Origin of the sequence: Schaalia sp. lx-260, assembly GCF_021083645.1 — a bacterium.
GTDB lineage: Bacteria > Actinomycetota > Actinomycetes > Actinomycetales > Actinomycetaceae > Pauljensenia.
Genome location: NZ_JAJNRQ010000008.1, coordinates 1 through 46,481 on the forward strand (window position 1 = coordinate 1; position 46,481 = coordinate 46,481).

Here is a 46,481-nt window from a genome sequence, read left to right on the forward strand (position 1 = left end):
GCACGGGGCGCACAAACGTGCGCACGCACACACACGCGGGGCAACACAGCCTAGCGTGCGGGAAGCAGTAAACACGCCGAACAGCAAAGACGCAGGGCACGCGGCTGGGCAGCACACAAGCGAACAAAACAGGCGGACAGGCTGCTCGTGGGACACTGACACAAACACCTTCGATGACCAACCCACACAGGCAGCAAACAGAGCGCACGCGAACAAAACACTGAACAAACACGGTGCCAGTGAACAAACACGCAGGACAGAGCCCACAACAGCCTAACAACAGCAAAAAACAACACACTGTACGGCTGGGCACCGGACAAACACGGTGCCACTGAACAAACAACCGAGCAACCCACACGCACGCGCAAACACAAGCCCGCGAGCAACACAACACTCACACACGCGCACGGCGAACAAAACACGAGCGCGCAACAACACACGTAGGCAGCAAACAGAGCGCGCTAAATACACGCAGGACAGAGCCCACACGAGCACGCAACAACACACTGTACGGCTGGGCAGCACACAAGCGAACAAACGTGGAACAAACACGGACGCCCAGCGCACACAAGCGAAGAATATATGTACGCGGCACAATGAAATAAAACCCTGTGGATAACTTGTCACCCACCAAACCCACACAATAAAATACTTAATATCATCTTTCAGGGATACAATGCTGTGATTGACTTTAATCGCAGACCTTTAATAAACGACGATAAATGCGAATATGCAGAATAGAGGAACACGCCATGGCAGAAAAATTCCAACGACGTTCGCGCGATGATGAGCGTGGCGGGTTCCAACGTAAACAATGGCGTGATCGAGAAAATCATTCCTCTCATAATCGTGCAGACCATGAGGATCGTAGGTCTTTTAGTCGCGATGACCGAGGTGATCGCAGGTCTTTTAACCGTGATGATCGTGGGGGGCGTGATTCATTCGCACGTGGAGATCGTAGGTCTTTTAGTCGTGATGACCGTGGGGATCGTAGGTCTTTTAGTCGCGATGACCGAGGTGATCGCAGGTCTTTTAACCGTGATGACCGTGGAGATCGTCGTTCTTTTAACCGTGATGATCGAGGTGATCGTAGGTCTTTTAGTCGTGATGACCGTGGTGATCGCAGGTCTTTTAACCGTGATGACCGTGGAGATCGTCGTTCTTTTAACCGTGATGATCGAGGTGATCGTAGGTCTTTTAGTCGCGATGACCGTGGTGATCGCAGAAATTTTGCTTCTACCCGCACAGAGTCACGTAAACCACGGCAACACGATTCACGTCAACAAGGGCCTCAGACAAAAACATGGTCCAGTACAGACCGCTATGAATCACCAGCAGCTCAAGAGCCAGTTATCCCTGCCGGTGTGTCAGCAGATGAACTTGACCATGAGGCATTGCGTGCCCTTGAAACACTTTCCGGTCCTAACCGAGATATAGTGGCACGTTTCCTTGTCATGGCAGGACAGCTCATTGACATTGATCCTGAACTGGCCCACACATATGCAACTGCTGCAGCTGCGCGTGCAGGTCGAGTTGATGTCGTCAGGGAAGCAACTGCTCTCACAGCCTATGCTTCTGGACGATACGAAGAAGCATTACGTGAGGTACGCGCTGTTCGCCGGATGAGAGGTGATAACTCATTACGCGCCATCGAAGCCGACAGTGAGCGCGCACTTGGACGGCCTGAAAAAGCTGTTGAAATCATTGAAGCAACAGATCCACGTACGCTCGACATGAATGAGCAAGTCGAACTCGTCCTTGTCTCCTCAGGTGCCCGTGCCGATCTTGGTCAATCAGAAGTCGGACTGCTCCTCGTTGACGATGCTTTAACAGCTTTACCTACTGATGCTGATTCTTTCCTCGTTGCACGTCTGATGTCAGTGAAAGCTGATCGCCTCCGAGAACTAGGGCGAAATGACGAAGCTGATGAAATTGAAGCTGCAATTCCTGATGATGAGAATCCAGATATCATTGATATTGGCCTCATTGCTGATGCGGATGTCGATGACAAACGCAGTGCCCTACGTGGCAGTGACACCCCACTATCTGAACTCTTTGACGCAGCTCTTATTGACCTTGATGGGACAGCTTACAGTGGGAAAACAGCAATTCCATACGCTGCTGAAGGCGTGATAGCAGCACGTGCTGTAGGTATGGAAACTGCTTTCGTAACAAATAATGCGGCACGTACACCTGAAGAAGTAGCCAAACACCTGACAGAACTAGGCCACGAAGCTACAACAGACATGGTCATGACATCCTCAATGGATGTTGTTGCCCTTATGTCTGAACACCTTAATGAAGGTGCACGAGTACTTGTTATCGGCTCAGAAGGCCTACGTCAACCCGTGACCCAAGCAGGGTACATCATCGTTGAGAGCGCTGATGAAGAACCAGAAGCAGTCATTCAGGGACTCGATAAAGAAGTCACGTGGGAACGACTCAATGAAGCTGCTTTTGCCATTCAAAAAGGCGCAGCATACTTTGCAACAAACCTTGATAGCTCGCTTCCCGTTGAACGCGGTGAAGCCCTAGGCAATGGCGCGCTCGTACGAGCAGTACAACAAGCCACACGAAAGCGTCCTATTGCTGCGGGTAAACCACAACCTGGTATTTATCGGCGAGGCGCTCAACTAGTAGAAAGTAGCAACCCGATTGCAGTTGGTGACCGATTAGAGACTGACATCATGGGTGCAGTCGCTGCAGGGATCCCTTCACTCCATGTTCTCACAGGCGTTCATGACGCTCGCGCCGTCATTACAGCGCCTAAAGGTCAAAGGCCTTCTTTCTTGGCTATCGATATGCGCGGCCTCAACGAAACACATCCCATACCAAAACACCACACTGATGGTACATGGACCTGCGGCTACTCACAGATAGCTCGTGCTGACCGCTATGGCAAACTCAGCCTCGATGGGATTGCTCTTGAAGGCCCCGAATACACCGTTACACTTGACTCATACCGAGCACTGGCTGCTGCAGCATGGGAATACGCCAGTGAAGGGCGTGAAGTAACATGCCCGCTTATACACGTGGTACCGAATGATGACCCCAACGGTATTGTCAAAGCTCCTGAACCAGCAGAGGAATCCCTGCAGCCAGAAGGAGAAAACGACGAAAAATCCACGGGTAAAAACCAGCAAACTACGGAAAAAACACCGACTTTCCTGCCAGGAGAAGAAGAACTAGCAGAACTTCTCGGACCAATTGACAACGCAGAGCTTGATGAAATCCTGCGCTTAGATGATGAGGATATGACGGAGTAAACACAATGACAGGGCCCCTTCCCGCTCCTCCCGAACATCAGGTAAACACTACGGCACAAACAGCATTACCTGATGTGGAGGAAGCGCTGGTCGATTTTGAAGATAAAGCAATTGAAGAACAGTTGCATCTCCTTGAAGAAATCGAGAAGAAACTACGGGTAGCCCTGACAGGGCACGGAGAATAATGTGAAACTCAGAAGGATCGACTCTGAACTTGTCAGGAGAGGCCTCGCACATTCACGGACAAGCGCTCAAGAACTCATACTTGCAGGGCGAGTCCTCGTGGACGGCGAGGAAATACATAAACCTGCACGACAAGTCGATCCTGCTCAAGCGATCGTCATACGCGAATCAGATCAGATCGAATACGCATCACGAGGGGCACATAAACTCGCAGGAGCTCTTGACGCCCTCGGTGAAAAAGGCCCACGTATTGCAGGACGACGCTGTTTAGATGCAGGCGCATCAACAGGTGGCTTCACAGATGTCCTCTTACGTAGGGGGGCCTCCAGCGTTGTTGCCGTTGACGTAGGCTACGGTCAGCTCATATGGCGTCTGCGTACGGATCCGCGCGTAGAAGTACACGACCGCACAAATGTACGCACCTTGCGCGCAGGTGACATTACGCCACCACCTTCGCTTATCGTAAGCGACCTTTCTTTTATTTCCCTTACACTCGTGCTCCCCGCACTTGTTGACGTAGCCTCCGATGATGCCGAATTCTTACTCATGGTCAAACCCCAGTTTGAAATTGGGAAAGAACGATTAGGACACGGCGGGGTCGTACGTAACCCTGAACATCACGTCGAAACCGTATGCTCAGTTGCCCAGTGCGCCTTTGACCATGGATTAGGGATCAGCGCTGTTGAAGCATCCCCCCTACCAGGGCCAGCAGGAAATGTCGAATACTTCATATACATGCATCGTCAGCAAGAAGGCGTAATTACTCGTGAGACACTTAAAACATATGTGAAGCAAGCCGTCCAACGAGGACCGATGGGAAATGCGCGTCCATTATGAGTATTCACCGTGTTCTTTTGATCTACCATGCCATTCGAGCATGTATCGCCGCTGAGGAAACCGAGAAGCAACTACGACAACGCGGATATGACGTGAGGCGGATCTCCTCAGCTGACAAAATGGCATTGAAACACGCAGCTACACAACCCATATCGGATATTGAGTTCCCGCACTCAAGTGATGCGCACCCATCACAAAAACATAAGCTGTCAGTTACTCCAATACAAGCATCAGGACGTGCCCTTGCCTCTCAAACCACTGATAGCCCTGCACAATTCGACCTTGTTTTAGCTCTTGGTGGGGATGGAACGATACTGTCAGCAGCTGCCTGTGCGCGATACTGGGATATTCCACTTTTAGGACTCAACATGGGGCACATGGGATTCCTTGCAGAAGAATCTCAAGAAAATGTTGCAGACCTCGTTGATCGAATATCTGACGGACACTTCTTAATTGATACACGTATGACTTTAGAAGTAAACGTCTACACTCCAGATGGTCACATCCACCACGATTGGGCCTTAAATGAAGCCGTTCTGACACATACAGACGACACGCATCCGGTAGATATGGTCCTAGCAGTAGACGGGCAAGACGTATCAACTTACGGCGCAGACGGCATGATATTAGCAACCCCTACAGGCTCAACCGCCTACTCATTTTCTGCAGGCGGTCCAGTCGTATGGCCAGATACAGAAGCAATCATCATGGCTCCTCTGGCCGCGCACGGGCTTTTTACCCGCCCACTGGTCGTAGGTCCCTCATCACGTATAGAAGTCAGCGTCCTCGAAAGCGCACGAACTGATGCTGTAGTGTGGTGCGATGGCTTACGAGCAATTGCCGCTCCCATAGGAAGCACAATGGCAGTGAGCGTGGGAACACGATCCGTTCACCTCATACGATTGGATGACACTCCCTTTTCTACCCGCCTTGTTCACAAATTCCGCTTACCAGTTCGCGGATGGAGGCACAACGACAACCGAGGAAACAGCCAGTGATTTCAACAATCGACATCCAATCTTTAGGGGTCATTGATGAGGCTCATCTTGAATTTGGTCAAGGACTAACTGTACTGACCGGTGAAACTGGTGCCGGTAAAACGATGATCCTTACCTCGCTGCAACTCCTCTTAGGTACGCGGGCAGACCCCGCTTGGGTACGCGCAGGCGCAGAAAAAGCACAAGTAGATGGATTCTTTGACATTAGCGATGACCTCATACCACTCATAGAAGAACACGGAGGAACAACTGAGGACCATGAACTGATTGTGTCACGTGCTCTGGCAACGCACGGACGATCACGAGCCTACCTTGGAGGCCGCGCAGTCCCAGCAAGTATCCTCTCTGATGTCATCGGACGATTAGTTACCATTCATGGGCAAGCAGACCAACTCCAATTACGGTCAGCATCAACGCAACGGCACACCCTTGACTCATGCGGATCAGCTGAACATCAAAAACTTCTACACGAATACCAACAAACATGGTCGGCGGCCGTAGCAGCAAAACAACAACTCGACACCGTCAGAGAAAAAACTGACGACATGGGTGCGCGTCAAACCTACTTGAAAGAACTGACCACCCGTATCGCTGAACTTGATCCCTATGAAGGCGAAGACGAAGATCTGAAACTCGAAGCGGAACGCCTCGCACATATCGAATACTTACGCACTCACATAACACGTGCGCACACAATGCTGTCAGGGACAACGGATACCCTCGGTATAGTTGACATACTGCGTGATGCTGCTAAAGAAATACAACAAGCAGAACGACTAGATACCTCGCTAAGCCCGTATCGTTCACAACTTGAACCCCTCGCTTTAGAACTTGAAGCAGCAGGTGAAGGCTTAGAACGATACCTCACACAGCTTGAAGCGCATCCGCAACGCCTTGCCGAAATACATGAAAGACGTGCAGCGTTGCGTTCCCTGATGAAAGGGAGAGCCAGTGACGTTACAGAGCTATTGCGCTGGCAAGAACAGGCACTGGCTGAGCTCAAAGCCTTAAATTCTTTGGAAAACGATCCCGAAGTATGCGCCGAAAATTTAGCGAAAGCACAACAAAAAGTTATTGAATGCGGAAGCCGTTTACGTCGTTCTCGTCACACGCTTGCCCAAGAACTCTCACAGCGCATTACAAATGAACTACACGGTCTTGCCATGCCTGAGGCAGTTTTTTCTATCACCCTCGAAGAAACAAAACCTCAGCCTCACGGTACAGAAGATGTGCGTATGCTCTTGCAGCCTCATCCCACTGCACCAGCGCGCCCTCTAGGACAAGGCGCGTCAGGAGGCGAACTATCGCGCGTGATGCTTGCCATTGAAGTAGTCATTGGAACACGTGAAGCTACACGTACCTACATTTTTGACGAAGTTGACGCAGGTATTGGTGGTCATACAGCAATTGAAGTAGGTGCCCGTTTAGCACGTTTAGCTCAAGGCAGACAAGTAGTTGTTGTTACTCACCTTGCGCAGGTTGCAGCTTATGCTGACACTCATTTGCTAGTAGAGAAAACCGCAGGAACAACGACTGTGCGTTCGCTGAGTGGTCAGGAGCGAGTAAGCGAACTGGTACGGATGATGGGTGGAGATCCTCACTCAGAGACGGCACGCCGACATGCTTCAGAAATCTTGCGGCATACCGTGCCAGAATAAGGCAAATGAGTGCTACAGATCGGACTGGACGAAACGAACAGTTACTGGCTGGTCGTGTTCGTGTTGACGAAAAAACTCGCGCATTAGCCGCGCGACTGGAGCCTGGCGATATTGCCGTGATCGACCATCCTGACCTTGATCGTTCAACTGCTGATGCCTTACTGGCTGCTCGTCCTCAAGCAGTTTTGAATGCTGCACCATGCGTCACAGGGCGGCATCAAGTTCTTGGTGCACGCATCCTCACACAAGCTGGCATCATCGTCATTGATGATCTGGGACCTGATGTGATGATGTTGCGTGAAGGTGATGAAATCACAGTTGACCATAACGGACACGTGCAACGTGACGGCCTCACAATTGCAACAGGAACACTGCGAACACACACGTCTTTTAATGACGACATGGATCAGACTGATCGCGTCAATACACAGCTGCTGTCTTTTGTTGCTTCTGTCGAAAACTACCTTGCGCAAGATGGTGACATACTATTTCGTGGGCACGGAATCCCACAGTCGCAAATCGATATTCATGGCAAACCAGTGCTACTAATATCCGACTCGCAAGAAACGCCCGCAGAACTCAAAGCCTTAAAGAAATGGATCCGTGACACTGACCCCGTGGTTGTAGTCGTTGATGCTGGGGCAAAACATGCCAGACGTGCGCATCTCAAGCCGCGTATCGTGATAGGCGATATGGATACTGTTCCTGAAAAGATCTTACGTTCAGGAGCTCAACTTCTTGTACGGCAAGGCCATGATGGAATTGCTCCTGGTCGTGAACGATTAGCACGAATGGGTGTTGCGCATGATGTCATCGAATTTGGCGGATCTGCGCAAGACGCAGCCGTACTATTTCTTTCATACGCAAAACCCACGGTTATTGTCACTGTCGGACAGCATCACAGCGTTGAAGACCTGATTGATCGTGGGCGAGGAGCTATGGCTCCGACATTCTTTACACGCTTGGTTGCGCAAGACCTTATTGTGTCTTCTCGAGCTGTAGCTGCTATGCACCGCCCACGACTGCGCGCTACCAGCATAGTTTTATTGGCTTGCGTCGTTGTATGCACTATGGGTGCTGCTTTAATGACTACTCCGTGGGGGCAAGACATGGCTGCTGTGGTTGGTCATTACTTCTCTCATCTTTTCGGATGGTCTTCACCGTCGTCTCTGACACCTACTAATTAGAAAGAATCCTGATAAATGGTGAATTTTCGTTACCATGTGGTGTCCCTAATTGCGGTTTTTGCTGCCTTAGCAATTGGGGTAGTTCTGGGCGCAGGGCCGCTGCAAACACGTGTGGCTTCTGTGGCTTCCTCACGTAATGACTCTGCAGCTAACAGCGCGGAAACAGCGCGATTAAAAACTGCTGCTGAAGCTGAAGCAGTAGGTGTGAAATCTATCGCCGCTCAAATCCTCACCGGCAAGTTATCAGATGTAGCGGTTGTGACGGTGGCTCTGCCTGGTGCTTCGTCCGATGATGTTGCGCTGGTTCGTACTCACCTCGAAACTGCTGGAGCTAAAATTGCAGGAGCAGTATCGCTCAGTGACAACTGGGACGCGGATCGGATGGCCACGTACCGGCAAACTCTTGCAACTCCAATTCAATCGCATCTGACATCTTCGCTCGGAACGAATGTGACATCCGATGGAGTCATCGGTGCTGCGATCGTTGAAGTTCTGACATCAAGCGGAGCAGAACGCGATTTAGTGCAAGAGATTCTGACAGATGCAAATACTCCGATCATGTCGATTGACCAACAGTTGGAAACTCCCGCGCAGGCGCTGTTGCTTATTGGCCCTCGTTCGAGCGGAGGAACCGGTTCTGGTGAGGCGCAGGCGGCTGTGTCTGACCGTGCAGTATCAGCGTGGGTAGGTATCGCACAAGCAGTGGCAAAAGCACCCCAGTCAGGTGTTCTACTGGGTGATGCTTCATCTGATTCAGCTATGTTGGCGCAAGTTCGGACCTTAGGAGCAGGAATTTCTACAGTCGATTCTGTAGGAACAGCGACCGCGGCTCTATCCGCAGTCCTTGCACTACCTCAAGCAAAAAATGAGTCAGTGGCTTACGGTTCTGCTTTGGGAGCGCAACAGGGAATGCCTAAAATTTCCTGAGCCTATGACAAAGTGAACAGGGGGAGGAGGCCTTGCCTGCTTCCCCTGATTCTTTTAGGCGATGAGTGCTGAACGTGAAAGAAACAGTTTTGGCCTTGAAGTGAAAAGAAAGTATGACTGCAACACTTTGTATGGTTTAGTGTCAGGTGACGATAATTTTGATATCTCAAGTGACGATAGTGTCATATTGCTTTGGGCAGAAAGGAAACATCGTCATGAGTGAAAATGCGCTGAAAGATGTTCATGAGAAACGACAGGTTATTGCACGCTCGCATCATTGGGATGGTCGAATAATAAGTGTTGTTGAAGATCATGTGCTTTTGAAAGCAGGAAGCAAGCCAGTCAAACGTGAATATGTCACACATCCTGGTGCTGTCGCTGTTGTGGCTTTACGTGGTGAAGCAGGCAAAGAAGAAATCCTGATGATTCGCCAGTATCGGCATCCTGTAAAAGCGTTCCTATGGGAAATTCCTGCAGGATTATTGGACTGTGTGGGTGAAACGCCTGTTGAGGCAGCACAACGTGAATTAGCGGAAGAAACAGATTTAGCAGCGGATCAGTGGAATGTCTTAGTCGAATATTTTAATTCTCCTGGGTGTTCTACAGAATCTGTTCGTATTTTTCTTGCGCAAAATCTTCACACGATACAAACAGGCTATGTGCGCACAGAAGAAGAAGCTGAGACTGAACTGCGTTGGGTTTTACTTGATGACGCTCTGAGGCAATGCCTTGAAGGAAATATACATAATCCCTCTGCAATAACAGGCATCATGGCAGCTTATGCGGCTCGTTCACGGTGCTGGGCAGATTTACGTGAAGCCAATGCGCAGTGGATGCGATAAATGCTCTTGCGAATTATGCCACCTCACCGAATTTCACAACGCCATTTTGTCGAAAAGGCCGTAGAATTTTGAAAGGTAGTGGATGAAATAGGACGGAGGGCCTAATGGCTGAGCATACTGATGCTTGTACTCGCGAGCAGGTTCTTGACCTTGTCGTTGAAAAAGGCCCCGTCACTGCCTCAGTGATAGCCCGAGTTTTAGGGCTGACCACTGCTGCAGTGCGTCGTCACATTACTATTTTGCTAGATGGTGATGAAATTGCTGAACATGACCCGCGTCATCAAAGTAAACGCGGGAGAGGACGCCCAGCACGTCACTATGTAGCAACTGAGCGTGCACACGAACGCCTGACAGATGCCTACAGTGAAATCGCAGTCAAAGCACTTGGATATTTAGGACAAGTTGGCGGCGAAGAAGCAGTGGAATCCTTTGCTGCTGCGCGTTCACGTGAAATTGAACGACGCTATGCGCCTATCGTTCGAGACGCAGGTAATGACCCACGAGTCCGCGCGCAAGCGCTCGCGGATGCCCTTACACAAGATGGTTACGCGGCGACTGTACGTGACATTGGCGGCGGCGGTTTCGCCATCCAATTATGCCAAGGACACTGTCCAATTCAGCAAGTAGCTGGAGATTATCCACAGCTCTGCGATGCGGAAACACAAGCATTTTCACGATTGCTTTCTGTACACGTGCAGCGACTTGCCACACTCGCCGGTGGCGAACACGTGTGTACAACGCATATTCCGGTAAATACTCCGTTGATGCGTTCAAGCGCGAGGACTGTTTTACGTAAGTAAAGCATTCAGGTGCTTAATCCCTGTTATTTTCACGGTTAAAACGAACAAAGAAGGAACACGTATGACGCAGGCAGCGCCACAGACACAAAAAGTCGTGGATCAGCCTATGACTGACGAAGAAATCATCGGATCAATCGGCGCTTACGAATACGGATGGCGCGATAACGATGACTATTCGCAGGGGGCAAAATACGGTATTAACGCGGATGTTGTTCGCGAAATCTCAGACCGTAAAGGCGAAAGCGAATGGATGCGCGAACGCCGCCTGAAGGCTCTTGAAATTTTTGAACGTAAACCCATGCCAACATGGGGACCAGATTTATCTTCCATTAACTTTGATGATTTCAAGTACTACGTCACGCCAACAGATCGCACCGTCGCAAGCTGGGAAGATCTGCCTGACGATATACGTAAAACCTATGATCGCCTCGGAATCCCAGAGGCTGAAAAGAACCGCCTCGTTGCAGGTGTTGCTGCACAATATGAATCCGAAGTTGTATACCACCAAATTCAAGAAGACCTTGAAAAACAAGGCGTGATCTTCCTAGACACCGATACGGGTCTACGTGAATACCCTGAAATTTTTGAGGAATACTTCGGGCGCTGTATACCTGCAGGTGATAACAAGTTTGCTGCACTCAATACCGCTGCATGGTCGGGTGGCTCATTTGTTTACGTACCACCGGGTGTGCATGTTGATATCCCATTACAAGCATACTTCCGTATCAACACTGAAGCCCTCGGTCAATTTGAACGCACACTGATCATTGCGGACGAAGGCTCTTACGTACACTACGTTGAAGGATGCACCGCACCAATCTATGACGAAAATTCATTGCACTCCGGTGTGATTGAAATTTTCGTGAAAAAAGATGCCCGCGTGCGCTATACAACAATTCAGAACTGGTCAACAAATGTTCTCAACCTCGTGACACAACGAGCCATGGTTGAAGAAGGCGGCACCATGGAATGGGTAGATGGCAACATGGGAGCCGCTATCACCATGAAATATCCAGCTTGCTTCCTGATGGGTGAACACGCACGAGGAGAAACCCTCTCCATTGGTTTCGCAGGACCCGGGCAACACCAAGACACCGGAGCAAAGATGGTGCACATGGCACCGCACACTTCCTCGTCAATCACCTCAAAGTCTGTTTCACGAGGCGGTGGCCGCACTTCCTACCGTGGTCTTGTGCAAGTAAACGCGCGTGCGCGCCACTCCAAATCAAATGTGTTATGCGACGCATTACTGGTTGACAAAGTATCACGCACAGACACATACCCCTACGTTGACGTGCGCACAGACGACGTAGAAATGGGACATGAAGCCACCGTTTCTAAAGTCTCAGAAGATCAATTGTTCTACCTGATGAGCCGTGGCTTAGAAGAATCTGAAGCTATGGCAATGATTGTGCGTGGCTTCGTTGAACCCATTGCGAAAGAACTACCAATGGAATACGCACTTGAACTGAACCGTCTCATCGAATTGCAGATGGAAGGATCCGTCGGCTGATATGACTACAACAAATATCACTGAACGCCCACATTCTCATGGGCTTACCCCTTCTACTATTAACCGTGCTGATCGTTTTGCCACCTTTGATTTGGCTCAAATGCCTATGCCAGCAGGACGAGAAGAGGACTGGCGTTTCACCCCGATGCGTCGCATTGAGAGAATCCTTGATCCTTCGCTCTACAGTGAACAAGATGCCCCTGTGACGGTGAATGCTCCTGAAGGGGTACAGGTAGAAACAGTTGAACGCACAGATAAACGTCTGGGAAGTATTCTTGCACCAACAGACCGCGCCGCTGCTGTGGCATGGGATCGTTTCAGCACATCAACTGTGATTACTATTCCCAAAGGCATTACTTTGGACACCCCAATCATAGTGACTGTGGATGAACTGGCTGATATTCGTGCGCAACATATTTTTATTGAAGCCTGCGAACAATCCCAAGCCACCGTTATTCTTACCCATAGCGGGGGGAATACATCCGCACTTGCGCAAACTGTTGAAATCACAGCAGGGGACGCCTCACAACTGACCGTTGTCAGTGTTCAAGAATGGGATGAGGAAGTCACCCATGCTTCCAGCCATCGTTTAGCGATCGGTCGTGATTCCCGTGTTAAACACATCGTCGTTACTCTGGGCGGCGATCTTGTCCGTGTAAATGCGGAAACAGATTTCCGAGGCCCCGGAGCTGAACTGACAATGCTGGGCCTGTACTTCGTTGATGCAGGACAACATTTAGAACATCGTATTTTTGTGGATCATTCACAACCGAATTGCTACTCGCGAGTAACCTACAAAGGCGCATTGCAAGGGCGCGACGCACATTCAGTATGGATTGGTGACTGCCTCATACGTGAAGCCGCTGATGGGACAGACACATACGAGCTGAACCGCAACCTAGTTTTATCTGAGGGAGCGAAAGCAGACTCTGTGCCAAACCTCGAAATTGAAAACGGTGAAATCGCCGGCGCAGGCCACGCATCAGCGACAGGACGTTTTGACGATGAACAGCTTTTCTATCTGATGAGTCGAGGTATTCCAGAAAAAGAAGCCCGTCGCCTGGTTGTTAGAGGCTTCTTTGCTGAACTTATTGACCAAATTGGTGTGCCTTCCGTACAGGAACATCTGATGACCGCTATTGAGAAAGAACTCGCGCGATCTGCGCAGTAAATCCTGATCCCACTTCATAGACGACGAGCGGAAACCACAATAATTGGTGGTACAAACGCTGAGGAGGAAAAATGTCCACTCTGACAATTAAAGATCTTCACGTCACCGTTGAAACCAGTGACGGCCCGAAAGAAATCCTTAAAGGTGTAAACCTTACTATTCGTTCCGGTGAAATCCACGCCATTATGGGACCGAATGGATCAGGAAAATCCACTCTTGCTTATGCGCTTGCAGGACACCCCGCCTACGAAATCACTTCAGGTGAAGCATGGCTTGACGATCAACTGATTACCGAAATGGGAGTTGACGAACGCGCTCGAGCAGGCCTTTTCTTGGCTATGCAATACCCGGTAGAAGTTGCAGGGGTATCCGTATCAAATTTCCTGCGCTCAGCAAAAACCGCCATTGACGGTGAAGCACCTGCGATCCGTCACTGGATGAAAGATGTCAAGAGCGCAATGGATAATCTGCGTATGGATCCTGCCTTCGCTGAACGTGATGTGAACGTAGGATTCTCAGGCGGTGAAAAGAAGCGTTTAGAAATCCTCCAAATGGAATTGCTGAAACCATCTTTTGCTGTCCTTGATGAAACAGATTCAGGTTTGGATGTCGACGCACTGCGTATCGTATCTGAAGGAGTAAACCGAGTACATGACACAACCCAATGCGGTGTCATGCTGATTACTCACTACACGCGCATCCTGCGTTATATTCGTCCAAGCCACGTGCATGTTTTCGTTAATGGTCGAGTTGCAGCCCAGGGCGGTCCTGAGCTTGCTGACGCCCTCGAAGAAAACGGTTACGACGAATACCTGACACGCTGAGGGTAAAAATTCATGACAGAGGCACTTTCTGCGAGTCCTTTTAACGCTGACGAAATAGAAAAGATTCGTCGAGACTTCCCAATCCTGAAACGTACAGGCAGGGGAGGACGACCAATCGCTTACCTTGATTCTTCAGCGACCTCGCAGAAACCTGCCTGTGTTATAGACGCGGAAGCACAGTTTTATCGTCACTCAAATGCTGCTGTACACCGTGGCACCCACCTACTAGGTGATGAATCCACACAGATTTATGAAGACGGCCGGCACGCACTAGCACATTTCATAGGTGGAGCAAGCGATGAAATCGTGTGGACAAAAAACGCGACAGAAGCTATCAACCTGCTTGCCTTATCAATGGGACATGCCTCATTGGGACGCGGAGGAGCCCAAGCCGCACCTTTACGAATAGGCGCAGGTGACCGTATTGTTGTCACACGAGCTGAACATCACGCGAACCTTATTCCATGGCAAGAACTGTGTGCCCGTACAGGTGCAGAACTTGCATGGCTCGACCTTACCCCAGACGGACAAATTGACCTCAATACTTTATCCGTTATCACTGAGCGCACTCGTCTGGTCGCTTTCACACATGTATCAAATGTGACAGGAGCGATTTCGCCTATTGACGCTATCATTGCTGCTGCACGTCGTGTGGGCGCCCTTATTCTTTTAGATACATGCCAATCAAGTGCCCACATGCCTGTGAATATTGCTGCACTCGATATTGATTGTGCTGTTTTTTCTTCACATAAAATGCTTGGCCCTACAGGGGTAGGTGCTTTATGGGCCAGACGTGAACTGCTTGAAATGATGCCGCCTGTTTTTACAGGAGGCTCCATGATCGCAGGGGTCACGATGACAGAGGCAGAATACATGCCAGCGCCGGAACGTTTTGAAGCAGGCTCGCAACCGGTCGCACAAATTGCTGGATGGACAGCCGCATTAGAATACCTTTCAGGGTGGGGAATGAGCCGCCTTGAAGCACATGAAAAAGTACTCACACAACGTTTACTTGAAGGAATCTCACAGATACCGAATGTGCGTATCCTTGGCCCCTCAGCTGCACATGAACGCATAGGTGTTGTGAGTTTTGCGGTGGAAGGTGTGCATCCGCATGATGTGGGGCAAGTCATGGATGCAGAAGATGTTGCTGTGCGAGTAGGACACCATTGCGCTATTCCATTACATACTTTCTTTGGAGTGCGATCCTCAAATCGTGCATCTCTTGGAATCATGACAAATAATGAGGACGTAGATCGTTGCGTAGAGGCGCTCGCTTCGGTGGGTCGTTATTTTGGAGGTGCCCGATGAGTAGTCTTGACCAGTTGTACCAGCAGGTCATTTTGGATCATTCCAAAGAACGACACGGCAGTGGACCTGTAGGTAGTTACGCGGTGCAGTCACATCAGGTGAATCCTACCTGTGGTGATGAAGTCACGTTAGGTGTGACTTTAGATGCTGACCAGCGGATAGGGAGTATTTCGTGGGATGGGGAGGGCTGTTCCATTTCGCAAGCCTCATTGTCGATGCTTTATGACCTTGTACGTGGAAAAAATGCGGATGAAGTGGCTGCTTTATATGCAGCAATGGAAACAATGATGCATTCACGTGGGCGAGGAGTATCAGAAGATATTCTTGACATCTTAGAAGATGCTGCTGCTTTGGAAGGGACATCGCAATTTCCTAACCGCGTAAAATGCGCGCTTTTAGGTTGGTACGCTTTACGTGATGCACTGACTAAACTTGGCACAGATATTGCAGGAGAAAATAAATGAATAATCCAATGGCCCAATCTGAACCAGTGGAGCAGCGCTTTGCTCCTGTGGAATCAGCAGCGACATCCGACGCACAGGTACGTAACATTGAAGGCACAGACATTATTGAAAATGGCAGTGTCAATGGTGAAGATATCCTTGAAGCATTACGTGATGTGATTGACCCTGAACTGGGAATTAACATCGTAGACTTGGGTTTAGTTTACGGGGTTATCGTATCGCCTGAGGACGCGATTACATTGGACATGACCTTGACATCTGCTGCCTGCCCTTTGACGGATGTGATTGAAAGACAAGCACAAATGGTTCTGGCTATTTTCAGTGCAGATGTATCAATTAACTGGGTATGGATGCCAGCATGGGGACCGGACCGTATTACTCCTGATGGACGCGATCAACTGCGTGCGATTGGCTTTAATGTCTGATTGCTGCTGAAGCCTGACGGCATTTCAGTAGGAGGTAAGGAAGAAAGAATATCTTTTACTTCTTCACCTCAAACACACGTTCATATTGCGCGGATAAAGTAACGCTGAAAGTAAAAAGTAAGAGCGGATTATGGACTGCCGTTACTGATGATGAAGTTTTATCCGAGGTCTACCCATAATTGCTGCATCATACCAACTCAAGTATTACACGCAGCATAAAACATGGGGTCATACCCAAAAATATTCACCCCGCTTATTGCATAGAAGCAAAGAGAAACGGGGTGAATACAACAGTCACTCTGTGAAAAGTTCATAAACTATGAACCAGAAGTTGACCTTTTTGCTGTGAAACGACCAAGCATATCGTCGCGGAAATCCGTGTAACAGTCCTCATCAATTGACTGACGAATCGCATCAACCAGACGCAGAGTAAACCATTCATTGTGAATGGTTGCCAGCGTGTAACACAACAGCTCTTTCGCCTTGAATAAATGGTGAATATACGCACGAGTGTAATGTGTACATGTATAGCAGCCGCAACCATCAACAAGGGGAGAAAAATCGCGTCGGAAACGTGAGTTCGTGATGTTAAAACGACCATGAGGACCATAAATAGCGGCATTACGAGCCACACGCGAAGGATTCACACAGTCAAAAGTGTCCGCTCCGGCCTCGACCCCACGGAAAAAATCATCAGGCTCAGAGATACCTAACAGATGACGTGGACGATCCTCGGGAAGCTCTGAGCAAACCCATGTCAAGATTTTCCCGAGGTTTTCTTTTTCTAACGCGCCACCTAAACCAAAACCATCAAAACGTTGGCCCTCTACCTCCATATCAGCGAGTGTTCGAGCAGCATGGCGACGTAAATCCTCATATTGAGCGCCCTGAACAACACCCCATAACTGCTGATATGGATAAGAAGCACGTTCCTCGGTCAGTCGTTTATGTTCAGCTAAACAACGACGCGCCCACCTGTGAGTACGTTCCAACGACTCCACCTGATATGAGTACGGGTGCAGCAGTGAGGTCAACTCATCAAAAGCAAACATGATGTCTGAACCCAGATGATGTTGAATACGCATAGACACTTCAGGAGTGAAACGATGTTTCGCGCCATCAATATGACTGCGGAAAGTTACAGAATCATCGTCAACAACCGCGCGGGAAGCCTTCACTGCTTGACGATGAATACGTGGATCACCTGTATCAGAAGCGCCAGAAAACTCCTGCGAGAGGACCTTCTTAAAACCTGACCCCAAGGAAAGAACTTGGAAACCGCCTGAATCAGTGTATGTCGGGCCAGCCCAATTCATAAAAGAACCAAGGCCACCCGCCTCGTCAACAAGTTCTGCGCCCGGCTGTAAATACAGGTGATACGCATTCGCTAGGACAGCTTGAGCACCACATGAGCGAATCATTTCAGGAACAAGAGCTTTGACTGTTGCCTTTGTTCCCACCGGAATAAAAGCAGGAGTACGAATAATCCCATGTGCAGTATGGAGTGTCCCTGTTCGTCCGAGCTCGTTTCCCGTGGTTAAACGGGTACGAATATCAAAACCGCGGTCACGAATTGACTCAGGGAAAGAAGATGCAGTGTGCTCCTGAGGAGGAGCAGAAAGCCAATTTTCAATCATGCGGCAAGTACTTCCTGCCCGGAAAGCCCTTCAACACGTCGAATAAAAGCAATGACGCGGTATGTGATCGGCAGAAGAACAACTTCTACAGCTACTTTATACACGTAGCCCGTGATGATGTAGTTCAGGAACTCGTAGCCGGGGATAACTCCGATAAAGGCAATCGTGCAGAAAAGCACGGTGTCTGCTGCCTCACCGACCATTGTAGAACCGATAAGACGCGCCCATAAACGATGCGCACCCCAGCGTTGACGGATCATAACAAGGACAAAAGCGTTAATCAGCTGACCGGCAAGATATCCAATGACAGAAGCAGCCACAATACGTGGAACAAAGCCGAGGACAGCTTCAAAAGATTCCTGCGCTTCATAGCCCGGACCGATAGGGGAAATCTGGACAAGATAGAAAGAAAGCGAAGCAAGTATAGACGCCGCAAAGCCCATGATAATGACTCTGCGTGCTCGACCAAAGCCGTAAACCTCAGCTAAGACATCGCCCAAAATATATGTCAAAGGAAAAAGTAATGCGCCACCATCAAAGACAAGGTGAATAGGCCCTGCATCCAATGCGGTTACTTTTGTTGCAGCGATATTAGATATCAGCAAAAAAGCAACAAACATGACAGCAACAATGTCATATACGCGGGGAATACGAAGTGACGGTGAAACAGAAGAATCAGGAAAAGACACAATAAACCTCTATGCGTAGACAAAATGCATATTTAATTCTGCCTGTTGTACGGAAAAAATGCTGATTCTGACACGTGATGAAGGCGTGGTGATATCCACAAAGAAACGGAATAGTAGGAATAACACCAACAGGGAGAGTATTTACTTCCGCACAGAGTGAGCAGAGTAAAATACACGAGTGATTAACGTTCAAGATTTTTCTTTACGCATTGGGCCACGAGAATTAGTGTCACATTTGACTTTTCGTTTAGATAAAGGAATGCGCATTGGTTTAGTTGGTCGAAACGGCGCAGGAAAAACAACGACAATGCGTTTACTTGCAGGTGAACGCGATCATGCTGCTGCTGAATACGATGGACACATCACAAGCAACGGCACAATTGGCTACCTACCTCAAGACACGAGCGTAGGCGACCAAAGCCAACTGGCACGTGAACGTATCACATCAGTGCGCGGTCTTGACAGCATCATTCGACGTATACGTAAAGCTGAGCATGACATGTCCACCCTCGAAGGGCCTAGTCAAATAAAAGCAATGGAAAAATACGTGCAACTCGATCAAAGTTTTACCCGCGCAGGCGGATGGGCAGCAAATGCGCAAGCAGCACAAATTGCTCATGCATTAGGCCTACCGGATCGTGTCCTTGACCAGATTCTTGAAACCTTATCAGGCGGGCAGCGGCGACGAGTTGAATTGGCTCGGGTTCTTTTTTCTGAGGCAGATATCCTCCTACTAGATGAACCAACCAATCATTTAGATCATGACTCAATTGTGTGGCTACGTAACTGGATGAAAACTTTTCCCGGGGGCATCATGATGATTTCGCATGATGTTAGTCTTTTAGAAGAAACCGTGAATCAGGTTTTTCATTTAGATGCTCAGCGAGCCCAGGTTGATATTTACCATTTGGGCTGGAATGCCTATGTAAAACAACGTGAAGAAGATGAACGCCGTCGCCGTAAAGAACGTGCGCAAGCTGTGAAGAAAGCAGAACAGTTACGTGCGCAAGGTGAAAAAATGCGTGCCAAAGCAACAAAAGCAGTGGCCGCTCAGCAAATGCTTCGCCGCGCAGATGAATTACTTGCTGCAGTGGGGAATGAGCAACATAAAGAAAAAGTTGCACGCTTGCGTTTTCCACAACCTTTGCCATGCGGCAGGGTGCCTTTAAGTGCGCAGTCACTGTCAAAAACCTACGGCTCTTTAGAAGTATTCATGGGAGTCGATTTGGCGATTGATAAGGGAGCGAAAGTTGTTGTTTTAGGTCTCAATGGTGCAGGTAAAACAACGCTGCTACGTATTCTGGCGGGAATTGAAAAATCTGATACCGGTGAGGTCATCCAAGGGCATGGGCTACGTATCGGATATTACGCTCAAGAACACGACACATTAGATCTGGACGCTACTGTTGAAGAAAATATGTCACGTAGCGCGCCGCAGTTTGATGATACGCATGTGCGTAATGTATTGGGTCAGTTCCTTTTCAGCGGCGACGATGTACATAAGATGACGAATGTGTTGTCTGGCGGTGAAAAGACTCGCCTGGCATTAGCGACGCTTGTTGTGTCAGGTGCGAATGTTTTACTGCTTGATGAGCCAACAAATAATCTTGATCCTGCTTCACGTGAAGAAGTGCTCCATGCGTTACGTACATATGAGGGGGCGGTTATCCTGGTGACGCATGATCCTGGGGCTGTTATTGCTTTACAACCTGAACGAGTGTTAATTCTTCCTGATGCGGATGAAGATTTATGGGATGAATCCTATCTTGATTTGGTGACTTTAACGTGAGTGATTGAACGGTACCGTACGGGGGATGGAGGGGTATTGAGGCCCTAAACAATGCCTGCGGGAGTGTGCATATCAGGGTCGAGATCTAGCTCCCTCTCGGAACACCCTATACAAAGCATGTATGGGGGAGGGTACGTCATACGTGGACCCGAGAGCCGCTCTGCGTTCCACTATGCAAAGCATGTGGGGCACCCTTGCGTTGAACGAGTACATTCTTATTAATAATGCGCTCAAGTTATGAAAGAACTTTTGAGAAAAATTCCTGTGCGCGAGGGTGTTGCGGATAATCAATCACATCTGAAGGGTTACCCATTTCAATGATGCGTCCTTCATCCATAAAAACAACAGTGTCGGCGACTTCTCGTGCAAAAGCAACCTCATGGGTGACCACCACCATCGTCATTCCTGAAGCCGCGAGATCTTTCATCACTGACAGGACTTCACCTACCAATTCAGGATCAAGCGCCGAGGTTGGCTCATCAAAGAGCATGATATCTGGTTGCATAGCCAGCGCGCGGGCAATAGCGACACGCTGCTGTTGGCCGCCAGAGAGCTCAGAAGGAAAATGATGTGCTCGATCAGCAAGATCAACACGCTTTAGCAAATCAAGAGCTTGTTTTTGTGCCTGAACTTTTGACATTTTTGCCACATGAATGGGAGCTTCCATGATATTTTCAAGGGCTGTTTTATGAGGGAATAAATTGAAACGTTGGAACACCATGCCGATACGTGAGCGTTGCTCAGCGATTTTCTTATCTGGCAGATCATGCAAAATTATGTTCCCGTTTTTTTCTTCTTCCCAGTAGCTCAGAAGTTCCCCTTCAATCTCAATACGCCCTGCAGAAATACTTTCAAGCTGATTGAGACACCGCAAAAGTGTGGATTTTCCAGAGCCTGAAGGGCCAAGAATAACGCATACTTCACCGGAAGTAATATCTAAATCTATGCCGCGTAAGACATGGAGATCATCAAAAAATTTGTGGACACCGTTGATGTGAATTATAGGGGTGAAGGTGCTCATGGTGTTACCTCAATGAATGTTGTTTCCGTGTGGACATCAGCAGAAGGGCCACCGATTTTATGTGCGACACGTCGTTCAAAACCTTTTGAGAAATGTCGTTCAATATGGCTTTGCCCCCACATGAGCAGCGTAGTGATGAGCAAATACCATAGGGCAGCTGCGATAAGAAGGGGAACCGGTAGGAATAAAGACTGGCCTTTTGTTCGAGCAACGAAAGTAAGTTCGAGAGTAAAAGGAATAGCAGCAACGAGGGAAGTGGTTTTCAGCATTGAGATGGTTTCGTTACCGATTGGCGGAACGATAACACGCATTGCTTGTGGCAATATGATCCGACGAAAAACCATGCTGCGAGGCATACCTAAAGCTGTTGCTGCTTCCCATTGTCCTTTATCAACTGAAAGAAGGCCTGCACGCATGATCTCTGCGAGGTATGCGCCTTCATTGAGCCCCAGGCCAAGGCAAGCCATCCAAATAGGGGTAATAACTGCGGAAGTATCTAAAGTGGTTACTGGTTCTAAGAAAGGAAGCCCAATGGTGATTTGAGGATATAAAACGGGGAGGAGTGACCAGAAAATTAGCTGTGTATAAATAGGTGTTCCACGGAAGAACCAGATATAAAAAGTGGCAACCCAACGCAAAACAGGGTTAATGGACTGACGCATAATTGCCATGGTGATGGCGAGTATGGTGCCTAAAAGCATGGCAACGATCGTGAGGAAAATTGTGTAGGCCACCCCCCACATGATTGACTCTGAGAAAAGCCACTGCCAGACAACATCCCATCGATAATTTGGGTTAGTGATAAGTCCATAGGCAATAACAAGAGCGATAAGTGCGACGATGACCGCTGAAACCCAACGCCCGGGGTGTGGGGCAGGTCGGGGATCAAGTAATGTGATGTTGTCTTTCACCTGTGCCATAAATTCCTCACCAAGAGCTATGCAGGGCATCCTCAGCGGATGCCCTGCGAGTGATTATTTATTGCTGAACCGGATCCACTTCAGCGTTTGATAAAGCAGCATTCTGAGCGCCGTAGGCGGCAAGAATCTTTGTTAGGTACCCTTTGTCCATAAGGTACTGCATGGCCTTTTGGACAGCTTGCGTCAGCGCCTCATCGTTTTGTGCAACAGCGATTCCTTGGGGGAGAGCTTCGATGACATCACCGACTTGTTCGAGCGCTCCCTGAGAGAGCTCGATGCTGTAACCCACAACTGTTGAATCTGCGAAAGTGGCATCATATTGACCGCCAACTACTTTTGTAGCGACATCTGTTTGCAAGTCCAGCGGCATGACCTTGATTTCTTTTTTGCCCTCAGTGACACATTTTTTAGAAAGTTCCTGTGCATATTCATGCTGGAATGTTCCGTTTTGTACACCGATTGTTGAACCGCATACATTCGTAGGATCAAATTTCTTTGGGTTTCCTTTTGCCACAGCGAAGGCAGAGCCTACATTAACGTAGGAAATCATGTGAGCCTGCTGGATACGTTCGTCAGTGATAGTGAATGAGGAGGCAGCAACATCGAATTTGGTTCCAAGGGCCGGTAAAATCGTTGGAAATTCAGCGTGTGTTGTTACTCCATCGGAAAGTCCCATGACGCGAGCCAATGCCTTCACGATATCAATATCGTAGCCAACGGGGGTTTGTCCGTCCTCTGCGCGAAACTCGCCGGGCGCATAGTCTGTGGAAGCACCGTTGCGCAGGATATTACGTTCTTTAATCGCTTGAGGAACGAGGGCTGCAATCTCATCAACGGTTGGAATTGTTGAGACATCAAAGGATGTGATCGCAGTTTTAGTATTGCCAGAAGCTGCGGCAGAATCTGACTGCTGTGCAGTTGGAGTTGATTGTGGATCAGAGCATCCAACGAGGGCAAAAGCAGCGGCCGCAATGACGGAAACTGTAGTTAACTTGCGCATGGGATTCACCTCTCACTAATGAACGATGTATATATTATGCAGTTGTATGCATAATTATGCATAAAGGTGTCTCGCCATGTGACACTTACCGCCCGCGTAAAGCCCTCCGATTAGGACGCACCTTCGTAGGATCCACACCTTTTGGAATGGGAGCAGTCGTACGTGTTAATGCTGCAAGACGCTGATGAACAGCAGGAACTTCCGTTTTAGTCAGAATATTTTTCAACTTACGCAGAGCCGATTCCAGATCCGCAAGTTTTACTTGCCCATCTTCATGCCCCACTTGAATAAGATGAATAGGGACATTCTTAACAACACGCTGAGCCTTCTGACGTTCAGTACTTAAAAGTGTGTGCACGCGGGAAGAAGGGCCCTCAGAAATGAAAACAACACCAGGACGACCAACAAGACGCCACACGAGATCTTGATCGCGTGTGATAGCAATTGGCTGTTCTGAAATAATCCACCCGCGACGAATCTGTGAAATAGCAGCGTAAACAGCACCTACAGTCCCATCCACCTGAGCATACATTGCCTTACGAACCAGCCAAGCTAACAATGAAGTAGAAACTAAAAGCGAAGTTGTAATACCCAGCAGTACCCACAAAATGTAAGAGCCATGTGAAAGAGCGGCGATAAGAACGCCTAAAGCAATGATGACAGCAGCAGAACCGCCCATTGCCCATCCGATCCAGGGATATGTGCGTGCAGTGATTGTGTATGCATCGCGTAGGTTATGGAACCAGCGGCGCTTTTTCGGTGTAGGTTGTTTATCGCTCATAATGCACCATTCTATCGATCGTCAGCCTCTATGATGACTGCGGGAAGTACTGTCCACAGGATAGCTGTCATGACTTGCTGAATGCACCTTATATTCACATGATGAGGCCATGAAAATTGCTTCATACGATGTTGGGGAAATTGTGGCGATTACCCGATCAGGGCCACTGTGGGCAACAAATACCGCAAAAGGCGAGGAAGCGCTGATATGTATGCGCAGCCAAAAAGACTCCCACAATTTACATGAACGGTGGAAACGCTGGCAAAAAGTACAGAATACTCATGTTGTCCGACTTATCGACATTATCCAATGCGATGATGGGCGCGTAGCACTCATCCAAGAACGACTACGCGGAACACGTCTTGATGTCCTCATGAAAACAGGAGCGCTACGCGAGTCGCTGCAAAGACAGGCATATATTCACGATATATGTGAAGCAGTAAATGCCCTACATCACATGGGTATTGCGCATACTGATCTCAGCCCATCAAATGTGATATGCGTTCCAAACAGGGGAGCAGTCCTCATTGATCTTATAGATGAAGTGCCAGCAAAAGGCGGAACACCCCAATGGTCAGCCGAATGTGCAGGGGGACAAAACGGAGACCAAGAAGCTGTGGAACGAATTGCATACGCATTAGGCCTGCATCGTGATGGTGAAGCGTATTGCGCGTCGCTTTCAAGGGAAAATAGCAAGGAACACCTGAACACTATGAATTCGCAGGCACCACGTGCACTCGCTCCTCAAAGCGACTTCTCGGATAATTCGCCTTTAACCTTGCGGGCAAAAACACCGCAATTTATCACTAGTGATGAAAAAGAGCGAAGAAAAATAGGAAAAGCAGGCAATGATGCCGCAGATGATGAAGCAGTAGCGCGGGTATATTCTCCAGGAAAAGAAATTGATGTACCTCATGAATCAGAAAAACGAGCATCGTCACGCCCTGTGCGTCACTTTGATTATGTTTTAGATCCGACACGAAACGAAAAAGACATCCTCGACAATATGCGCACCATCGCATTACGTACTACAACTGTATTTCCGCGTGAAAGACATGTACCGAAAGGACTGGTACGTTATCGCAAAATGGCAAGGCGGAAAAAGCCTCATGTATCCCACCGTCCGCATATGCTCTTTTCTGGAGTCATCCTTTTGCTTGTTTTGATTGCAGCTATATGGATGCACCTGCCACGTGAAGGAAATTTTACGCACGAAACACAAGCGATATCACCCGATATGCGCAATCACAGTGGAAGTACAGAAAATACGAAGCTCCATACACTCCCACCTTTGGCACCCGGTAAAATCCCTAATGAATCTGCGCAAGCACAGGGCGAAGAAAGGAAGAAAGCCCGCTCTATCCACATGAAGAATAATACTCAGGCATCACGCGAAAAAACACGGGGCGACACTACTTCTCACGGCAATGATGAAAGTCAGGGTCTTAAGAGGAAAAACACTGTGGCTCAACCTGATATATGTGATCCCATAGCTGTGAGCGAACAAGTGAATGCTATTTTATCCGTGCGCGATCAGGCCATGAGTCAGTTAAATCCTCAGCTTCTTTCCTCACTTTTAACAGGAGAAGCATGGGAATCAGATAAGAAAATTATTGAGGCATTGCAGCGCTCGCATACGCTCCTCGGAGGCTTCCATACGCAAGGGAGTGCGGTGAGGATTACGCAATGCGCAAGCCAGGAGGTAACACTTCGACTCCGAGTAAAACAAGACTCCTATCAGCGTTGCGATGATTCTGCATGTTCACAGGTGGCGGCAGAAGAAAAAGAAATGCTTTGGCTGATGACGGGTGAATCTATGCAACTGACTCAAGTCAGAGACATATGAGCGTGAGCTTATGGTTTACGCGAGCACGATACATGCATCAATGGTCCGCATATTTTGTGGAAATACCACTGATTCTTTTGTGGAGCGCTTCTTTTGTGGATCTGAGCCCTTACTTCAATGCTTAGCTGAGGCCGTTATTTTGTGAGAGAAATGAAGGGAGGTACGCAATTGCGTACCTCCCTTCAGTAGAAGTAATACGAAACTTCAGCTAAGTGTCTTGGAGCTCATGAAAGTGAAATCAGAGTCCAAGTTCGGCTTCGAAAGCTCCTTCTTCTAGGCGTTTCTTCACATCCATGAGGAAACGAGAAGCGTCAGCACCATCAACGAGGCGATGATCATATGACAAGGAGACATACACCATTGAGCGGATCGCAATTGAATCGGCACCGAGAGCGTCTTTGACGACAACTGGGCGCTTAACGATTGTGCCTACACCCATAATCGCGGTTTCCGGCATGTTTAACACAGGAGTATCAAAGAGTGCTCCGCCTGAACCGGTATTCGTGATGGTGAAAGTGGAACCGGAAAGCTCGTCAGCACTTGCTGTGGCGTTGCGTGTACGGGCAGCAAGATCATTAATTGAGCGAGCAATATCAGCCAGTGACTTTTCACCTGCGTTCTTGATGACAGGAACCAGCAAGCCGCGTTCAGTGTCACATGCGATACCCACATGCTCGTGATCGAAGTATGTGACTTCCTTGTCGTGAATAGTTGCGTTGATCTTTGGATGGTACAGCAAAGATTCTGTCGCAGCTTTCACGAAGAAAGGTAAGAATGTGAGCTTGGTGTTTTCTCGTGCTAGGAAGTCATTCTTCGCACGTGCGCGTAAGTGCGCAATCTTTGTTACGTCAACTTCGATGACGGTGGTGAGCTGAGCTGCAGTCTGCAAAGACTCAACCATCCGGCGTGAAATAGTTTGACGTAGGCGCGACATTTTTTCAGTGGTCCCACGCAAAGGTGAAGGTGTGCGTGTTTCGGTGAACGCAGGTGCCGCTGTTACGGGAGCAGAAGTAGCAGTCACCTGAGAAGCAGATGCTGCCGAAGCTGCGACCGCAGCTTCGATGTCTTCGCGGCGAATGCGTCCGCCAACGCCGGTACCTGTCACTGTGCTTAAATCAATTCCTGCTTCGCGGGCAAGTTTACGCACGATAGGTGTGACATAGCCGCCACTCATTGATGCTGGTACTGCCGGTGCTGGTGCTGCCGGTGCTGAAGCCGGAGCTAGGGGAGTACCAAAGCCCTGTGGTAGTGCTGTGTCTAAAAGTGCGGGAGCAGGTGCTGGTGCTGCCGGTGCCACAGGAGCAGACGGCATGGGTGTTGGAGCTGGTGCTGCAACTGGTGCGGGGGTAGCAGCCTGAACAGGCACTGAGGTTTGAGCAGTCGGTTCGGCCTCAGAAATAACAGCAACGACTGTTCCTACCTCAACGGTCTCATCTTCTCCAACGAGGATCTGTGTGAGCCATCCTGAAATAGGTGCAGGCACCTCAGAATCTACTTTGTCAGTAGAAACTTCAAGTAGAGGCTCATCAGCTTCGACACGATCGCCCACAGCTTTCAGCCAGGTGGTGACAGTGCCCTCTGAAACAGACTCGCCTAATGCAGGCATCGTGACCTCAACACCTGAGCTTGAAGTCGCTGCAGGAGACGGTGCTGGAATTGCAGGTGCAGGAGCTGGCGCTGGTGCTGTAACTGGAGCCGGAGCTTGAACCGCTGGAGTAGGAACGGCGGCTTCAGAAGCATCGCCAATACGAGCAATAACAGTTCCCACTTCCACGGTGTCATCTTCATGCGCAAGGATCTCTAGAAGAACACCTGCAGCAGGAGAGGGAACTTCGGAATCTACCTTATCGGTTGAAACTTCAACGAGCGGTTCGTCAAGGGCAACAGTGTCGCCTACATTTTTTAGCCAAGTGGTGACGGTGCCTTCGGTCACCGACTCGCCCAGTGCGGGCATAGTCACATCAGTTGACATGGTGGTCCTCCTTTGTCGGTTACCGATTCTAGTTGTGTGCGTGTAAAGGCTTGCCAGCAAGCGCTAAGGCAGCTTCACCAATGGATTCATTTTCTGTTGGATGAGCATGTATGAGGGATGCAAGATCGGCAGGATATGCTTCCCAGTTCACGATAAGTTCGCCTTCACCAACCTGTTCACCAATGCGAGCACCGATAGCGTGGAAACCAACGATTGGTCCATCCTCAACGGAAACTAACTTGATAAAGCCTGAGGTTCCTAAAATATTTGACTTACCGTTACCTGCAAGATTGTATTCCACAGATTTAACAGCGTCACCGTATTTTTCACGAGCTTGCTTTTCTGTGAGTCCAACCGAAGCGATCTCTGGTTCACAGAAAGTGACACGCGGAATTCCGGATTCCACGATGGGAGCAGGAGTGAGGCCGGCGATCTTTTCAGCCACGAAAATACCTTGCAGGAAACCGCGGTGTGCAAGCTGTAAGCCGGGAACAATATCGCCTACAGCAAAAATATTCCCTACACCTGTGTGTAAATTATCGTCAACGAGGACGAAACCACGATCTAGGCGGATACCTTGTTCAGCATAGCCAAGACCGTCAGTGACAGGTCCACGTCCAACGGCGACAAGTAAAACATCAGCATCGAAAGTTTTTCCATCTTCCGTGCTCACATGCACACCGAAATCATCTTGCGTGGCGCCTGAAAAACGAGTGTTTGTATGGAAAGCAATTCCACGTTTACGGAATACGCGTTCAAGGTGCTTTGAGACTGCTTCATCTTCATTATTTGCAAGATGAGGCAGTGCTTCAATGATGGTGACCTCAGCCCCGAAGGAACGCCATACGGAAGCAAATTCAAGACCAATAACACCGCCACCTAGGACGACTGCGCGCTGAGGTACCCACTCCATTTGGAGGGCTTGATCCGAAGTGATGATACGACCGTTGATGTCAAGGCCAGGAATAGAGCGTGAGTATGAACCCGTTGCCAAAATAATATGGCGTCCGGTGATGCGGCGACCATCTACCTCAACAGTGTCAGGAGAGACTAAACGACCCCAACCTTGGATGATCTCCACATTGCGTGAAGACAGTAGGCCCTGGAGTCCTTTGAAAAGCTTCGTAATAACTGAGTCGCGATACTTTGCAACGGCAGACATATCAATGCCGTGGAAAGTTGACTGAACGCCAAAGGCAGCGGAGTCTTTCACCGCATCTGCCGTTTCAGCAGCATGTAAATAGGCCTTCGTAGGTATGCAACCGCGGTGTAGACATGTACCGCCTACCTTATCGCCTTCAATAAGGGCTACTTTGAGACCTAATTGAGAGGCGCGTAAAGCTGCTGCATAGCCGCCAGAACCGGCCCCGAGGATGACAACGTCGTATCCGGGCTCGCTCACGTGATCCACTCCTAGATGTCGATTTTTATATGGCTTGAAATACCATCAGGGCCTATTGTCCCACTCTGTAGCTCATATGTCCCACTAGCGAGCGCAATACTGTGGTGGGGATAACCACAAAGTGTGTCGTGGCAGGTGGAAAGGAAATGCTTTTTACCTCGCTTTGTGTTTTCGCTGTAAGGAAGGTTTATGAAAACCTCTGTGTTTTATTGTCATATTCCTGGGTGACGACAGCGGAATACACGCTGCTTTGTTGCGAACTTGTGAAAGGCGGAGATGTGAAAAATTTTCTTGCGTAGGAAAAGAGTCTCTCGCGTAGGATATATCGGGAGATATTGTGAAAGAAAGGTCAAGATGACACAGCCTTCGCCTCTGGAAGAACAAATACATGATAGCCGTCCTCCCGCTTTAGGTATGGGGCGTCTTGTAATGGTGTTGTATTGGTTGTGTGGATTGTGGATTTTCATTGAATCTGTTGCCTTACTTTTCGTGCGGCCAAATGATGCATTTGTTGGGCCGCTATTGGGATCTGTTTTGGCTGGGTTTTTGCAGATAACTGCAGCAGTTGCGATTACCCATAATGGGCGACGCATGCGCATGATCGGTTGGGTAACAACTTTGATCTGTTTGACTGCCCCAATTATCGTTGGAATTGTTAGCTGGGGGATGCCTGATTTTTCTGTCATGCGTTCGGCATGGGGACGTTTTGGTGTTGATTATTGGTACCTGCCAATTGCTGTGAATGGGATCGGCATTGTGTGGCTGTGGTTTTCTAATCCGCGACGTATTGTTGAATTGGCAGAGCGTATTGAACGTGTTCCGCTTAGCCATTATGGGAGCGAATGATCCTGCAAAAAAGAGGAATAGCCTCGTGCGCACAAAGTGATCTTTTCTATCGGTGAGCGGAGCCTGTAAAAATCACCCGTGTTTTTAGCTAATTCCCATGAAAGCAACTGCCACTTCACATAATTTTTTACGCTGTGACTATCGCGAATATCTATTCCTTGCCACACGCGCTGGCATTGTGTTCCATCTTTTAGGTGAAAAGTAGCTGTCAAAGAATACGAATGAAAATTTGTTTTCTGTGCCTGAGTAGCCCATCTTTGTAGAACTGTATCTACGTGACGATGTCTTTTTGGAGGAACGTGTGGAACCATTAGAGCTGCATTGTGCGAATCTGTTAGGTGAGTAGTGTTTTCTGCGCTCTGATTACTCCATGCAATCTGCCCCTCAGGATAAGTAAAAGCTTGCTCATTTTGCGCTTGCTGCGCGTATTTTGAGGGAGCTGAATCTGAGTGATTCAGGAAATCAGAACATCTCAGTGAAATATTTTTATGCTCTAGCGTTTCCTTGAAGAAAAACTCAAAGAAAGAATCGAAACTTTGTCCACTGATGAGGTGATGGAATAAATGACAAGCAAGTAGGCGTGTGCTACTTGTGAGTGCGGGCCATGAAATCATGAAAGTATGACAAGTGCGCACATCCAGATTTGCTAGTTTTTGAATGATTTCGCTGGCTTTTTCCTGCCAAGAATTGGGTAAAAGCGGCAGTAATGCTGTAAGGGGAAGATCTGTACTTTCCGTTCCTCTGAAATTTTCTTCACTAGCTTTTTGATTATGAGCAGCAAGACGAGCATTGATAATACTCGTGCCAATACCTGCATAACAGGGTACATGCGTGTAATTAGTGAGAATCTGACCGATCTGCGCAGCCCATTCTTCTGTATATGCGGATTTAGAAGTACCCGAATCAAGCAGTGCGTATGCCCATCCAACATCTATCCAACGCACCTGCGGGACAAAATCTTGTAAACAGTTCATGAGCGTGGAAAAAGTGACTCCAGGCCGCTCGGGATTATCTGATAAGAAAATAGTGTGAGGACATAAATATTGCGCTACAGCAATTGGCATATTCATCCGCAAACCTGATCGTTGCGCAATATGATTAACCGTCACAATCAGCCCATCCTTCACAGTGGCAGCAGGGGAGTCTGGAGGAACATCCACACTCACACACTGTGAATTCCAATTGGGAATGTAAACCGCTAGATACTGCATAAAAACTCTCCTTATCGAACATATGTTCTTATAGTAAGAAGGGTCTATATCATCTGCGGTACAGGTGTGCGTATGTCATGATTACAAGAAAAAGATAAGGAGCATTTACATGGATCTCTCTGCGCGCCCACAAGCTATTCATCCAGATATTGCGATTCCTTGCCCTACTTCCTTTAAGCTTACCTCGCCTACCCTCATTGAAGGTGAGTTTTTACCTACGGAGCATACGGCTGACGGTGGAAATATATCCCCTCAGTTACGCTGGGAAAATCCGCCCGTAGGAACTGAAAGTTTCCTCCTGACATGCTTTGATCCAGACGCTCCGACTCCTTCGGGCTGGTGGCATTGGTGTGTTGTCGATATTGATGCATCTGTGTATGAACTTGTATCCGGTGCAGGAGCATCTGACCTTGAACTTGAAGGAGCTGCTTTTCATCTTCGTGCTGACCATGGGGAAGCGTCATATTTTGGTGCAGCTCCACCCAAGGGGGACCGGGAGCATCGTTACGTTTTCACCCTTTATGCTCTAGATGTTCCTACGCTTCACGTAGATGATGAAGCAAGTATTGCCATGGCTATTTTCCTTGCAAATGAGCATGTATTAGGGCGAGCCTCTATAACTGTGTTTTATCAGCAAAAATAGTGAGGGCTTCCCTTGTCTTTTAAGGGGGTGTGACACATGTCTATTAGTAGGCTTGACATGAGAGAACTGCCGAGGGCATGAAACAATGAGTGAGTGCTTCATCTGATTTTTCTTACTCCAGAAATTCCAGGAAACTCTGGCGCGGCTATTCGTCTATGTGCATGTACAGGTGCGATGCTTCACCTTGTTGAGCCTTTAGGATTCGACATGGATGACGCTAAATTACGTCGAGCAGGTCTGGATTATCATGATCTCGCCCATGTGCAAGTGCACCCTGATTTGGACTCAGCTTTTGCAGAAGTGCCTGGTCGAATATGGGCTTTAACCGGACATGTTGACACGATGTATTCTGATGCGCAATTTGCAGATGGTGACGGTTTGCTCTTTGGGAGGGAATCAACAGGTCTGCCATCGGACGCTCTTGCTCATCCACGTATTCACGATGCTTTGCGTATTCATATGCTTCCTGGTTTACGTTCGTTGAATTTAGCTAATTCTGCCTCCATTGTTTTATATGAAGCCTGGCGTCAGCTCGGCTTCCCTGGTGGGGTGTAGGTACGGTTTATGGTTTAGGCGACTGGCATTTGCATGTCATAGCTGCTCCTGTTTGTGCATCTTTTGTGTCGCCTGTTTAGGTTTCTTTATGCTGAAAAATACGGCGGGATCGGATGAAGCTTTGCTTATTTTGTGATCCTGTTGCTGTGTGTTGCGGATTGAGTCACGTATTTGCTAGCGGCAGGTGATGACCCATAAAAAATAAAAGTGATATGCATCATAATTTATGGGTATTTTCTTTTACGCTCACAAATTGAACGCAGATGTTAGGGGCGCGTGTTTCACTGTTATTAGCTCGAAAAGGAAGGAAGAAAGCTATGCCAGTGAATCCCGAGCTTACGATCAAAGATCTTTCTGCACAAAGTCGTGCGCTGTGGGCCAAAACTGCTCGTGATGATGACAGTAGTGCATGGCTGAACCTTCCCCAACATTTAATGGATACAGCCGATGTTGCAGGAATTTTATGGGATGAATGGCTTCCTGCCTCTACTCGCCACATCATCAGTCAACTGTGTTGTTTAACTGAGGAACAAACTCGAAAATTACTGCGCTGGATGGCAGGAACACATGACATAGGAAAAGCAACTAAGTTTTTTCAAGGACAGCTTGAACAGCGCGGAAAACCTGAACAGCGCATATTCGCTGAACGGGTGCGTGCAGCAGGATTATCTTTAGATAAATATGACAAGCATCAGAAAGTCCTTCATTCGGTCGCAAGCTATCTGATTCTTGGTGATTGGCTGTTTGAACGTTATGGAGCACCTAGAGGCAAGATTGACTCTTTGGTTTATCCTGCTCAAGCTCATCATGGCACCACATCAGATATCGATTCCAACATAATCTCCTTACTTTCACGTGATGTGCGGGAAGGTGAGCATGAACATGAATGGATTGAAGTATGGGATGAACTGTATGAATTCATGACCGAGTACACACAAGCGCATGATGTGCTCCAATGCATTTTTGTTGAAAAATGCAAACTTCGTGTAGAGGCGCAAATACAAATGACGGGTCTAATTATTTGTGCTGACTGGATGGCTTCAAATGCTGATATTTTCCCGCTCATTGGTGGGGCTGAATCTTGTTCGCAGTCTGTGCGAGTGAGGGAAGGATATCAAGCTCTTGCACTTACTCGACCATGGGAAGCGCAAGCCCCGCAACTTGAGGAATTGGATACGTACCTGAGAAAGGCATTTTCATGGCCAAATACTGCGCAGGCACGTCCCGTCCAAAGGGCAACTGCTTCCGTGTGTGAACAAATGCAAGCACCAGGTCTTCTTATTGTTGAAGCACCCACTGGGGAAGGAAAAACAGAAGCTGCTCTTGTTGCGGCTGAAATATGTGCTGCGCGTTGGAATCTGGGCGGTATTTTTCTTGGAGCACCCACCATGTCCACGTCAAATATGCTGTTCGCGCGAATTAAGCGATGGGCACAAAGGCGCACAAGTGTAAGTGACCAGGTGCTGTCTATGTTTTTAGCTCATTCGAAAGCTGCTCTTAATAATGAATACGAAGAATTACCACGTCTCTATATTTCTGATGATGAAAGTGTAGAGGAGAGAATCGGTGAAAATATTGTCGCTTCCCAATGGCTTAGTGGGAGAAAGAAAGGGATACTTGCTAATTTTGTTGTAGGAACGGTCGATCAACTACTTTTCATGGCGCTTCGGGCTAAACATGTCATGCTTAGGCACCTTGGTTTCGCAGGTAAGGTCGTTATCATCGATGAAGTACATGCCTATGACGCATATATGTCACAATATTTAGAGCGTGCGCTCACATGGCTGGCTCGTTACCGTGTTCCTGTTATTCTCTTGTCGGCTACCTTACCAATAGGTGTGAAACGTAGACTAGTGACCGCCTATGCGACGGGGTGCGGGAATAAAAGCTCAATCCCATTATCACTTTCCAAAGCCTATCCACTGATTACCGCTTTTTCTTCTCAAGAGTTCATGGAAAAAACGGTGGAAGTTCCGGAAAAGGAAGTGAAAGATCGTTCAGCGAAAATTAAGGTGTCATTCATAGCTGATGAGATTGCTGAACTAACTCAACAGATTCTCAAAGTAACTGCTGAAGACGGAGGGTGTGTCCTTGTTCTGTGTAACACTGTGACGCGGGCGCAGGAAACATACATGGCTTTCAGAGATGCTTTGGTAGCGGATAGCAGGCGACATGAAGACGAAGTATGTTTACTTCATGCGAGATTTGCTGCAATAGATCGACTCGAAGCAGAAGAAAAACTTATGACAGAGCTTGGAGCCAAAGCTCATAGGAGCCCTAGACAAGAATCACATGATCTTCCCATAAACGGGGCGGACAGCGGGGAAGTGCGTCCTCGTAGTCGCATCCTTATTGCTACGCAGGTTGCTGAACAATCTCTTGACATTGATGTTGATTTACTTGTGACAGATTTTGCTCCTATTGATTTGTTTTTGCAGCGTGTTGGTCGTTTGCATCGGCATAAGCGGAATGCTGAGGATCGGCCTGCTCAATTGCAAGCGCCGCAAGTCTGGATACGTGCTCTTAAAGAACCGAAGATAAAAGATCTCAGTGCAAAACATCCAAAGTCTGATTTCTTTGATCGAGCCAGCCTCTATTTGTATGACGAATATACGATGATGCGAAGTTACCATGTATTACTCAAACATTTATCACGTACTGGGGGCATACTTTGTCGTCCTGATGACATACCTGAATTAGTGCATGCAACATATGGTTCTGAATTCTCATGTCCATGCGGAGAAGGATGGTCAGAGCAATGGGCTGAACTTAAAACAGAATCCGAGAAGCAACAGGAGCGCTCAAGGATGCGTGCTAAAACCTTTGCTATACCAGATAAATGCAACAAGTTGCCAGAGGTTTTTGGTTACGATGTGGGGGACATAGCTCGGAACTCACAAAGCGAAGAACGTGGTTATGCGCAAGTGCGTGACACTGATCCAAGTATTGAAGCTGTACTTATAGTGAAACGTTTAAGTGGATATCAGCCCCTACCGTGGTTATGTGAAGGGGAAAACGAAGCGCTTTCAGCGGTGTATTTACCAGACTGTGAACTGCCGCGGCGTCTGTCCTATATTTTAGCGACATCCACTGTCAGGCTTCCACGCAGATTTTGTATAGGTGGGACGAAAGGAAGCCCTTTTGATCGGGCGCTTACAGAACTAGAAAAGCATACGCCCCTAGGATGGCAGCACGATCCTTTACTACGTGGCATGGTTGCACTTGAATTAGAAGAAATTGAGGTCTTGAAGGAAGGGGAATCAGTGAAATACTTGCAATGTGAACTGCTTGGCAGGACCTTACGTTATTCACGTGAAGTCGGCCTATATGACGCGACCTCGGAGAATGAGTAAAATAAGGAGGCCTCGATTATCGGGGATGAGCCAGCGTTATTATTGTTTAGAGATCTGGCTTCAGAGTGGTCCCTGAGAACGGGGAGAATCTTGTTATTTTCAGTTGGAATACAGATTAAAATAATGCGTTATTATTATTGCTGAAAATAATCTACTTGTTGTGTAGACCGAAGATACTTAAGCTGATCGCTGCTTCAATCATCGCAGGGGCCTATATCAACTGCGGTCTTTGAGAACTGCATACAATATTTGTTTTTACTTCTACTTGTTAAGTAAAATTTTTTAGATGATCCCAAAGGAGGGATGAAAAATGATGGAACAGCCCTACTCTTTTTCGCTTATCACAGAGCCTTGGGTACAAGTGACCGACGATAAGGGAAAAATTCACCTTGCCTCTTTACGTAATATTTTTGATGGAACTATGCGTATTCGCTGTATCAGCGGAGATAACTCTTTACAAGACTATGCGATTTTCAGGCTACTTCTTGTGATCTTTTGGTGCGCGCATCGTCAAAATCCTGACCTACTTAAACTAGGTGATAGTGAGGAGTGGTGGGAAAATCAGTGGGAAAAAATCAAAGGTGAAAGAAAAGACGAAATAGTACTGAATTACTTAGAGCAATGGGCTGATCGTTTTGACCTGTTTCATCCTCTGACCCCATTTATGCAAGTTGCAAACTTGGCTACTAGTAAAAAAGATCACAAAGAAATAAAAGAACTTGTACCCGAATATGTCGGAAAACAATTCGCCCTTCGTCAAGGCGTGGCCCTTGAAGCGCTTACCCCAGCTGAAGCGGCACGCTGGCTCATATGTGCACAGAGCTACGACCCTTCAGGAATTAAGAGCGGTGCTGTAGGCGATCCCAGAGTAAAAGGCGGGAAGGGGTATCCCATTGGTCGAGGATGGACAGGGCTAACGGGAGGGATCCTCATACATGGCGAAAATATGAATGAAAGTTTGCTACTAAACACTGTGCCGGGAATTATTTTTGACGATGAAGATCTCCCAGTGTGGGAACGTACCCCAGATACAGAAAAAGAACGTGCCGTCTCCATTCCTAAAGGGCCATGTGATCTTTTGACATGGCAAGCCCGTCGTATTCGATTATTTACTGATGAAGAGGGGAAAGAAGTTACTGGAGTGCTCCTATGTAATGGTGATCGTATTCCTGGATCTGGTGCCAATATCTTTCATGATCCAATGACCCCATATCGCTATTCAGCTAATAAATCCACAGCGACTCAAGAAGTTTTTTATCCGCGTCCGCACGATGAGGACCTTACGTTATGGCGCAGCTTGGACCCATTGCTCATACGTGAAGGTAAAGATATTGGCATAGAAACAGCTCAAAGCTATGGAAAGAAAAAAGGAAAAGATCCTCGAGCAGCTAAAACTATGACGGCACTTGCGGATAAACAAAAAAGAGGAGGAGTCCTCTCAGGGAAAAGTATCGACATCCAGCTTATCAGTGCCATATACAACAAGGATGCATCTTCCCTTCTAAATATTGTCGATCTAAGTCTCAGTTTCCCAGTGGATGCTTTTGCTGAAGAAGAACCACGACTTTTACGTGCCATCGTTCGTGCTGCATCCCTGACGCGGACAACTTCTGTTTACTTGGGACAATATGCCGGACGGCTCATACAAGCAGCAGGGGGTAAATATGCTTACCAAAAAAATGTTGCTGCTGCCTTCCTTGACTCTATGACACCACTTTTCATGGATTGGATGCGCAACCTAACTGAAGGGTATGAGTCAGTAAATAAATGGAGTCAAAACCTTGAAAATGAAGTGCTTATTCGTAGTGCTGAACTCATCCGACAATCAGGTACTCGCGCATTGATTGGGCGTGATATCAATGAAAATGAGGGCAAAACACGCTTCATAAGTGCAGGTAGCGCTCAATCAACGCTCAAAAATCAACTACGTAAACTTTTACCGCATCATGACAACACTCAGGAGGAAACCCATGGTAACTGAACCTGTCAGCGAGGACACAGGTAAACCCCCCGAAACTACTCGCCAATATCCCACGCTCGCTTTCGTTGTGAGAAAAAGTGTTGAGCGTCTGCAAAGCGATTACTTAAGCGAAAATGAAGCCCGCTGCTCACGAGCTAAAGCGATACTTGCTGAACTGCGACATGGGATATCAACTAAAAGTGGACGATATCTCTTTGCGTGGCAAAGTGCTTTTGAACAGCTGTTCGCCGATCGTTTTGACCAAATATTCGGTGAAGAAAAGGCTATCAAAGAAAAGAGTTTTCACGATATCACTGCCTCAGAAAAAGCTGCGTATGAAGCGTTAAGTCTATTTGCATGTCATATGCAGTCACGGAAAAAACCTATGCACGCTCAAAACCAAACCATTGCACGTGCAGCAGGCATACTTATGGCTCGACGCGAGTCCGCCTCTTTGAAAGTCAGATTTAATCAAATCCTCAGCAGCCGTACAGATGAAATACGACTGACACACTTACATGGACTTATCTCGCTCCTACGATCTGAAGAAATCCCCTGTGACTACGGTCAACTTGCAGCAGATCTTGCCGCACTTAGGGACCCGCGAAAAAAAGAGCGGATACTTCTGACATGGGCACGTGACTTCAGCTACGGGCTCAACAGCCATTTACACGATTCACAAGAAACATCTACAACAGAAAACTAGAATTGAAAGGAATAATCATGTCACTAACATTAGATATTCACGCACTTCAAACCCTCCCACCCAGCAATATCAACAGTGATGATACAGGAGCACCAAAAACAGCTCTCTACGGAGGAGTGATTCGCCATCGTGTGTCATCTCAAGCCTGGAAAAAAGCTATACGTGATGATTTCCGTCATCACTTCAATGCTGAAGACCTTGGAGTACGCTCCAAACGAGTTATTGATCTACTTGCGCGACGCGTCATTGAATTAGCTCCTGACTTTGATCCACAACGTGCTGCTGAACTCGCAAAAAAGCTTTTCACTGCTGCCGGCATCAAGATTAAAGATTCCAAAAAAACTTCAAAAACAGAAACGCAAACGAACACTGAGCGCGGTGAAAGTAAATACTTACTTTTCTTGAGCAATCGTCAGTTAAATGAAGCAGCACGATACATTATTGAACATCCGGATAAAAAACCCTCAAAGAAGGAAATTGCGCAGCTCCTGAATCAATACCATAGCATTGACATTGCCATGTTTGGACGTATGTTAACTGAAGCTGCGGACTTTAATGTTGATGCTTCGGTGCAAGTTGCACATGCTATTGGAGTAAGTGAAACAACGCTTGACTTCGATTACTTTACTGCTGTTGACGATGGAGTACAACGAAACGAAAATGAAGTTGGAGCAGGAATGATCGGAACGGTCCAAATGGCCTCATCCACTCTGTACCGTTTCGCCACAATTGATCTACTCTCATTGCATGAAAACCTCGCGCAAGAATCAAAAACTACGGCACATGCCGCTGTGAGTTTCGTTGAAAGTTTCGTGAAATCACTACCAACTGGAAAACTGAATAGTTTTGCCAACAACACCTTGCCAGATCTTGTCTACATCACCTTACGTGACGATCGTGCGGTGTCACTTGTCCATGCCTTTGAAGAAGCCATTCCTCAAGAACAACAAGATGGAACACGAGGTGTGCGTAAAGCCGCTGCACTTGAACTTGCCAAGGCTGCGCGAGCAATTGAAAGTACTTACGGGATGCCAACTAAAGTGAGTTTCATAGTTGCTCTCGATGATCTTGGGAAAGAATACGAAGGAGCGCAGGCAGTCACCTTCCCAGAACTTCTTGAAACACTGCCAGGAATTCTTACAGCAGAATTGGAAGAACAGTGAGTGAAACACAATCTTCTCTGCTCCTCTTATTTAGAGGCCCCATGCAATCATGGGGAGATGAGTCTCGTTTTGCTACACGTACTTCTCACGCTTACCCTACAAAATCTGGAGTAGTAGGACTACTTGCAGCGGCCCTTGGGCGCAGACGTGAAGATAGTATTGACGATCTTTCTCTGTTGCACTTTGGAGTTCGTGTCGATCAACCAGGGAGCCTTATGAAAGACTTCCAAACTGCGACACCAGCAGGAGCGAAAGACCCTCTGCCACTTATCAGTCGATATTACATTGCGAATGCTGTATTCCTTGTTGCTATCGGTGGGGAGCGTGCTCTGCTTGAAACATTAGAAAAAGCCTTAAAATCGCCACGATTCCCACTCTATCTTGGTCGACGAGCTTGTCCAGCCAATGTTGATCTTGTGATTGGCATAGTCGATCAGGATATTGATACGGCTTTAAGAGAACACGCCGAATGGTATGCGAATACACGACATAAACGCTTACTATCACGCATAGTAGATCTACCGATTTTTCGTGATCCTCTAGCGGACGAAAATACAGCACCTCGGCATCGACGTCGTGATCTTGCTGTTAGTTTCAATCCGGAACACCGTAAATATTTATGGCGTGAAATTGTAACAGCGAAACCAGTCCGCATGGAAAATCCTGATGGAAATGACGTACTTGATTTCTTTTCAACAGTGGTGACATCATGACAACTTTTACTCAAGTCCTGATAAATCCAGGAAAATATGAAGGACGTAAACTTTTACTTAACCCACAAGCAATGCATGCTAGGGTTCTGCGCTTCTTTCCGCCCGATATGGAAAGTAAAAAAGGAGAACGCGTTCTATGGAGGATTGACTCGCAGGAACACAGACATATCCTCTATATCGTTGCTCCTGAAACCCCTGATACCGGTGGTTTTGTTGAGCAAGCAGGATGGGAAACTCGGCCCGCACAAAGTGCCGACTATCAACCTTTGTTAGACAAATTGCGTGTAGGGCAGGAATGGCGCTTCCGTTTACGTGCTAATCCAGCGCATCGCGTAGCTTCTGCTGTGCAAGGGCAGAGGGGGAAAGTTCTTCCACATGTAACTGTTACCCAACAAATAGCATGGCTCTGCGCACAAGGAAAAAGACATGGGTTTCTCATTCCTAACTTTGGGACAAATGATGAAATCCAAGATCTTCAACAGGTGAAGGAAGGCATACCTACGGTAGCGGTGACAGAACGCGGAGATCGAATTTTTGACCATTACAATAAAAATCGACTTGGGAAAGAACAAATTACGCTTCGTCAAGCTCAGTTTGACGGTGCCCTTCGTATTGAAAATGTCGATCTTTTTCGTCACGCACTTGTTAGTGGAATTGGACGAGGTAAAGCCTATGGGTGTGGTCTTTTAACCTTGGCTCCTGTATTTTCTAGCGATAAAAATAGGGAGTAGCGTAAGAATGCTGAATGGGATTGGGCCACCTGAACGTCAAGAACTTGCGCGTGTGAGTGATCGTTTTTCATTCCTTTACGCGGAATGCTGCACGGTACACAGGGAAAACAATGCCATCACCTTTCAAGATAGTGAAGGAATAGTGCATGTGCCAGCTGCAAAATTAGCAGCACTCATGCTCGGCCCCGGCACACGTATTACTCATGCAGCAATGCGTGTGCTTGGTGACTGCGGTGTCACGATAGTGTGGTGCGGAGAGAAAGGGATTCGTTACTATGCTCATGGACGTTCCTTATCCCAATCATCGCGCATGGCGGAAATCCAAGCTCATCTTGTAAGCAATCAACGAACACGGCTAGCAGTGGCACGATCTATGTATCGTCTACGTTTTGCTGGTGAAGATGTGAGCACATTGACTATGCATCAGCTTCGTGGGCGCGAAGGCGCGCGTATGAAACGAATCTACAAGGAGAACTCGGAACGTACGGGTGTTCCTTGGGAAGGGCGAGTCTATGACGTCGATAATTACGCAGGAAGTGATCCAATTAATCAAGCGCTGACTTCAACGCATGCATGTCTTTATGGTGTAGTGCATGCAGTTATAGTGAGCCTGGGTTGTGTTCCTAGTCTTGGATTTGTACACAACGGTAAAGATCGAGCTTTTGTTTACGATATTGCAGACCTTTACAAAGCAGATATATCCATACCTTTAGCATTCGACGCAGTTGCGTACGGAGAAAGCGACGTTGAAGGAAACAGTCGCAGATTGTTTCGTGACAAGGCGCATAAATTCAAACTACTCCACCGCATAGTTAAAGATATTGCTGTTCTTTTTGACACTGAAATAGATACAGAGTTTACGCTCGCAGACCTTACATTATGGTCCGAATATGGATACACCAGTGCGGGTCGAAATTATGCGGAAGAAGTAGTGCTCACATGATTACTTTAGTGGTGACAGCGTGTCCAGCTGGATTGCGTGGAGATTTAACGAAATGGCTTCTAGAAATTAGTCCAGGAGTATTTGTAGGAAATGTAAGCGCACGTGTACGTGATTCCTTATGGGAAAGAACCGTAGGACTTTGTAAAGACGGTAGGGCGTTAATGATATTCAATGCGCCGAATGAGCAAGGCTATGACTACCGTGTGCACCTGCATTCATGGGAACCGGTTGATATGGATGGATTGACTTTGATGAAGCGTCCAAATGCGCGTGAAGATTATCAGCGTGCACGTACTGGTTGGAGCAAAGCTAGGGTATATAGGCGAGCTATACGCCGTTGAAATACCGGTGAATCTAAAAATTTAGAATAAGGTGCGAAAGTAACTTTGTAATTAGCGCAGAGAAATGAAAGTCGCACGAAAATAGTATTTTTTGTTGAATAAAAGATGATAAAATAAGGACTTCTTAAGAGTGTTCCCCGCGTAAGCGGGGATGAGCCTGTGCCGTGGTTGGTTGGGTATCTGGACGGGGCGTGTTCCCCGCGTAAGCGGGGATGAGCCGGGGGTTGAGGTTTTGTTGAAAGGTTTGAATATGTGTTCCCCGCGTAAGCGGGGATGAGCCTGTCTGGGAGTTCTTCGTCTTCTTCAAGTTGTGGTGTTCCCCGCGTAAGCGGGGATGAGCCTAAGAAACGGGGTATTTCTGTTGATTTTCTCGCGTGTTCCCCGCGTAAGCGGGGATGAGCCCGCAGCAACACCATCAGTCCAACAAAACTGATCGTGTTCCCCGCGTAAGCGGGGATGAGCCTAGGTCGTGACAACCCACCGGCCAGTATGAAACGTGTTCCCCGCGTAAGCGGGGATGAGCCGGCTGACGTAAATCAGGTAACACTTAATCGACAGTGTTCCCCGCGTAAGCGGGGATGAGCCGATAGCCTACGCCCTAATGGAATGTGAACTTGCGTGTTCCCCGCGTAAGCAGGGATGAGCCTAGTCGACGGATCATCAAACTCATCAGCGAACGGTGTTCCCCGCGTAAGCGGGGATGAGCCCATACTCGTCATACCGAACATACGAACCATGATGTGTTCCCCGCGTAAGCGGGGATGAGCCGAGCATGGGCACATACCGCGAATACCTCTCAACGTGTTCCCCGCGTAAGCGGGGATGAGCCTAGATACGAGAAATCTGCCCCTGCGACACGCCGGTGTTCCCCGCGTAAGCGGGGATGAGCCCAAATTCTGTCTCTTTCACCCGGCGAAAAAGGCGTGTTCCCCGCGTAAGCGGGGATGAGCCGGCATCGGAAACGGTTTGAAAAAGTCCTTGAAAGTGTTCCCCGCGTAAGCGGGGATGAGCCTGGTGCAACACAATCCGCGCAACACCATAAGGCGTGTTCCCCGCGTAAGCGGGGATGAGCCGTTTAAGCAGGGAATATAAGTATGGTTGATGGTGTGTTCCCCGCGTAAGCGGGGATGAGCCGTGAGTGCCATTTCAAAGGTAGTGGGTCTTTTGGTGTTCCCCGCGTAAGCGGGGATGAGCCTATGTGCATGGCTAAGGCGAAGAAGTTGCGACCGTGTTCCCCGCGTAAGCGGGGATGAGCCGTCTTGTCATACTGCATCGCTGTTTGGCATAGTGTGTTCCCCGCGTAAGCGGGGATGAGCCCAAAAACTACTATGTGCGAGTGCGGGCCATCGAGTGTTCCCCGCGTAAGCGGGGATGAGCCCTGATAACACAGTATGGTGTAAGGCACAAACAGGTGTTCCCCGCGTAAGCGGGGATGAGCCGCACAACACCCAGAACTAGGCCCCGTGCAAATCGTGTTCCCCGCGTAAGCGGGGATGAGCCGCCTATGGGTCGATTGGCTACTCAAAAACCAGTGTGTTCCCCGCGTAAGCGGGGATGAGCCGCATCAAAGTTTTTGTTTCGCGCGCGCGTAGGTGTGTTCCCCGCGTAAGCGGGGATGAGCCGTGCGGCAAGAGCGAGTATCCCAAGCGCTACCAGTGCGTACATGTTATAACCAGTCCATACGAGAGCGGCTATGAGGATATAGGCGAACAGGTTAATTTCGTTGCGATTTTTCATATTGTGTGATGGAATACCGGTAGGGCCGGTGGCCCGGAGTTGGTTTGTTCATCTCCGGACCGCCAGCTTTTTACTTGCGATCTTTCGGCTTTTTAATCTCGCCTACCAGCTCAGCTATTGCTTGAACAAGTTTGGCAAGCGTCGCAATGATCGCTGCTATTCCGTGTTCCCCGCGTAAGTGAGGATGAGCCTCTCTGTGTGAGCAGAACACGCCGCGCCAGCAAACCCCGCACACAGGCCCTACCAGTGAGGACACCAGCAGTAAGACAATCCGCACTCCTGCTACGCCGCAAAGCGCGGATAAGCTAGACAGGATCAAAAGCCTGTACGCTACCTTGGAGCCAATAGCCCTCACGCCAGGCGCGGGCGAGGATGCGCCGAACATCACGCAGCCGCCAATCAGCCTCCTACCCGGCCAAGGCCCCAGACGCGGACCCACACTATAAAGACACAGGCAGAAAGGAAGCACGCATGGGACAAGAATCTTGTTCAAAAGAAACGCCGCGTATTTTTTTGCAGATACTATTCCACTGGCTGTGCCACAGCGCCTAGAGGACTTACGCGGACCTGAAAACGGGTGGCTTGATCTGCCGATCACCGTGTTTTGGGCACCTAACCGGCGCTTCCCAATTAACAGTGATTCACAGCGCATAGAAGCATACAAAAATATTCTTGAACGCGGCACAAGACAAGACATATGCGCCTTCATCAACACCACACACCTACGCCGCCTCTGGCCCGAACTAACACCCCAGCCCCAGAGTAAAACACCTCTGGGAAACACACTTCCCCGAACTCACACACCATGAATAACACCCACGCGCAACGCGAACTCGCGCGACTCTTACTCACTTACCTCTCACAATACTCATTTGCTCTAGCAGGCTCACTAGCCGCAAGGGAACATGGACTCATCCACCGGCCAACCCAAGACATTGACCTATTTGCCGCAGCAAACACCAACACAAACACGTTTACAAGCGCCATAGCCGAACTTGACACGCACATGAAAGCACACGGCTGGCACACACATATACAGTGTTCCCCGCGTAAGTGGGGATGAGTCCGCTTGAGCACATCCTCTATGGTGGGAATCCGAAAGGCGGCGGCGGACACATGTATGGTCACGGGTGGAAGGTCAAGGACAGCAGGCCGCGTAGCGAATTTTCGCAGTCGTGGACGCAACGTGACATCACTAACGCTATACGGGAAGTCCTCGAAAACCACTGGGATGGGGAGTCTCTTGGTCCTTTCTCGGCTACTATTAAAGGCGAAATAGTAACAGTGTACGTCGGTGTTAAGAACGGAATGTTTGAGATTAAGACAGCGCACAAGGGACTACCGTAGGAGGTGAGCATGGTGTTCGAATGTAGCGAACTTACTGATGAAGAATATCGGCAGCTGTACGACGATCTGCGTGTGTACGCTATCCAGGTTCCTGACCCAGATAACAACGTAGCGATGAGCGATCAGGGATACAACAACGATCAAGAAGAGGCAATAGTCGGACTGATGCTCCCACTCATCAACAGCAGCATCGCCATACCAACGGAACTGATGCGTCGCCTGCGTCAGGAAGCCAAATACGATCCGTATTGGGCTCCCGAATTTCGTGACTTGGAAAAAGCTCAGAAGAAGCTGCGTCAAAAGACCGGTGTTTCCCGTGTAAGCGGGGATGAGTCCACCCGTTCTAAAAAGGCGACGCGCCGGGCGACTCTCGGGCAAATTGGAAGGTGCCCTACAGGTGTTCCCCGTGTAAGCGGGGATGAGTCGCAAAGCGAGCATTTGGTGATCGACTTGTTCCGCTGCGGGCTTGAAGACTCGTTCGCTGTAGGTGAGGTAGAAAAGCGACTTAGATTACACGAGCGCGTGAAAAAGGTTGTCGTTATCGACAAAGATCGAAGACTTCACTTTTTCAGCAATCAGTGATATCCTAAAGCAAATCTAGAGGGTACCAGCCAGGCCACCATTAAGGGAGAAATCCTGGCCTATACGACAAATCTTGTTGGTGTGGAGTGAACTTTTGTGGTGTGTTGGTGGTCAAAACTCGGTCGTTAACTCCCCTTTTTTTTCCCGGGCGTGTAATGGTGATGGGTGAATCGACTACATCGTTGCC

Annotated in this window: 39 protein-coding genes and 1 CRISPR repeat array; of the genes, 30 read left to right on the forward strand and 9 right to left on the reverse strand. The window is 48.3% G+C overall.

Annotation, left to right across the window (positions count from 1 at the left end):
- The first annotated feature begins 752 nt into the window (after positions 1 to 752).
- From LRP57_RS07980 to LRP57_RS08050, 15 genes are all read left to right on the forward strand, one after another.
- The gene (locus LRP57_RS07980; RefSeq protein ID WP_231206121.1) at positions 753 to 3,266 is read left to right on the forward strand and encodes an HAD-IIA family hydrolase; all 2,514 of its coding nucleotides are present in this window, start codon (positions 753 to 755) and stop codon (positions 3,264 to 3,266) included.
- A 5-nt stretch (positions 3,267 to 3,271) separates the two neighbouring features.
- On the forward strand, positions 3,272 to 3,451 hold the full coding sequence (locus LRP57_RS07985) for a hypothetical protein (RefSeq protein WP_231206123.1): 180 nt from the start codon (positions 3,272 to 3,274) through the stop codon (positions 3,449 to 3,451).
- Position 3,452: 1 nt separating this feature from the next.
- Positions 3,453 to 4,286: a TlyA family RNA methyltransferase gene (locus tag LRP57_RS07990; RefSeq protein WP_231206125.1), complete on the forward strand. Its 834-nt coding sequence runs from the start codon at positions 3,453 to 3,455 to the stop codon at positions 4,284 to 4,286.
- Positions 4,283 to 5,284, forward strand: a complete 1,002-nt coding sequence (locus LRP57_RS07995) for an NAD kinase (RefSeq protein ID WP_231206127.1) — start codon at positions 4,283 to 4,285, stop codon at positions 5,282 to 5,284. Before LRP57_RS07990 ends, LRP57_RS07995 begins: the two co-directional genes overlap by 4 nt.
- Complete coding sequence (recN, locus tag LRP57_RS08000) at positions 5,248 to 6,942, forward strand: DNA repair protein RecN (protein ID WP_231206129.1); 1,695 nt, start codon at positions 5,248 to 5,250, stop codon at positions 6,940 to 6,942. The genes LRP57_RS07995 and recN overlap by 37 nt, the downstream gene beginning before the upstream one ends.
- A 5-nt stretch (positions 6,943 to 6,947) precedes the next feature.
- A complete protein-coding gene (steA, locus tag LRP57_RS08005; RefSeq protein WP_231206131.1) occupies positions 6,948 to 8,129 on the forward strand; it encodes a putative cytokinetic ring protein SteA in 1,182 nt (393 codons plus the stop codon).
- Between the two features lie 15 nt (positions 8,130 to 8,144).
- On the forward strand, positions 8,145 to 9,056 hold the full coding sequence (locus tag LRP57_RS08010) for a copper transporter (RefSeq protein WP_231206132.1): 912 nt from the start codon (positions 8,145 to 8,147) through the stop codon (positions 9,054 to 9,056).
- A gap of 215 nt (positions 9,057 to 9,271) precedes the next feature.
- Positions 9,272 to 9,898, forward strand: coding sequence for an NUDIX domain-containing protein (locus LRP57_RS08015; protein ID WP_231206134.1), 627 nt, complete (start codon positions 9,272 to 9,274; stop codon positions 9,896 to 9,898).
- A gap of 104 nt (positions 9,899 to 10,002) precedes the next feature.
- Positions 10,003 to 10,698, forward strand: a complete 696-nt coding sequence (locus tag LRP57_RS08020) for a helix-turn-helix transcriptional regulator (RefSeq protein ID WP_231206136.1) — start codon at positions 10,003 to 10,005, stop codon at positions 10,696 to 10,698.
- 61 nt (positions 10,699 to 10,759) lie between these two features.
- Positions 10,760 to 12,211, forward strand: coding sequence for a Fe-S cluster assembly protein SufB (gene sufB, locus LRP57_RS08025; protein WP_231206138.1), 1,452 nt, complete (start codon positions 10,760 to 10,762; stop codon positions 12,209 to 12,211).
- 1 nt (position 12,212) lies between these two features.
- Positions 12,213 to 13,382 carry a Fe-S cluster assembly protein SufD gene (gene sufD / locus LRP57_RS08030; RefSeq protein ID WP_231206140.1) on the forward strand — a complete coding sequence of 390 codons (1,170 nt, stop codon included), beginning with the start codon at positions 12,213 to 12,215 and terminating at the stop codon, positions 13,380 to 13,382.
- Positions 13,383 to 13,453: 71 nt separating this feature from the next.
- Positions 13,454 to 14,206 carry a Fe-S cluster assembly ATPase SufC gene (gene sufC / locus LRP57_RS08035; RefSeq protein WP_231206142.1) on the forward strand — a complete coding sequence of 251 codons (753 nt, stop codon included), beginning with the start codon at positions 13,454 to 13,456 and terminating at the stop codon, positions 14,204 to 14,206.
- A gap of 12 nt (positions 14,207 to 14,218) precedes the next feature.
- Positions 14,219 to 15,517 (forward strand): SufS family cysteine desulfurase, encoded by a 1,299-nt coding sequence (locus LRP57_RS08040; RefSeq protein ID WP_231206144.1) that lies wholly within the window; start codon positions 14,219 to 14,221, stop codon positions 15,515 to 15,517.
- Positions 15,514 to 15,981 carry a Fe-S cluster assembly sulfur transfer protein SufU gene (sufU, locus tag LRP57_RS08045; protein WP_231206146.1) on the forward strand — a complete coding sequence of 156 codons (468 nt, stop codon included), beginning with the start codon at positions 15,514 to 15,516 and terminating at the stop codon, positions 15,979 to 15,981. Before LRP57_RS08040 ends, sufU begins: the two co-directional genes overlap by 4 nt.
- The gene (locus LRP57_RS08050; protein ID WP_231206148.1) at positions 15,978 to 16,406 is read left to right on the forward strand and encodes a metal-sulfur cluster assembly factor; all 429 of its coding nucleotides are present in this window, start codon (positions 15,978 to 15,980) and stop codon (positions 16,404 to 16,406) included. Before sufU ends, LRP57_RS08050 begins: the two co-directional genes overlap by 4 nt.
- 317 nt (positions 16,407 to 16,723) lie before the next feature.
- Here the strand turns inward: LRP57_RS08050 and tgt are convergent, their stop codons facing one another.
- Together tgt and LRP57_RS08060 are read right to left on the reverse strand one after the other, a co-directional pair.
- Positions 16,724 to 18,043: a tRNA guanosine(34) transglycosylase Tgt gene (gene tgt, locus LRP57_RS08055; protein ID WP_231206150.1), complete on the reverse strand. Its 1,320-nt coding sequence runs from the start codon at positions 18,041 to 18,043 to the stop codon at positions 16,724 to 16,726.
- Positions 18,040 to 18,663, reverse strand: coding sequence for a queuosine precursor transporter (locus tag LRP57_RS08060; protein WP_231206196.1), 624 nt, complete (start codon positions 18,661 to 18,663; stop codon positions 18,040 to 18,042). The genes tgt and LRP57_RS08060 overlap by 4 nt, the downstream gene beginning before the upstream one ends.
- A gap of 247 nt (positions 18,664 to 18,910) precedes the next feature.
- Here LRP57_RS08060 and LRP57_RS08065 point away from each other — a divergent pair, with 247 nt between their 5' ends.
- Positions 18,911 to 20,521, forward strand: coding sequence for an ABC-F family ATP-binding cassette domain-containing protein (locus LRP57_RS08065; RefSeq protein ID WP_231206152.1), 1,611 nt, complete (start codon positions 18,911 to 18,913; stop codon positions 20,519 to 20,521).
- Between the two features lie 235 nt (positions 20,522 to 20,756).
- On the opposite strand, the gene LRP57_RS08070 is transcribed toward LRP57_RS08065, so the two are convergent.
- The 4 genes from LRP57_RS08070 to LRP57_RS08085 form a co-directional block, all read right to left on the reverse strand.
- Positions 20,757 to 21,542 carry an amino acid ABC transporter ATP-binding protein gene (locus LRP57_RS08070; RefSeq protein ID WP_231206154.1) on the reverse strand — a complete coding sequence of 262 codons (786 nt, stop codon included), beginning with the start codon at positions 21,540 to 21,542 and terminating at the stop codon, positions 20,757 to 20,759.
- Entirely contained in the window at positions 21,539 to 22,462 is a 924-nt protein-coding gene (locus LRP57_RS08075; protein WP_231206156.1) for an amino acid ABC transporter permease, read from the reverse strand. Before LRP57_RS08075 ends, LRP57_RS08070 begins: the two co-directional genes overlap by 4 nt.
- Before the next feature lie 58 nt (positions 22,463 to 22,520).
- The gene (locus tag LRP57_RS08080; RefSeq protein ID WP_231206158.1) at positions 22,521 to 23,462 is read right to left on the reverse strand and encodes an ABC transporter substrate-binding protein; all 942 of its coding nucleotides are present in this window, start codon (positions 23,460 to 23,462) and stop codon (positions 22,521 to 22,523) included.
- Positions 23,463 to 23,547: 85 nt separating this feature from the next.
- The gene (locus LRP57_RS08085) at positions 23,548 to 24,243 is read right to left on the reverse strand and encodes a DUF4191 domain-containing protein (protein WP_231206160.1); all 696 of its coding nucleotides are present in this window, start codon (positions 24,241 to 24,243) and stop codon (positions 23,548 to 23,550) included.
- 109 nt (positions 24,244 to 24,352) lie between these two features.
- Here LRP57_RS08085 and LRP57_RS08090 point away from each other — a divergent pair, with 109 nt between their 5' ends.
- A complete protein-coding gene (locus tag LRP57_RS08090) occupies positions 24,353 to 26,089 on the forward strand; it encodes a protein kinase domain-containing protein (RefSeq protein ID WP_231206162.1) in 1,737 nt (578 codons plus the stop codon).
- 238 nt (positions 26,090 to 26,327) lie between these two features.
- Here LRP57_RS08090 and sucB read toward each other — a convergent pair whose 3' ends face one another.
- Positions 26,328 to 28,061 carry a 2-oxoglutarate dehydrogenase, E2 component, dihydrolipoamide succinyltransferase gene (sucB, locus tag LRP57_RS08095; protein WP_231206164.1) on the reverse strand — a complete coding sequence of 578 codons (1,734 nt, stop codon included), beginning with the start codon at positions 28,059 to 28,061 and terminating at the stop codon, positions 26,328 to 26,330.
- A gap of 28 nt (positions 28,062 to 28,089) precedes the next feature.
- Positions 28,090 to 29,463 (reverse strand): dihydrolipoyl dehydrogenase, encoded by a 1,374-nt coding sequence (gene lpdA / locus LRP57_RS08100; protein ID WP_231206166.1) that lies wholly within the window; start codon positions 29,461 to 29,463, stop codon positions 28,090 to 28,092.
- A gap of 354 nt (positions 29,464 to 29,817) precedes the next feature.
- On the opposite strand from lpdA, the gene LRP57_RS08105 reads away from it, so the two are divergent.
- Positions 29,818 to 30,309, forward strand: a complete 492-nt coding sequence (locus tag LRP57_RS08105) for a hypothetical protein (RefSeq protein WP_231206168.1) — start codon at positions 29,818 to 29,820, stop codon at positions 30,307 to 30,309.
- Here the strand turns inward: LRP57_RS08105 and LRP57_RS08110 are convergent.
- Positions 30,294 to 31,520 carry a Y-family DNA polymerase gene (locus LRP57_RS08110; protein ID WP_231206170.1) on the reverse strand — a complete coding sequence of 409 codons (1,227 nt, stop codon included), beginning with the start codon at positions 31,518 to 31,520 and terminating at the stop codon, positions 30,294 to 30,296. The genes LRP57_RS08105 and LRP57_RS08110 overlap by 16 nt on opposite strands.
- 109 nt (positions 31,521 to 31,629) lie before the next feature.
- Here LRP57_RS08110 and LRP57_RS08115 point away from each other — a divergent pair, with 109 nt between their 5' ends.
- The 12 genes from LRP57_RS08115 (at position 31,630) to LRP57_RS08170 (ending at position 46,294) form a co-directional block, all read left to right on the forward strand.
- Positions 31,630 to 32,163, forward strand: a complete 534-nt coding sequence (locus LRP57_RS08115; RefSeq protein WP_231206172.1) for a YbhB/YbcL family Raf kinase inhibitor-like protein — start codon at positions 31,630 to 31,632, stop codon at positions 32,161 to 32,163.
- Positions 32,164 to 32,256: 93 nt separating this feature from the next.
- Positions 32,257 to 32,718, forward strand: coding sequence for a tRNA (cytidine(34)-2'-O)-methyltransferase (locus LRP57_RS08120; protein WP_231206174.1), 462 nt, complete (start codon positions 32,257 to 32,259; stop codon positions 32,716 to 32,718).
- A gap of 317 nt (positions 32,719 to 33,035) precedes the next feature.
- The gene (gene cas3, locus LRP57_RS08125) at positions 33,036 to 36,071 is read left to right on the forward strand and encodes a CRISPR-associated helicase Cas3' (protein ID WP_231206176.1); all 3,036 of its coding nucleotides are present in this window, start codon (positions 33,036 to 33,038) and stop codon (positions 36,069 to 36,071) included.
- Positions 36,072 to 36,381: 310 nt separating this feature from the next.
- Positions 36,382 to 38,052, forward strand: a complete 1,671-nt coding sequence (gene casA, locus LRP57_RS08130; RefSeq protein WP_231206178.1) for a type I-E CRISPR-associated protein Cse1/CasA — start codon at positions 36,382 to 36,384, stop codon at positions 38,050 to 38,052.
- Positions 38,042 to 38,737: a type I-E CRISPR-associated protein Cse2/CasB gene (casB, locus tag LRP57_RS08135; RefSeq protein WP_231206180.1), complete on the forward strand. Its 696-nt coding sequence runs from the start codon at positions 38,042 to 38,044 to the stop codon at positions 38,735 to 38,737. The genes casA and casB overlap by 11 nt, the downstream gene beginning before the upstream one ends.
- Positions 38,738 to 38,754: 17 nt before the next feature.
- A complete protein-coding gene (gene cas7e, locus LRP57_RS08140) occupies positions 38,755 to 39,900 on the forward strand; it encodes a type I-E CRISPR-associated protein Cas7/Cse4/CasC (protein ID WP_231206182.1) in 1,146 nt (381 codons plus the stop codon).
- Positions 39,897 to 40,613, forward strand: coding sequence for a type I-E CRISPR-associated protein Cas5/CasD (gene cas5e / locus LRP57_RS08145; protein WP_331274751.1), 717 nt, complete (start codon positions 39,897 to 39,899; stop codon positions 40,611 to 40,613). The genes cas7e and cas5e overlap by 4 nt, the downstream gene beginning before the upstream one ends.
- On the forward strand, positions 40,610 to 41,344 hold the full coding sequence (gene cas6e / locus LRP57_RS08150; RefSeq protein WP_231206186.1) for a type I-E CRISPR-associated protein Cas6/Cse3/CasE: 735 nt from the start codon (positions 40,610 to 40,612) through the stop codon (positions 41,342 to 41,344). The genes cas5e and cas6e overlap by 4 nt, the downstream gene beginning before the upstream one ends.
- A gap of 7 nt (positions 41,345 to 41,351) precedes the next feature.
- A complete protein-coding gene (gene cas1e, locus LRP57_RS08155) occupies positions 41,352 to 42,287 on the forward strand; it encodes a type I-E CRISPR-associated endonuclease Cas1e (RefSeq protein ID WP_231206188.1) in 936 nt (311 codons plus the stop codon).
- On the forward strand, positions 42,284 to 42,628 hold the full coding sequence (cas2e, locus tag LRP57_RS08160) for a type I-E CRISPR-associated endoribonuclease Cas2e (RefSeq protein ID WP_231206190.1): 345 nt from the start codon (positions 42,284 to 42,286) through the stop codon (positions 42,626 to 42,628). The genes cas1e and cas2e overlap by 4 nt, the downstream gene beginning before the upstream one ends.
- Before the next feature lie 130 nt (positions 42,629 to 42,758).
- Positions 42,759 to 44,250: direct repeats of the CRISPR family, unit length 28 nt; unit sequence GTGTTCCCCGCGTAAGCGGGGATGAGCC.
- A 1,174-nt stretch (positions 44,251 to 45,424) separates the two neighbouring features.
- The gene (locus LRP57_RS08165) at positions 45,425 to 45,712 is read left to right on the forward strand and encodes a hypothetical protein (RefSeq protein WP_231206192.1); all 288 of its coding nucleotides are present in this window, start codon (positions 45,425 to 45,427) and stop codon (positions 45,710 to 45,712) included.
- Positions 45,713 to 45,724: 12 nt separating this feature from the next.
- Positions 45,725 to 46,294, forward strand: coding sequence for a hypothetical protein (locus LRP57_RS08170; protein WP_231206194.1), 570 nt, complete (start codon positions 45,725 to 45,727; stop codon positions 46,292 to 46,294).
- Positions 46,295 to 46,481 lie beyond the last annotated feature (187 nt).

Bases quoted from the DNA above. Each gene is read 5' to 3' on its own strand.
- cas2e (WP_231206190.1), top strand. From the start codon at position 42,284: ATGATTACTTTAGTGGTGACAGCGTGTCCAGCTGGATTGCGTGGAGAT.
- cas1e (WP_231206188.1), top strand. From the start codon at position 41,352: ATGCTGAATGGGATTGGGCCACCTGAACGTCAAGAACTTGCGCGTGTG.
- sufC (WP_231206142.1), top strand. From the start codon at position 13,454: ATGTCCACTCTGACAATTAAAGATCTTCACGTCACCGTTGAAACCAGT.
- cas3 (WP_231206176.1), top strand. From the start codon at position 33,036: ATGCCAGTGAATCCCGAGCTTACGATCAAAGATCTTTCTGCACAAAGT.
- LRP57_RS08050 (WP_231206148.1), top strand. From the start codon at position 15,978: ATGAATAATCCAATGGCCCAATCTGAACCAGTGGAGCAGCGCTTTGCT.
- sufB (WP_231206138.1), top strand. From the start codon at position 10,760: ATGACGCAGGCAGCGCCACAGACACAAAAAGTCGTGGATCAGCCTATG.
- recN (WP_231206129.1), top strand. From the start codon at position 5,248: ATGGAGGCACAACGACAACCGAGGAAACAGCCAGTGATTTCAACAATC.
- tgt (WP_231206150.1), bottom strand. From the start codon at position 18,043: ATGATTGAAAATTGGCTTTCTGCTCCTCCTCAGGAGCACACTGCATCT.
- LRP57_RS07995 (WP_231206127.1), top strand. From the start codon at position 4,283: ATGAGTATTCACCGTGTTCTTTTGATCTACCATGCCATTCGAGCATGT.
- LRP57_RS08070 (WP_231206154.1), bottom strand. From the start codon at position 21,542: ATGAGCACCTTCACCCCTATAATTCACATCAACGGTGTCCACAAATTT.
- LRP57_RS08015 (WP_231206134.1), top strand. From the start codon at position 9,272: ATGAGTGAAAATGCGCTGAAAGATGTTCATGAGAAACGACAGGTTATT.
- LRP57_RS08080 (WP_231206158.1), bottom strand. From the start codon at position 23,462: ATGCGCAAGTTAACTACAGTTTCCGTCATTGCGGCCGCTGCTTTTGCC.
- LRP57_RS08085 (WP_231206160.1), bottom strand. From the start codon at position 24,243: ATGAGCGATAAACAACCTACACCGAAAAAGCGCCGCTGGTTCCATAAC.
- LRP57_RS08010 (WP_231206132.1), top strand. From the start codon at position 8,145: ATGGTGAATTTTCGTTACCATGTGGTGTCCCTAATTGCGGTTTTTGCT.
- cas7e (WP_231206182.1), top strand. From the start codon at position 38,755: ATGTCACTAACATTAGATATTCACGCACTTCAAACCCTCCCACCCAGC.
- sufD (WP_231206140.1), top strand. From the start codon at position 12,213: ATGACTACAACAAATATCACTGAACGCCCACATTCTCATGGGCTTACC.
- LRP57_RS08090 (WP_231206162.1), top strand. From the start codon at position 24,353: ATGAAAATTGCTTCATACGATGTTGGGGAAATTGTGGCGATTACCCGA.
- LRP57_RS08040 (WP_231206144.1), top strand. From the start codon at position 14,219: ATGACAGAGGCACTTTCTGCGAGTCCTTTTAACGCTGACGAAATAGAA.
- LRP57_RS08020 (WP_231206136.1), top strand. From the start codon at position 10,003: ATGGCTGAGCATACTGATGCTTGTACTCGCGAGCAGGTTCTTGACCTT.
- sucB (WP_231206164.1), bottom strand. From the start codon at position 28,061: ATGTCAACTGATGTGACTATGCCCGCACTGGGCGAGTCGGTGACCGAA.
- LRP57_RS08165 (WP_231206192.1), top strand. From the start codon at position 45,425: ATGAGTCCGCTTGAGCACATCCTCTATGGTGGGAATCCGAAAGGCGGC.
- LRP57_RS08110 (WP_231206170.1), bottom strand. From the start codon at position 31,520: ATGCAGTATCTAGCGGTTTACATTCCCAATTGGAATTCACAGTGTGTG.
- casB (WP_231206180.1), top strand. From the start codon at position 38,042: ATGGTAACTGAACCTGTCAGCGAGGACACAGGTAAACCCCCCGAAACT.
- sufU (WP_231206146.1), top strand. From the start codon at position 15,514: ATGAGTAGTCTTGACCAGTTGTACCAGCAGGTCATTTTGGATCATTCC.
- cas6e (WP_231206186.1), top strand. From the start codon at position 40,610: ATGACAACTTTTACTCAAGTCCTGATAAATCCAGGAAAATATGAAGGA.
- LRP57_RS08105 (WP_231206168.1), top strand. From the start codon at position 29,818: ATGACACAGCCTTCGCCTCTGGAAGAACAAATACATGATAGCCGTCCT.
- steA (WP_231206131.1), top strand. From the start codon at position 6,948: ATGAGTGCTACAGATCGGACTGGACGAAACGAACAGTTACTGGCTGGT.
- LRP57_RS08075 (WP_231206156.1), bottom strand. From the start codon at position 22,462: ATGGCACAGGTGAAAGACAACATCACATTACTTGATCCCCGACCTGCC.
- LRP57_RS08115 (WP_231206172.1), top strand. From the start codon at position 31,630: ATGGATCTCTCTGCGCGCCCACAAGCTATTCATCCAGATATTGCGATT.
- LRP57_RS07980 (WP_231206121.1), top strand. From the start codon at position 753: ATGGCAGAAAAATTCCAACGACGTTCGCGCGATGATGAGCGTGGCGGG.
- LRP57_RS08060 (WP_231206196.1), bottom strand. From the start codon at position 18,663: ATGTTTGTTGCTTTTTTGCTGATATCTAATATCGCTGCAACAAAAGTA.
- LRP57_RS07985 (WP_231206123.1), top strand. From the start codon at position 3,272: ATGACAGGGCCCCTTCCCGCTCCTCCCGAACATCAGGTAAACACTACG.
- casA (WP_231206178.1), top strand. From the start codon at position 36,382: ATGATGGAACAGCCCTACTCTTTTTCGCTTATCACAGAGCCTTGGGTA.